Genomic DNA, 56882 nt, shown 5'->3' on the forward strand with positions numbered 1-56882 from the left:
ATACTGCAATCGGGTTTTGAGAAAACCCTATAAACTTGGCTCAGCAATCGTTGGTTAAACCATGATTTCTCGTGGAGTAACTTGCGTTGCTGATAATCAGTTGACTCTCAGCCTGACACCGCAAGCACCCACACGAATTGCTTGATTCAATTGTTAAAGAGCGGTTGGTTGAGTCTTTCGTCTCAACCGAGGCGCGCATTCTACAGCGCCTCAGTAACTTGTCAAGTGATTATTTTCAGAAGTTTTCAGAGTTTCTCTTTCAACTTCAACCACTTGCGCTTCAGATCTCTCGTCAGCGGGAGGCGAATAATACAGGATTAAAAACCTCCGTCAACCACCTTTATCAATTTTCTTTCCGGACCGTGCAACGACCTTATATAGCCCTGCCGGGCTCACACAGACGCAGTAGCCGCCTGGCCTTTTCGTAGGACGTTTCTGAATTTCCCCAACAGGCACTGCCCTGACTTGAAGGGCACCGAGAGCGTGGCTAACGTCACCTCGGTTGCTCACGCGCCATTCCGTATCAATAAGAAGGACACTTCATGACCGTGCTTACATCGAACGCGCCCCGCATGACCAACCTCCTGATCCCGAGCCAGATCATGATCAGTCCTGGCATGAACCTGAATGCAGCGTTGATGGCTGCATTCAGGTGTCTCAACCGGGCTGCCGTCAATGCCTATAAAGTTGCCAACCCTTATTCAACGACAGGGCACAGGCCCTCACCCCGGTTTGTGGCGCATCAACTGGATGCGGCTCAAGCGTTGATAGACGCCGCGATCAACAAGCTCGCACAACTCAAGACATCGGCAAACGACACCAGCATCGCGGATGTTCCAGACTAGACCCGATACGAATCCGCATGCACCAGTTTCCTGGCCTTGCGCCAATAAGAGCGCATCCCTTTTGCAAGACCTGGCGACAGGTTGAACAGCACAATGGCCGCCAGAGAAACCCACCAGGCAGGCCTGAAACAGCACAGCAGGTATTTGTTCAGCACGATATAAGCCATCCTCAACCGGTACATTCCTGAGTTCAGGCCATGGCATTGCTCGATGTCGACCGCCTTGTACAGCGTCGTCAACACAAAAGCATTGCTCAGAAAGCGCTCTGGAAAACTCACCCCGGCTTCAGCATGGTCCAGCACCCTGAAGTTGCGCCTTAATACACCGTCCCAAAGCTTTAGATATTCCAGGCTCACCTGAGACGGGTTGGCGAGTCGTATATCGATACCTTGCTTGCGAAGCGCTCCCAGCATGATCGATTGCTCGGGCAGCATCCGGACAGATGAGTATCCCGTGAAATTACCGAACGGATTGCGAAAGGGTCTGCCATTCAACAGGTCTTGCTGCTCGATCAATGGCTGCTGCCAGAGCGCGAGCATGGCATCGCGCGTGCCGAACTGAACCAGGTCCGATAGATGAAACAACATCGGCACCCGTTTCGGGTTGCGTATATAGAGTGTGGTGACCGTGATCGGCGTTTCGAACAACCGAGGTCCTGGCGCATCGCATGCCTGCGGCCTGCCGATCACCGCAAGCGCAGCACTGGTCAGGTTGTGATCCGAGCGCAGCTTCATGACGTAAGGTCTGGTCGCCGCCTTGACCCCTTCCGAGGTCGAATGCAGCATGCGATTGGTATTGATCTGATTACCCGAGCAATCGAAAAAGCCGCCCGGATCCTCCAGTAGAAGAATACGGTCGACATCGATGCCTGAGATATCCTCATGCCGCCACGTCGAGACAATGATCTCGGCATGGGGAAGGTATTTTCTGATCGAGGCGATGCAGGTAAAGACAGTCCGCGCAGGATCCGAGTGCCGGTTCAACGGTCCTTGAATCACGACGCTTATGTGCCTGGAGTCAACAGTATCAAGAGGCCGCATGCCTTTACTTCTCGGAGAGTCGGTTAACATCGTCACTCAATAAGCGCCGATAAATGCGCCGCAAAATTGTATGGCAACGGTGCAGTAACCCCCTGGGCAGCGGCAGGCTGATCAGTACTCTCTTTATATGAGTAACGATGAACAACCTTCTGAGCTGGCCCACCTGATTCACCCCAGCATTGCCAACCGGCAGATTATTGAATGACTCATTAAGCGTACGCGCCAAAATCCCCAGAGAAATCGCGGATGCTGAAAACACCAGATTGCAATGGCGCAATCGGTCGCTCAGGTAGTTATAGCGGGACAGCTTCACAATAAAGTCGATACACGCAGACTGGTCATGCTGGCCAAACTCGATCAGAACCCAATCGGTGACCACCGCGTCCATGTGCAGGGCAATGCTTTCGCACGCTATCTGATCGCCGCTCCCGAAGTGCCCCAGACTGAATGAGGTGTAATCAACAGGTGCAGAACTGACCGGCAACGCCTCAAGGGTATGAGGCTCATCCACGATAATGACAGGCACGGTTTTTCTGGGTTCGATCCCAATACGCGATAGCTGGCTGATCAGCAACTGCCCCGAAAAAGCCGAGGTTGAATGGCAAACAATGAAGATATTCATTTCACCCTTCGATTGCATGACCTGAACGGCGTCGAGTTATAGATAGCCTTCAAGGCCCCGGCAAAGCTCTCGAAGTAGAAGATCTTGTGTTTGCCCCAATACAAGCGAATGGCAGAAATCAGAATCCCCGGTAGTGATAGCCGATCCTGATGGAAGTAATCCTCGGGAACGTCGCAGAACCAGGTCTGCGAGGCACGCTGGCACAGCATGTTTTGAATTTCACTGCTGCGTGTGATCAAGGTCTGTTTGGTTAGCACAGGGTCGATGAAAAAACGTCGAGCCAGAAAAGCCTTGCGGCTATCGGCCAGTTGATCAAACAGCACCAGCCTCTCAAAGTCGCCAATAAACTCCCTGACGGCGTCGAGATCGTTGCGGAAGGTGGCGCGCTGGACAACGGTGTTTATCAAGGTGATCCATGCCTGAGAACTGATTGCCTCAAGGCCCGTGGGCGTAATAAGTGCTGCAGGGTCGACGGCATACTTGATCTCGAACTGACGAAGCCTGGCCAGCGCAGCCTCAGGGGAGAATCTGATCAAGGGCTTCTTTTGCAGAAGCGACAGAAGAAAGGGGCCTGTTCGGGTAGTGCCCCCACCGACGGCCTCTACCAACCCTCCGGCTCCCAATAGCGCACGGGAAGTAATCGACTGGGTAATACCGAACGGATTTATCCGATTTGGAATGCCTGCTCTGGAGGTCCGGACACCATGCTCGATGTCCTCATATTCTGACCAGTACAGGGCCTCATCCAGAGGCCAGGCATTCCACACCTCCTTGCGGCAGATATAAAGGCTACCCGTTGGATAGCTGGCGTCCTTGTTGTAGCGCATGGGATTGGCAAAACAGAACCCGCTGCCTTCAACCTCAGCAAAGATAGCCGGAGCGATCGTAACCGGCTTGCCGGTTGATCGATGCAGTCCTTGTAATCCCTGGGCGATTTCACCCATGGCCATGCCGTAATCGGAATAACGCCGTGGATGCATGCTCAGCCGATTATCAAAAAACAGACTTTGCAACGTCATCAATGGATAGCGCGGACCGAAGCGGCGGACCATCTCGCCAAAGTGCCTGGGTAAAAACACCCGGTCGTGCAGAATCACCAGGTTGCTGTACCTGGCTTCTTGAGCCAGCCGGTTCTTCTTCTTGCAGATTTGTACCGGCGGCGCAGGAATGTCTTCGCCAACGATGCGCACTTCGTTGAAGTAAGCAAAATTACTCCCCGGCGTTCCGCACAGCAGGATCTCTTTGTGCGGAAGATCGATCTCCAGAATTCGCTGCACAATGGCATTGAGGATGGTGGCATCTTCAGGGCCGACCGGGATGCCAAAGGTCCAGCCATCCAGATCATCATCGACCTCAGCCAGTAGCGTCGCCACTTTCTGATAAGTGACTGAAAGCGCCGATCGCGCGATGACTTGCAGCGCACTGGCGAAGTACTCACGGTCCAGATAACTCTCGACCGGCGAGTCTTCAATCAGCGTGATCTTTTCGCCGACGTTCAAAAAGTGAGCCGCGTCCCATAACAACAGAGGCGCCAGCGGCGAATCGTTCTGCACGCCATAAAAACAATAGGAGCCACCACCCAACATGCTCAACGGCCGTTGCGCGGCATGCAGCTTCTTGATGGTCACATCAGGCGCGAGTGAAGGATGTTTGCGAAACGACACCAGGCTTTCGCACTCATGCGCCAATGACAGTTCAGCCGGAAGTGCACGCAGGTGATTGCAAGCGACGTAGCCAAGCCGGGGATGATGTTGCAGCAGGGTGGTTTTCATCCGTCAGATAACGTACTTGTCGTCAAGCACGCCGGGCACTTTCACCACCACGGTGACGGCATCGGTCAGTGCCTTGAAAGCCGTGATGTCGCCGGGCTCCAGGACGATGATGTCGCCGGTATTCCAGACCTGTCCGCACATGCTCACGCTGCCCGAGAGCAGCATCGTCACTTCGGTCGCGACCTTGTGGTAATGCGCCGCTTCTGTATCGCCGGCCTTGTAGTGTTTGACACCCACTTCACAGGACGGCGTATTGAAGGCCGCAGGTTCGAAGCCGCCCACAAACCAGCCTTTGACCATGTCCTTGAGCTGTGCTTTTTTCATCGCATGTTCCCTGTTTCAAATGCCTGAAGCTGGCTCTGGTTTTTCAACGGGTGATACCGCGATGGATCAATGCGATAAACGCCGATCTTGCTGTGGCGCAAGACCAGCTCGTTGAGGCTGGGAGAGATAAAGAAGTGGTTATTGACCCGGGCATCCTTGCGGATCATGTCCTTGACGGCCGATACGAACATTGAGCCGGATTTGAACCAGTACAGGCCGGCCACGGCGTTCGGGCTGATCGGATTCTTTTCGGCGGCCTCGATCACATGCTCATCGTTGTCCAGGCGCACGAACGAATAACGCGGGTGCAGCGAGTTGAAGATCACCACACCGGCGTCCTCGCCCGCCTCGCGAAAAGTACCCACGACGTCTGTCAGGGGAATATCGAGCAAGTCACTGGTACTGAGGATCAGCAGTTCGTCATCGTTATCGATCTGCTCGCTCGCCAGCAACGCGGTGCAGGCGGCGCCTTGGGTCACGCCATGAATGGGCAAGGCGCTGGCCGCAGGATGCATGTGCTGCACCATATTGCGCAGATGAAACCTGGACACATCCGTGGCCGAGAACGTGCAGATGATCCGGCGGGGATCCAGCGTTGCGCAGTTGTCGATCAGGCAATGGATCAAGGGTTTGCCATCGCACTCGGACAAGTATTCCGGGTATTGGCCTTCTTCCAGCGGCGTCTCGCCCAACTTTCCGGACAGCAGAACAATATTCAACGCGCTCACAGGACACCCGCCTTGCCAGCGCCGAGATTGATCCTTTCGATCCTGCCGAGAATATTGCAGAGGTTGACGTCAGCCGTTTCCGAGACCACCAGCACATGCGCACCGGAAGCCCGGGCGGCCTTGATGCCGTTCTCGTTGTCCTCGACGATCAGGCACTCCTCAGGTTTCAAGGCCAGTGCATTAATAGCCTTGAGGTAGATATCCGGGGCGGGCTTGGCCTTTTCCACATCTTCGTTGGACAGTTGCACATCGAGGTATTGATCGAGGCGCGCCCTGTCCATCATCACCTGCACGGTGTTACGGATGGAGTTGGATGCCACGGCCAGTTGGTAGCCCATCTTTTTCAGCGACGACAATGCGTACTGATGAACAAAGGTCGGCTTGCACTGCGCATACACGATTTCCATGGTGTAGAGCTGCTTCATCTCATTGATGAAGGTGTGCAAGGCCGCCGGCAGATCGCGTTCGACAGTCAGCATGTCGAGTTTGCGCGAGGTAGGCAGGCCATCGTAATGGGTCAGATGCTCATGACGGCTGATGGTATAGCCGAACAGGTCGAGCGCCTTGTTGAGTGCATCGTAGTGCCATTCCTTGGCCTCGATGAGTACACCGTCCATGTCGAAAATAACTGCCTTGATCATGATTGCCCTACTTGAAGAATTGAGCGGCGGCTTCGGGAATGTCGGTGCACAACATCAGGCCGTTGCGAGCTCGAAGCTCGAACAGCTGTTGCCACAACGCGCGGTGATCACGTCCGTGAAGTTCGGCAGAGACCACGCAGACCTGCTTGCCCCTGGACAAAAGGTCGGTGATCAATTCATTGGAAAACCATAAGCCCTCGAAGGCATCCAGCCAGACACCCGCCGCCTGGTCGATCCAGGCCGGCAGTGGTTCTACCTCACTCAGCCGGCTGTAAGCGTTCATGCCGGCCTGCAAGTAATTGCGCATATCGGGAAGGGCCATATCGAAAGCAAACCAGTTGTCATGGCCATGTTTTTCGAATGTGCTCTTGAGTACCTGGGCTAGGCCATCGGCCTTGATATTGATCGCCAGGGGCAAGTTGCGACCGGCCATGATTTCAAGCAGGCCGTCGAGGGTCAGCTCCCACCCGCGCGGCATGTCGTGGCAAATCACCAGTTGGCCGGCTACATCACGCACATCGGTCTCGGTACCAAAACCAAGATCGAACGAGCGGTGAAACGCCTCAGGCAGGTTGCGCTCCGCGGCGGTGCGCCAATAACCACGATGGCTGATGATCTGCATGTCAGGAGCCTGCGCCCGAGGTGGCATGCCGGCTGATCGGCAATGACAGGAACCGTTGCAGGTCGGCTGGAATACCCAGGCCGTACATGCCCTGACCTTCGGCGCCAATGCTGTAATGAATGACCCTGGCGCCCTGCCCGATCATCTCGTTATAGGCCGGGGCAATATAAAACTCGTTATTGACGCGCAGGTTCTTCGCCACCATCGACTCAATGGCGGCGAGCAGCTGGCCGCCGCTGCGGAAGTTGTAGATGCCCACGGTGGCTTCATCGGAAATCACTTCCTTTTCAACCACCCGATTGATCAGACCGGCCGAATCAAAACCCACGTACGACCATTTCGGATCACAGGCCTTCATGGTCATGATCAAGCCACCGACATCGGCAGGGTTCATTGCCTGCAAATACGCATTGATGTCGATGTCCACATACTGATCGCTGTTGGCGATCATCACCGGGTGAGTGACATCGATCACCGCCCTGGCGGCATACACCGTACAGGCGGCGCCCTCGGTCAGGCCGTCGATCTCGACGATCTCGCAACCCGGCGCCCAACCCTGGAGTTTGTCTTCAAGACCATAAGCCGCTACATGCCGGGCCTGGCAAATGAAGATGAATTTGTGCGCGCAGGCCGGCGTCAGGTTGTCGATGACCACCTTGATCATCGGCACCCCGAACAACGGGATAAGCGGCTTGGGATCTTCATAGCCTGCGACCGCAAAACGACTGCCGGCCCCCGCCATCGGAACAACGATTTGCAACATGTCAGAACACCTCAAAAACAGCCTTGATCGATTACCTGGCCCTGGTCGAGGGTCAGATAGCGCTGGCAAAAATGCCGCCCTTCTTCTCGGGAGTGCGTCACCAGAATCAGCGCCATGCCTTCGTCCTGCATGTCGCGGATGCGTTGGCGGCATTTGTGCTTGAACGCCTCATCGCCCACCGCAAGGACTTCGTCGGCCAGCAGGATTTGCGGCTCTACGTGAACCGCGACAGAGAACCCAAGGCGCATGTACATGCCCGACGAGTAATGTTTTACCGGCTGGTCGATAAAGTGCCCCAGCCCGGAAAAGTCGACGATGTCATTGAAGCGAGCACGTGTTTGCCGATTGCTCAGGCCGAACAGGCTGGCATTGAGGTAGATGTTTTCTGCGCCGGTCAATTCGGGGTGAAAGCCCACACCCAACTCGATCAGTGGCGCCACGCGACCATGGGTTACAAGCGTTCCGCTGCTGGGCACCAGAATGCCGGACAACAACTGCAACAAGGTGCTCTTGCCAGAACCGTTATGCCCGATCAGGGCCAGCGACTCGCCCTTGCTCAAGGTCAGCGACACTTCGTTCAGCGCCGTAAACCTCTCGAGTTGCTCACGATGCCGAGCCTGAAAAAGCCCCAGAAACCGCTGCTTCAAGCCGCCCCGGTTATGCCGCAGGGTGAAGTGCTTGGTGAGGTTATGCGCCTCGATGACCACCTGGCTCATAGGTATTCGACCCGGCGATCAACGCCTCGAAAGACCAGCAGCCCGGCCATCATGGACAGCGCGCCCAGCACCACGCACAGCAGCAGATCGGTGGTTGGCGGAATAACGCCTTCGTGAAGAATCGCCTTGAAACTGTTGAAGTAAGGCGCCACCGGATTGAAGGCGACGACCCTGGCGATATCGCTGGGCAATGACGAGGTGACCCAGATGATTGGCGTCATCCAGAACATCAGCGGCACTAACACATCGACCAGGTGCTTGATGTCGCGCACGGTGATTTGAATGACACTGATCACCAGCCCCACGCCCATCAGCAAGGCCATGAACGACAGCAGCACCAGCGGGTAAAACAGCATGGCCCGGCTGAACACGCCGCCGAGCAGGGGAAACAGCGCCATGTAGACCACCATGACGCCACCCCAGAACACGACAATCGTCAACGCGCCCGAGAGCGGCAGCAATAAGCGCGGGAAACGCAACTTTCGAATCAGGTTGCTGTTATGGGTCAGCCACTCGCCACTTTGTGAAAGTACCTGTGCCAGTAACATCCAGTGCACCAGGCCCGTCACCAGGTGCAGGGCGAAACGGTCCTGGCTGCTGGGCAGGATATAGGTGAACACCATGTAATACGTGAGCGTCACCGCCAGTGGATTACCCAGGGACCAGATAAAACCCAGGGTCGCGCCCATGTAACGGACCTTGATGTCCTTGGCGACAAGATTGAAGAGCAGGTCACGCCATCCGGCGATTCCAGGGGTGTGCGATAAAGACATGATGATGCCCGGCCATTGGGAGAGACAGACGCGCGAAAGGTCCGATGTTCATGACCTCGACCCACGCGGAGCGCGTCACAAGGTGGTTCCAATAAGAACATCCTCGTGGCAACCACATGACCGCAGTGACGGTAATGAGCGGCGCGTATAATCGGCATTTCATGTAGGGGCTTGCTATCAGACCTTTCCTTATCATTTGTAGGAAAAAGCCACAGCGTCCCTTTAGCGCCGATCCAGCACCTTCTCGAAATCCGCATCACCCGCCTTGAGCAGTCCGGCCTGAACCAGTAATGGCGTCAGCGCAGCATCGGGTAATACCTGCCCGCTCAACTGCATACGCCGCCTGTCGAACCGCGCCTGAATCCGGTGCTCACCCGCACGCTGCACATCGGCCAGCCCTTGCAGCCCCTGTTGGCAGTCCACGCTCAGGCGAGCCTCGCCCAGGCTCAGGCTCCAGGGCGCCAGCAGAGCAATATCGCGCCCCTGCAACTCGCCACTGCTGCCGACACAACGGCCGCCCTGCCCGACAATCTGCAACCGGCCTTGCCAGTGCCCGTCGATCAGGTAACGGCTGTCGACGCCGGCTGCGGCCACGCCGGGTGCCAGTTGTGCCTGCCAGCGCCACGGCCAGCCGCTGGCGGTCAGGGTCCAGTTCTGCTGGGCAAAACCTGTGTCTACTTGCGCACGCCACGGCCGCAGTTGCCAGGACAGCGGCCCCAACGCGCCGGCGCGTTGCACGCGGCCGTTCCACAGCGAGCCGCTGACCTGTTCGGGCTGCCAGCCAGCCGGCCAGTCGATCAAGCGCAAGGCCCAGGCCGCCGGCAGGTTGAGCAACAGGGTTACCGCAAAGACCAGCGAGCCGGCCAGCCACAGGCGCCGATTCAAGGCTGGCCTCCGGCGCGGCTGACATCCAGGTTGAACACCAGCCCTGCGCCGCTGCGCTCCAGGCTCCAGCGCAGCGGCCGCGCGCCCTGTTCCTGAATCGTGCGCATCAGTTGCACCAGGCTGTCGGCCTGTGCCACTTCACCGCGCAATTGCCAGACATCACCGCGAGGCTCGATAGCGGTCAGGGTCACGCCACGGGCGCCGGCCAAGGCTTGCCAGCGCTCGCTGTCGAATTCACTGACCGTCTTGATCGCCTGGGCTTGTGCGGCCAATGCCTGCCATTGGCGCAGGCTTTTGCCATAGTCGATCAACGGCCGGCCGATCAGCACCAGAATCAGGGTCAGCACCACCACCCAGCCGCCCAGCAGAAGATAGCGGCGCGAGGCCGGCAGGTTCACGTAAGCCTGGGAAAAACGCAGCATCAGGGCATTCATGGCTGGGCTCCAAGGTCGAATCGCACGGTCAGTTGCGCACCGTTCTCGCTCGGCTCGGCGCTGGCGGTGGCGCCTGCGGCGTGTGCAAGACCTTGCCAGTGCGTGTCGGGCGGCGCAGTGACCGGGCTGCCCGGAGGCCCGCCCAAAACCAGCCGCCAGGTACGCCCGTCGAAATGGCTGCCGGCCACGCCCCAGTCCTGCTGCGCCGCCAGCCAGCGGTCCATGCCCTGCTCCAGCACCACCAGTTGTTCCTGACGCACCCGCCAGTCGGCCTGCTCGCCCTGCACCTGCGCCAGGCGCCGGGTTGCCTGTTGCACCGTCGACACCGGGCCGGTCAGGGCCTGGACCTGCGCCTTCCACACCGGCACCTGACTGACGAACTGCACCAGCGCAATCGCCGCCCAGCACAGGCCCAACAGTGCGGCAGCCGCTGCCAGCCGGCGTTGCAAGGGCGTGAACAAGCCATTCGGCCGAACCCGTTTACGGCGTGTTTCAAGCAGGCTGGGCAAGCGCTCCAACGCCGCCCAGCGTTCAGGCCAGGGACTGTCGCAAACGTCAGCGGATGCCTGCCAATCCTCAGGCAACTCACCCAGCGCCTTCGGCCACACCAGCCACTGCTGCCGGCCCTCGGCATCGCCGCGCACCCGCCGATATTCGTCAGTGTCGTCCCAGCCCAATACCTCACCCGCCCCGGCCTGCGGTATCAGTTGCAGTTGTGCCCACAGCGCATCGGGCAGCACACCCAACGCCTGCGCATCGGCCAGCCAGCCCTTGACCCTGGCGCGCTCGACCACCAGCAGTTGCAGGTGCCCGGCCTTTTGCGACAGGGCAAACACCTGCACCTGCTCTAGCGGTTGCTGCAATTGATCTTCCAGCACCAAGGGCCATTCATGGCGCTTGAGGCCCGGCGGCGCGGCCACCAGAAAGTGACTGCACAGCAACGCCGGCATCACCAGCGCCAGCCGATCGCTTTGCACAACGCCGGAGGGCGGCGGCCAGTCACCCTGCGCCTCGCCTGGCAAACGCCGCCATGTCCAGGGCTGATCGGGCTCAACGCTCGGCAGCACCAGCAGCCAGTGACGGGTATCACGCTTGCGCAGCGACCAGCGCTCAGACATCAAAGCCCCCACGCTCATGGCCGGGTATCGGGCAGGTTGAAAGTGCACACATAAGGGGCTCCGTGGTACATGAACTCCAGCCGCACCCCAAGGGTCGGCAGGCTGGCGACAGTGGAGGGAAACGCCAGCCAGCGATTGCCCTGATAGAAACTGAACTGCACCTGGCTTACCTCATCCAGTTGCTCGCGGTGCCGCCAGTGCGGCACGCCGGCTGCGTACACATCGGCCGAGGTGAGCAGGCTCAAGCGCCGCTCGCGGGCTTCGAACAGCAAACGCTGACGCTCCTGGCGCGATGTGCCGGGCGCCTGCAAACCGGCCTCGGGCCAGGCGCTCAATGCCACCCAGTCCAGCTGGCTGGCCGAGGGTTGCCAGTCCAGCCAGCGCGGCGATAACGGCAAGCGCTGCTCATACACCTGGCGCAGCACCAGGCTGTCGAAACGCCGCTCCAGCGCAAGGCAGAACTCCAGCACAGGCGGCTCGCTGCCCTGCTCGTCGAGCCGTTCACGCACATTGACCCAGCCATTGACCAACGCCGCCAGCAGCACGCCGAGCACGGCGGTCAGGGCCAGCGCCACCAACAACTCGATCAGGGTCAGGCCACCTTGGCGGGCGTTCATTGCGGGCGCACCAGAAACACGGTGAAGTGCCCCAACGGCTCACGCTCGTCACGCGCGGCAAACAACGCCAACTCACCACGCCGCAGGTTTTTCACGCCACGGGTCATCGCCAGATCCAGCCGCCAATGGCAGGTGTTGTGGCCCTGACGCAACTCGCCACGCGCCTGTTTGCCCGGCGGCCAGTAGTGCTCGACCGCAAACCGCGCCTCCAGCTCACGGGCGCACAGGCTGCCAAGCCGATGCTGCTGCACCGCCTGCTGCACGGCGATGCGCTGGCGCAGCAACTGGCTGACCATCACCGTCATCATCGCGGCGATGCCCAGCGCCACCATGACCTCCAGCAGAGTGAAACCGCGCTGCCGGTTCATAGCGGCTCCCTGCTGGCGTCTTGCGCTGCCCTGCAGGCGTGAGCGTAGCGCTCGCGAATGCTGACTATCAGCCACCGGACAGGGTGAAAGTGTCGGCCCCTTCGCGAGCTGGCGCTCACGCCTGCGGATCCTGTTCGGGCCTTGATTGCCTGGCATTGCCTCACTGGACATCGGTCCGCATCAAGCGGTTATCGCTCAACCACTGCCAGCGCTGGTGCCCTTCGGCCCACTGCCATTCCAGGTTCACCGCGTTCGCCACGCCGCTGGGGGTAAAGATCACCTGCGGCGTGCGCGAAGCCTGCCAGTTGGCCGTCACCTGCGCAGGCCACGGTTCGGCGCGCCAGGGCTCGGCCACCCATTGCTGTTTCTCGAAGCGCACGAACTCCGGCTGTTTGCCGGTCCAGCGCAGCCCCCGCAGTTGCCCGCTGTGCCGGGCCAGCGCCGCGTGCTGTTGCGCGCGTGCGGCCAGTTGCTCCAGCGCTTGCAGTGCAGGCGTTTGCCCGCCATTCAGCCAGGCCACGCTCAGGCCGCTGAACAGCCCGATGATGAGCATCACCACCAGCAATTCGAGCAGCGAAAAGCCCCGCGCGCGCTTCACCCTCACAAGCTCCAGTTACCAATGTCGCTGTCGGTGCCCTCGCCGCCATCGACGCCATCGGCGCCCAGCGAATAGATATCGATGCGCCCGTGTTCACCCGGCGCCCGGTAGCGGTACGCATTGCCCCACGGATCGTCCGGCAGCCGGCGAATATAGCCATCGGCGCGCCAGGCGCGGGCCAGCGGCTCGGCGCTCGGTGCCTTGACCAGCGCGCCCAGTCCTTGCTCGGATGTCGGGTAACGCAGGTTGTCGAGGCGGTACATGTCCAGCGCCTGCTCCAGCGTCGACAGGTCGGCCAGCACCTTCTGGCGCATGGCCTTGTCCTGGTTGCCGAGCACGCTGGGCGCGACCACGGCGATCAACAGGCCGATGATGAAAATCACCACCATGATTTCCATCAGGGTGAAACCGCGCTGGTTGCGCAAACGAGGCATAGATCGCTTCTCCATATCAGAAAGACAGACCCTGGTTGAGCTGCATGATCGGCAGCAACACCGCGAGCACGATGAACAACACCACCGCGCCCATCACCAGAATCATCAGGGGTTCGAACAAGGCCATCAGCGTGTCCACCTGACGGGTGAAACCGCGCTCCTGGTTGTCGGCGACCCGCTCGAGCATGTCGGGCAAGGTGCCGCTGGCCTCGCCGCTGGCCACCATGTTGAGCAGCAGCGGCGGAAAATGCCCGGCGCCGCTCAAGGCGCGGTGCAGGCTGACGCCGCCCTCGACCTGTTCGCGCACGGTTTGCAGGGCGCTATGCACTTCGCGGTTGCCGACCGTGGCGGTGGCAACGTGCAAGGCCTCGAGCAACGGCACGCCGCTGCCGGCCAGAATCGCCAGGCTGCGCGCCAGGCGGGCGCTTTCGAGCACGCTCAGCAGTGCGCCGACTTTCGGCCAGCGCAGCAGCGCCCGGTCACGCCGCAACCGCCAATGCGCCTTGCGCAGCAGGGCGCCGGCGCCCAGACCGCCCAGCACCAGCAGGCCCAACAGCCAGGGCCCGACCAGCAATAATCCGTCACTGAGGCCAATCAGCACCCGCGTCACCAGCGGCAAGGTCTGCCCGCTGTGGCTGAACTGCTCGGTGAGTTTGGGCACCACAAAGGTCATCAAGCCGATGACCACCGCCAGCGACACCAGCATCAGCACCGCCGGGTAAATCATTGCGGTGCGCGCCTTGTGGCGCTGGCGCTGTACTTGCTCAAGGTGGTCGGCCAGGCGCTCCAGCACCGGCGCCAGCTTGCCGGAACGCTCGCCGGCCTCGACCAGCGCGCAATACAAATCATCGAACAGCCCGCCCTGACGGCGCAGGCTCTGCGCCAGGCTATGGCCTTCGCCCAGCGCGCCGCGCACCGCCACCAAAAGAGTGCGAATCGCCGGCTGCGCCAGTTGCCGTTCCAGCGTCGCCAAAGCATCGACCAGCGCAATTCCGGCGCTGGACAGCGTTGCCAGTTGCCGGGTCAGCTCGCACAACTGGCCATGGTTCAGGCGCTGGCTGCGCGGCAGGCGCGTGGCGCTGTTTTGCACCTGCAAGTGGCGGGCGAACAGCCCTTGCTCGCGCAGCAGTTGCCGCGCATGCCGTTCGTTCTCTGCTTGCAGGCTGGCCTTGCGGGTGCGGCCGGCCTGATCCAGGGCCTGATAAATGTAAGTCGGCATCGATCAGCCCCGCACCGCGCGCAGCACTTCGGCCAGGCTCGTTTCGCCACGGCGCAGGCACTCGCAGGCCATGTCGGCCAGGCTCTGGCGCTTGTCCTTGAGGTAGTCGTGCATCGCCACTTCGCTGGCGCCGTCGTACAGCAGGCGGATCAGCCCGTCGTCCAGCTCGATGAATTCATACAGGCCGATGCGCCCGTCGTAGCCGCTGCCCTGGCAACGCTCGCAGCCCTGCGCGTGAAAGCTTTCATGCAGCTCACCCAGCTCGGGCCACAGCGCGCGCTCGGCGGCTTGCAACGGTTGCGGTGTGGCGCACGAACACAATTTGCGTACCAGCCGCTGGGCCAGCACGCCTTTGAGGCTGGAGGCGATCAGAAACGGCTCGACGCCCATGTCGCGCAGGCGCGTGACCGCACCGACGGCGCTGTTGGTGTGCAGGGTCGAGAGCACCAGGTGTCCGGTCAGGCTGGCCTGCACGGCAATCTGCGCGGTCTCGCGGTCGCGGATTTCGCCGAGCATGATCACGTCCGGGTCCTGACGCAGAATCGCCCGCAGGCCGCTGGCAAAGGTCAGCCCGGCCTTGGGATTGATCGCGGTCTGGCCGATGCCGGTGATCGCGTACTCCACCGGGTCTTCGACGGTCAGAATGTTGCACGAACCATCGTTAAGGCTGTTGAGGCTGGCGTACAGCGTGGTGGTCTTGCCGGAGCCGGTCGGCCCGGTGCTGAGCACGATGCCGTTGGGTCGCGCCAGGCAGGCACGCAAACCGCGCTGCACCGCTTCGGGCATGCCGAGGTTGGCCAGGTTCAGCAGGCTGGCCTGCTTGTCGAGCACGCGCATCACCACCCGCTCGCCATGAATGCCGGGCAGCGTCGACACGCGAATGTCCACTTCACGACCCGCCGCACGCAGGGTAATGCGGCCGTCCTGCGGCTGGCGTTTTTCGGCGATGTCGAGGCGCGCCATGACTTTGATCCGCGACACCAGCATCGCCGACAGCGGACGCGGCGGGCGCAGCACTTCGCGCAGATGACCGTCGACGCGCAGGCGGATCACCAGGCTGGCCTCGAAGGTTTCGACATGAATGTCCGAGGCCTGCAAGCGCAGCGCCTCACCGAACAGGCCGTTGATCAGGCGGATCACCGGCGCGTCGTTGTCGTTTTCCAGCAGGTCTTCAATCTTGGGCAGCTCGCTCATCAGGCTGTCGAGGTCGACCCGATCGCCGATGCCTTCGATCAGCGCGGCGGTGGCTGACTCGCCGGCCTGATACAGCAGGCCCAGGCGGCTGTCGTAATCGGCAGCACTCAAGTGCTCGACCGTCAGCGGCCGGCCATGCACGCGCAGCACTTCCTGCACGATGTCAGTGTCGGCACCGACGCGCAGCCACAACTGCCAGCCCTGCTCGGCCGGCACCCGCGCCACGCCGGCCTGACGCGCCAGGCGATAGGGCAACAAGGCACTCATCAGGCCGCTCACCAGACCGCCGACCCCAACCGCTCGCGGCTGGAGGGGAACAGTTGCAGCAAAGTCTCGCCGGCGTTTTGCTCCGGCAATGCCAGATTGGTGCTGGTCTTGAGATTGCGGTATTTCTCGCTGCTCAACTGCGCCAGCGTCTGGTCGTCACGCACGATGCGCGGGCGGATGAACACCATCAGGTTCTGCTTGACCCGCTGCGTAGCGTTGGAGCGAAACAGCCGGCCGAGGCCTGGAATATCACCCAGCAACGGCACGCGCTGGTCGCTGTCGGTGCTTTCGTCGCCGATCAGGCCGCCGAGGACTACCAGGCCGTTGTCGGCGACCATGACCTTGGTCTTGATCTCGCGCTTGTTGGTGATCACGTCACTGGCCGAGGCGCTGTCGGCAATCGACGAAACTTCCTGGACGATGTCCATGCGCACGGTGTTGTCGATATTGATCTGCGGCTTGATGCGCAGCTTCACCCCGACTTCCTTGCGCTCGATGGTCTGGTACGGGTTGGCGTTGTTCTGGGTCACGGAGCCGGTCACGAACGGCACTTCCTGGCCGACCAGAATCGACGCTTCGGCGTTGTCCAGAGTCAGCAGGGTCGGGGTCGAGAGCAGGTTGAAGCCGCTCTGGCCCTTGAGCGCATTGATCAGCGCCAGAAAATTCAGGCCGCCGCCGCTGAGGTTGCCGATGCCGGCGGTGGCGCCCTGCACGCCTGAGAGCAATTCTGCCAGCGCGCCGCTGTCGCCACTTTGCGCCAGCGCACCGACCGCGGCGACGCTGGGCGCATTGCTGCCGGGAAAGTTGAAGGCCCCGCCGCCGAGGCTGTCGTGCTGAAACAGCCACTGCACGCCGAGCTCTTGCACGCGGGTGTCGGAGACTTCGGCAATGATCGCCTCGACCACCACCTGGGCGCGGCGAATGTCCAGTTGCTCGACGATGCTGCGGTACGCCGCCAGTTCGCTGTCCGGGCCGACCATCACCACCGCGTTGGTGCCCTCTTCATACTCCATGCGCACGCCGCTGGTGCTGACCATTACCGGCTTCTCGCCCTCGGCGGCGGTGCCCGGTGGCGTGGCCGCCTGTTCCTGGCCCAGGCCGCGCAACACCTTGACCACCTCGGCGGCGTTGGCATGGCGCAGGTAAATCACCACCGTGTTGCTGCTGTGCAGCGCATCGCGCGGCTTGTCCAATTGACTGAGCAAGGCGCGCACACGCTGGCGGCTGTCGGTGCTGCCGCGCACCAGCAAGGCGTTGCTGCGCGGGTCGGCGACCACCTGCGCACTGTCGGCGCCCTGTTCGCGGGCCAGCAGGCGGGTCATCAACAGCGCGGTGTCGTTGGCGCTGGCGTTCTTCAGCGGCATGACTTCCAGCGGTTCCTGGCTGACCTGATCGAGCTGCCCGAGCAATTTGTCGATGCGGTCGAGGTTGCTGCGCCAGTCGGTGATCACCAGCAGGTTGGCCGACGGATACGGTGTGATCACACCCACGCGCGGGTCGATCAGCGGCTTGAGGATATTGAGCATTTGCTCGCTGGCGGCATTGCGCACGTTGAACACGCGGGTGGCCATGCCGTCGTTGGTCTGCCCGGCTTTTGATTGCGTAATGCTGCGGCCTGATTCCACCGGCACCGGCTCCAGCCGCGCTGCTTCATCGGGGACGATCTTCACGCTGCCATTGGGCAGGTCTACAGCGGCAAAGCCCTGGGCACGCAACTGCGACAAGAAGATTGCGTAGATCTCGTCGCTGCCGAGCATCTCGATGCTGCGCACCGTGACCTTGCCCTTGACCCGAGGATCAATGATGAAGGTGGTGTTGGTGATGCGCGACACGCTGTCGATGAATTCCGACAGTTCGGTGTCGACGAAATTGACCTCGTACACCGGGTCTTCTTCGGCGTACACGCCGCCCAGGTTCATGGCACACAGCACCAGTGCGAGACGCAATGCTTGCTTGCAACGATTATTGATCATGCTTATCCCTGTTGCCGGATGCCGAAAGGTGGACGTTGTGCCGGCCACGGCAAGCGCTCGCGCTGGCCGTGGTTGTCGAAGATCAGGCCGCGCTCGTCGATGTCCTGCAACACGATGCCGGGCGCCAGGCGCTGGCCGCGGCTCAAGGTGCGCTGGCGCTGTTCGTAACGCAGCACCACCACCGTGGCGGCCAGGTCGCGGGCCTTGAGGCTGCCGATGTATTCGATCGGCAGGCGGGTCAGCGGCAGCTCGCCGGTATTCACCGCTTCGCGCTGCCAGTGCGCGCCGAGCAATTGCGGCAGCGGCGCCAATGCAGCCGGCGCCACGGCGGCAGGTGTACGGCCATGCCAGAGCTGCACCACGCATTGCGCTGCCAGCCAGCCGCACAGGGCGACCAGCAGCAGATGACTCAACCCGGTCAGCCGGCTCAACTGGCCAGCTCACGCGGATGCCAGCCAGGATGACCCTGCACATAGCGCATCTGTGGCAACGCCAGGTTCGCCAGTTGCCAGCCCTCGGGCTGCTCGCGCAGCCATTGTTCCAGGTGCTGCCACAGCGGCTGGCCGGCCTGCGCGTCGAAACCCAGGCCGAAGGTGCGGCATTGCCCGGCCGTTTCGCCGACGCCGCTGATGCGCTTGCCGCTGGCGCTGTAAGTCACCTGCCAGGTGTGGCCGAACCAGCGCGGCAAATCCTGGCTGTTGTCCAGCAGCAACGGCTCGCCGAACAACTGCTCGGCGGCGTTTTCCAGCACGTTCGGGACTTGTCTGGCCGCGACATCGACCACCGGCGCCGGGTAGCTGCCGGTCAGGCTGAGCAAGTGTTCGCGGGTAATCGTCTGCCCGCGCTCCAGCGGAAAGTCATAACGCAGGCCCGGCAACAGCACCGCGCTGTCGGGTTGTGCGGCCAGCGCCTGATGCAACAGGCGGTCCCAACTGGCCCCGCGCACATCCCGGCGCCAGAGGTTTTCCGGCGCCCGCGCCAGCGGCTGATCGAGCCAGCCGGCATGGGCTGCACGTTGTTGCTGGGCAAGCTGGCGAATGCGCTGTGCTTCGGCCTGATCATCAGCGCCCAGCGCACTGGCCAGTGCCGGTTGGAATTGCGCGGCGAACTGCCAGTTGCCCGCTACCTGCTGGCAACGAATCCGAAAGGCGCCGCTGGCCCGCACACCGCCGAGTACCACCGGCACCCGTTTACCCGAGGCCTGCAAGGCTTCGATCGGTTGCGGCCAGAAGTCCTGGCCACGGGCGCTGAGGACGATGTCGATCTGGCTGACCCGTTCGGCCAGCCAAAGGCTTGGGCCGGTGCCGACATCGGCCAGGGCGATCACCAGATCAGCCTCGCTACGCGCCTGTTCGAAGGCCGGTTGCAGGCTGTCGAGCCATTGCTTGAGCGAGGCTTTCTGATCGCGGGCATAGGGGTCGGTAACGCCGACCACCGCGATGCGCACGCCGCCGCGTTTGAAGAAGGTCACGGCCTGAGTGCCCAGCCGCTGCGCGAGTTCGCTGCCAAGCCCGGCGCACAGCACCGGGTGCTGAAACTGGCGATAAAGGCCGGCGCAGGCCTGTGGCCACAGCAGGCGTTCGTCGCTGCTGACGCGCACTTCGGTGCCCAGCAACGCACTGCCCTGCACGCCCGACAACCCCTGGCTCAGATACGCCAGACCGCTGCCGTTCCAGCACTGGCCGTTCTCCAGGGTCAGGCTGTTGCCTTCACCGGCCTCCAGGCGCATGCGCCGCAGCAAAGCGCCCAGCACCGGGTAGCCGCCGGTCTGCAAGGGGCCGGTCAGGCTGGCGTCGAGAAACGTGTCGAGGGTGCGATTGCCGGGATTGGCAGCGCGGGCATCCGCACCGCTGATCCAGGGTGCCTGGCCGATGCGCGTGGCCGGTCCCAGGCGGGTGGCCGGCACCACAGGTTTGCCCGGCTGGCGGGCATCGAGGGTGTCGGCGACATACAACAGGTCGACTCGGGCATCGCTGCCTGAGAGAGCCTTGCCGCCCGAAGGTCCGGCCAACGTCGAGCAGGCCGACAGCCACGGCGCCATCGCGCCGACCGTCATCCACCCCAATACATCGCGTCGCACCATCGAAACCATTGTTTACGCACCCAGGACTGTGATCAGTACAGGGGCGGCATATTGGCGATGGCAAATGACAGTTTGATGGCAGTTTTGCAACCCAACTTACATGACGAAGCGGCATGCCGAAGCTGCATGCCGGTTAAATGCGTAAAGACGTATCACCACCGAAACACTTTGAAACAAACACCGTTCGTCTGATGACACAACTTAACCAAACTGCCAAGAAACCATCACACTTGGCTCTTAGAGTTCGCGGCTCCTTATCCATTCCTGCTTTCATAAAAAGGACCTGATGAATGAGCCGTGACACCGGTGACAACCTGAACCGCAACCTGAGCGTCAACGAACCGATGGAGTCGATCATCGACACCTTCCTGAGCCGTCGCAGTGTGGTACGCGGTGGCCTGGGCGCTGCGATCGCGCTGATTGCCGGTACCGGCCTGACCGGCTGCTTCGACAGCGGCGGTGGCTCCGATGACGATGATGTTGCCGAACCGGTAACGCCGACCCCTGAAGTGCCGAAACTCAAACTGGGTTTCAACTCGATTCCAGGTTCACGTACCGACGCCTGCGTCGTGGCGGCCGGTTATGTCGCCCATGTGCTGGCCCCGTGGGGCACGCCGTTCAACACCAACGCCAGCGCCTGGAAAAGCGACGGCACCAACACCTCCAAAGACCAGGCCAACGCGGCCGGCATGCACCACGACGGCATTCATTACTTCCCTATCAATGGCAGCTCGACCGAAGGCATCATCGCCATCAACTATGAGTACATCGATGCCAAGGCCCTGCATCCCAACGGCCCGACCACCGTCAGTGGCAAGCGCCCGGTCGAGGAAGTGCGCAAGGAAATCAACGCTCACGGCGCTGGCGTGTTCCGTGTACGCAAGGTCGGCAGCCGCTGGCAGATCGTCGACAACGACCCGCTCAACCGCCGCCTGACCACCGACTCGGTGATGAACATCGCAGGTCCCCTCAAGGGCACCGACCACGTCAAGACCAAGTTCTCGCCGGACGGCACCCGCACTCGCGGCACCAACAACAACTGCGGCAACGGCTACACGCCATGGGGCACTTACCTGACCTGTGAAGAAAACTGGCCTGGCATCTTCGTCAACAAGGGCACCGTACCGGCCGACCAGAAACGCATCGGCGTGGCCACCGGCAGCACCAACTACAGCTGGGAAACTGCCGCCGGCGACAGCAGCGAAGTCAACGACGAGTTCGGCCGTTTCAACATCACCCCGCGCGGCGCCACCGCCACCGACGACTACCGCAACGAAGCCAGCACCTATGGCTATATCGTCGAGATCGACCCGTACAGCGCCACGACCACCGCGACCAAGCGCACAGCGCTGGGCCGTTTCCGCCACGAAGGTTGCTGGCCGGGCCTGCTGACCGAAGGCAAGCCGGTGGTGTTCTACATGGGCGACGACTCGCAGAACGAATACCTCTACAAGTTCGTTTCCACCGCCTTGTGGACCGCCGCCGACGCCAACCCGAGCGATCGCCTGGCCACCGGCGCCAAATACATGGACAGCGGCAAACTGTACGTTGCCCGCTTCAATGCCGACGGCACCGGCACCTGGCTGCTGCTTGAGGCCGCCACCGCGACCACCGACGGCAGCACTCTGGGCGCCAAGTTCACCGATCTGCCGGGCATCATCCTCAACACCCGTGGCGCGGCCGATGCCGTCGGCGCAACACCGATGGACCGCCCGGAATGGACGGCGGTCAACCCGGTCAATGGCGACGTGTACCTGACCCTGACCAACAACACCAGCCGCACCGTGGCCAACGCGGCCAACCCGCGCGTCAACAACAAGCACGGTCATGTGATCCGCTGGCATGACGCCGACAACCAGACCTCGTTCACCTGGGACATCTTCGTCTTCGGCGCCAACGCCGCCGGCACCGCCGACCTCAACCGCTCCGGCCTGACCGAGCTGAACCAGTTCGCCAGCCCTGACGGCATGACCTTCGACAGCCGCGGCATCCTGTGGATCCAGACCGACAACGGCGAATCGACAATCACCAGCTACACCAACGACCAGATGCTGGCCGTGATCCCGAGCAACATGGTCGACGCTGCCGGCAAGCAGATTCCGGTCAACGCCAGCAACCAGGCCGACCTGCGCCGCTTCTTCGTCGGCCCCAACGACTGTGAAGTGACCGGTGTGACCTTTACCCCGGACAACAAGAGCATGTTCATCAACATCCAGCACCCGGGTAACTGGCCGTCGACCGATGTCGCCACCGATGTCACCGTCGGCACCGTGCGCCCACGCGCATCCACCGTGGTGATTCAACGGGCTGATGGAGGGGATCTGGGGGTTTAAAACCTCGCGTAGCGTTACGCGATTGCCTGTAGAACCGGCTTGAAGCCGGTTCTACAGGTGACTGCCGATCAGTCAGGCTACTGCGCAGCCTGAGCGCGTTTTAACGCATCCAAGGCGGAATCGGCTCTTCATTGCTCGGTTCTGCCGTCGTTTCAGCCGCCACGCGGGCCGCCTGCCGGCGGGCCTCGTCGCGCTGGGCGGCTTCGATTTCACGCATCACACCAAACACATCGGCGCTGTGATCATCGTCTGCGAACACACCGGTCAGCTCTGTGGCCGGCGTTAACGTGGCGGCCTCATAGTGCGCCCACATCTCTCTGGCATACCGCGTTTGCAGCAGCTCCGGCGCAAAGCGACCGAAGTAGCTGGCCATGTTGCCAACGTCACGCTCCAGCATGCTGAATGCATGGTTGTTGCCTGCCGCATCCACGGCCTGTGGCAGGTCGATGATCACCGGCCCATCAGGCGCCAGCAACACATTGAACTCCGACAGGTCACCGTGCACCAGGCCTGCGCAGAGCATCAGCACGATCTGCCTGATCAGGAAGGCATGGTATTCGCGCGCCTGCTCGGGTGTCAGCTCGACATCGTTGAGGCGCGGCGCGGCATCGCCATAACCGTCGGTGATCATCTCCATCAACAGCACGCCGTCGAGGAAGTCATACGGCGTCGGCACCCGCACACCGGCGCTGGCCAGTTTGAACAGCGCCGCCACTTCGGCGTTCTGCCAGGCCTCTTCGGCCTCTTTGCGACCGTACTTGGTGCCCTTGGCCATGGCGCGTGCCTGTCGGCTGTTACGCACCTTGCGTCCTTCCTGATACTCCGCCGCCTGACGGAAACTTCGTTTATTGGCCTCCTTGTAGACCTTGGCACAGCGCAGTTCCTTGCCGCAGCGCACCACATATACAGCTGCCTCTTTACCGCTCATCAGCGGACGCAGCACCTCGTCGACCAGACCGTCTTCGATCAGGGGTTCAATGCGTTTTGGAGTTTTCATCGGCTTTCAGTGTGGGTCCTTTGCCTGATACGCGGTACCGCCGTTATACGGCAATCTTCTGCACGCGAGTAGAGGGAGCATGGCGTGGTTTGACGCCCGGTGAACCTCAAGGCGTGCAGCAGGCCTTGGAGTAGCAGCTTTCACGCCAGTTTCATCCCTGGCGAAACAACTCGCCGGGCGTAAACCCGAACAGGCTCTTGAAGGCGGCAATAAACGCCGATGTCGAGTCGTAGCCGCTTTGCAGCGCAGCCTGGGTGACGCTGGCGCCGCTGTGCAACGCCCCCAGCGAAGCCAGCAGGCGGGCGCGCTGGCGCCAGCCGCGAAAGCTCAGACCGGTTTCACGCTGAAACAAACGCATCAGGGTTTTTTCCGATGTGCCCAGCCGCGCGGCCCATTCCTGCAGGCTGACATTCAGGCTCGGCTCGGCAATCAACTCGTTGCACAGCCCCAATAACCGCGCATGACGCGGCAACGGCAGGCTGAAGCCGACCTCGGGCAGGGTCGCCAACTGGTCGAGCAGCACCTGTACCAGCCGTGCCTCGCTGCTCTCGTGCTCGGGGTAGGCCGCCGGCAACTGACAGAAACGCTTGATCAATTCGCGCGCCAGTGGCGTCACTTCCAGCACCCGGCAACGCCCCGGCGCCCACTCACAATCGCGACTGCGCACATACAGGCTGCGCATCTCGGCCTGCATCGAGGTCAGCACCTGGTGTTCGAGCCCCGCCGGAATCCACACGCCCCACTGCGGCGGTGCAAAGAAACTGCCCTCGCTGGTGTGCACGCCCAGCACGCCGCTGATGGCATACGAAAACTGCACCCAGTCATGCCGGTGCGGCGCGGTCCATGAGCCGGCGCCCAGGCTTTCGACCCGCGCATACAACGGGCGCGGCAAATCCCTAAGCTCAGGAATGCTGCGCTGCCCACGGGGCGAGTGCTCGGCAAGTTGTCCGTTACTCGGCATCTAATGGCCTTATGTCGCAAGACGGCAGAAGTGCATCAGAGTAGCCTGCCGACATTCCCTTTTACAAAGACTCAGGCAATGCAAGCACTCAAACACCTCAAGCGCGTCGTCACCGACTGGTTCCTGTGCGGCATGGTCCTGATGACCGTTCTGGCGTATTTCTTCCCGCACTTCGGCGGCAAGGGCGGCACCCTGCACGCCGAATACCTGATCAATGCCGGCGTGTTCATCGTGTTCTTCCTGCACGGCATCCACCTGTCCAGCGAACAGATCACCAAGGGCCTGAAGAACTGGCGTCTGCACGTGATGATCCAGGCCTTCACCTTCCTGGTCTTCCCGCTGATCTGGCTGGCCTGCGACCGGCTGCTGGGCACGCACATCCCGGCCATGCTGATGCTCGGCTTCCTGTACCTGTGCGCCCTGCCATCGACCATTTCGTCCTCGGTGGCCCTGACCGGCAGCGCGGGCGGCAACGTACCGGCGGCGATTCTCAATGCCAGCCTGTCCAGCGTCCTGGGGATTTTCATCACGCCATGGCTGATGAGCCTGGAAATGGGTTCGGGGTCCGGCGGCATCGATCTGGGCGATACCCTGCTGGAGCTGTGCACCATCCTGTTGCTGCCACTGATCCTTGGCCAGTTGCTGCGCCCGGTATTGGGCAAATTCTTCGCCCGCTACAAGAAATTCACCAACGTCATCGACAAGCTGGTGATCCTGTTGCTGGTCTATGCAGCGTTCTGCAATTCGATGCTCTCGGGGCTGTGGCAAGACCAGGGCAACGGCGTGATTGTCGCGGCCATTATCGGCAGCGCGATTCTGCTGGCGGTGATCCTGCTGCTCACCACCTCGACGGCGCGTGCCTTGAAGCTCGACCATGCCGACAAAGTCGCAGCGGTGTTTTGCGCGACCAAGAAATCGTTGGCCGCCGGTGCGCCCATGGCGGCGATCATCTTCAACGGCCATCCGGCGATGGGCCTGATCCTGCTGCCGATCATGATCTACCACCCGCTGCAATTGATCGTCTGCTCGGTGATCGCCGAAAACTACGCCAGCCAGCACAAGCGCACGCTGTCGGCAGCCGCCCGCGAAGAAGCCCGCGCCGCCTGAGTGCGCGCCTACATCAGGCCTTCGTCATCGAGCATGACCCGTGCATAGAAGACGATGGCGACCGTGGGTATCAACGCCGAATACCCCGGTCGCAACGCACTGCCCAGGCGGGTCACCAGGTGCTGCACCGGGACATTGCGCACTGCGCCCAGCCAGCCCTTGAGCGAGCCGCCCGTACCGCTGACCACCAGCGCCTTGTCCGTCGGCACAGGCTTTAACGACGCCGCCACGGTCAGGCGTTCGGCCAGGGCGTCGACATGGCCGGCGTACACCGTCCACGGCATGGCCCGCACATTGGCTCGGGGCGCCTGAATCAGGGCCTGGACCAGCGGGTGATCGTCGACAAAGGCGTGGCGAAAGAAGCTGCGCAGCAGCAAGGCTTCGACCTCGACCACCGTGGCGCACTGATGCAATGCCTCGTCCAGACCGTACTGGCGGGCCAGCATGTGCAAGACGCGGGTATAGGAAACGCCATGCCGGCGCGCCGCATTGACCAGAAAATGACCGCCCACCAACTGGAATTCGCGCACGAAGGCATAGGTTTTATTGGCTTGCGGATCCTTAAGGCGTGTCCAGCGGCTGCGGCTCAGATGCTTGATGGCCTCGTCCAGCAGATAATCCGGCGAACGCTCCAGCACCGTGTGCAGGTAAGCGTCCTGCAACACCGGGTCAAGATCGACCTCGCGCAGCAGCTCATCCTCCGCCGTCGGCTCGCGAAAGCCGCTGAACTCGCAGGCCACCAGCACCTCACGCAGGCGCTTCCAGTAATGGTTGTGACCAAAGCCCTGCATGCGCACGTTATCGAAATGCTCGACCGCCATGCGTCCCAGACTGCGCTCGCCCAAGTTGAGCAGCAGAATCTGATCGTCACGTGAATACGCATTGATCAACCGCCCGCGAATCCTTGCCCGCAAGCGCGCCGCCTCATCGGCCTCCATGCGCACCGCCGCGCCCATCAACAGCACATCGCCGACGCTCAGGCCGCCGTCAGCCGGCGTGCCCAGTTGCCGGAGCGCGCTGATCAACAGCCGCCCGCCCAGCGAATGGCCGATCAGATTGATCCGGGTGATTGCAGGATGATGCTCAGCCAGGTACTGCGCCAGTTGGCTCAGCAAGACCTTGCCCATCGCCTCGGCGCGGGCACGAATGCGTGCAAAGTGCAGCGCCCGGTCGCCGGCCAGCGCAGCCGCGGCCGCCAGCGGGTGAACACGAGCGGCCGCCATCAATAGCCCGCGCGAGCGGTTGTCCAGTTGCGCGAAATGGCTCGACGGCCAGAAGGCCAGCACATTGACGCTCTGGCGCAGTTCACCGGGAATGCTGTTGGCCAGCAGGCGCCGGTCATCCAGATCGTGACCGGCCGAATAGCCATGAATGAAGATATTGGCAACATCGCCCGTGGCCTTGGGCAGGGTCAGAAACTTGAAGTGATTATCCACAGTGGTGTGCCAGCGCCCTTTCAGTCTCTGAGCGTTTAATTTCTGAAGATGAAGCGCTTGGCGATGCGCTTGATCAGGCGCAGGCACAGCATCACGCCGGCCAGCGCTATCACCGCCTTGGCCACGAGCATGAACCAGCCTTCGATTTCAGTGGACAGCAGGCCCATCAGCCAGCCCATGCCGGCAATCAACAGGCCGATCAGCAGCAGGCCGATGTGCGGTTGCAGCCAGCGGGTTCTGGCGCCTTTGTCGAACAGATAAAGCGCGATGCCCACCAGGGTGAGAAAAACCAGTACCGCGATGATGAGTCCCATGTTTTACCTGTTGAGCGAGCCAATCGGTGCGCGCCATGTCGCCGCAGCGCCTCGATTATGCCCAGCGCCCCCACCGATTGCTATCGGGGCGATCGGGCGCTCAGTGTTCCAGAATCGCCGTCACGCCCTGCCCGCCCGCTGCGCAGATCGAGATCAGCCCGCGTCCCTGGCCTGCCACGTCCAGCAACTTGGCCAGGTTGGCGACGATTCGCCCGCCGGTGGCGGCAAATGGATGCCCGGCCGCCAGCGAGCTGCCTTTGACGTTCAGCTTGCTCAGGTCGATGCTGCCCAGCGGCGCGTCCAGGCCCAAGCGAGTGCGGCAGTATTCGGGGTCTTGCCAGGCTTTGAGGGTGCACAGCACTTGCGCGGCAAAGGCTTCGTGAATCTCGTAGTAGTCAAAGTCCTGCAGGCTCAGGCCATTGCGCGCCAGCAGGCGCGGCACCGCGTACACCGGCGCCATCAACAAGCCTTCTTCGCCGCGCACGAAATCCACCGCCGCCGCTTCACCGTCGCGCCAGTACGCCAGAATCGGCAAGCCACGCGCCTTGGCCCACTCTTCACTGGCCAGCAGCACCAACGAGGCGCCATCGGTCAGCGGCGTGGAGTTGCCGGCCGTCAGCGTGCCCTTGGCGCTGCGCTCGAACGCCGGTTTCAGGCTCGACAGCTTGTCCAGCGTCAGGTCGCTGCGCAGGTTGTTGTCGCGGGTCAGGCCGCGAAACGGCGTAAGCAGGTCGTCGTGCCAGCCTTCGGCGTAGGCGGCGGCCATCTTTATATGACTCTCCAGCGCCAGGCGGTCCTGCGCCTCGCGCTCGATGCCCCAGGTCTGCGCCATCAGCTCGCAATGCTGGCCCATCGACAGACGGGTGCGCGGCTCGCCATTGCGCGGCAACTCGGGTTTGAGGTGATGCGGACGCACCTGAAGCAGTGCCTTGAGCTTGTCGCCGGTGGATTTACTGCGATTAACTTGTAGCAGGATATTGCGCAGGCCTTCATTGACCCCGATCGGCGCATCGGAGGTGGTGTCCACGCCGCCCGCAATACCGCATTCGATCTGTCCCAGTGCAATCTTGTTGGCCACCAGCAATGCCGCTTCAAGCCCGGTACCGCAGGCCTGTTGCAGGTCATAAGCCGGGGTTTGCGCCGACAGCCGCGAGCCCAGCACGCACTCGCGGGTCAGGTTGAAATCGCGCGAATGCTTGAGCACCGCACCGGCCACTACCTCGCCCAGGCGCTGGCCGTGCAGGTTGTAGCGCTCGATCAGCCCTTCCAGCGCGGCGGTGAGCATGTCCTGATTACTGGCCGTCGCATACGCGCCATTGGAACGGGCGAACGGGATGCGATTGCCGCCGATAATGGCGACACGACGTGGCTGGTTCATGGAAAAACTCCCTTTTTTCAAGGATCGCGCAAGCGCTTGGAGGAGGCTGTGGATAAGTCGTGCTGTGGATGAACAGTACAGCCCAGACACGAACAAATGCCGCACCCCTGTGGTCCACTGCTTTGAACCCCGACTCAAGGAGAGTGTTCCATGTCGTCCGACCGTTATATCAATTTCGCCAATTCCGACATGGGCCGTCGGCTGGTGAAAGCCGTGGGCCTGCCGACCCCGACGCGTCTGGAACGCTGGCAGGCAGGACGCCTGCGCCCCATCGAAGGTGCCCTGCTGATCAGCGCCGGTCCGCTGGCCGATCAGGTTCGACTGTTTGCCGCGCGGCTGACCGATGCGCACTACACGCTCGGCAGCGATGTGCCCGGTGTCAGCCCGTGGGTTGCCGAGCAAAGCCCGCGCCTCAAGGCGGTGGTGTTCGACGCCAGCCAGTTGCAGCGCAACGAACACCTGGTGCAGTTGCGCGACTTCTTCAAGCCGCTGCTGCGCAGCCTGGAACGCAGTGCGCGCATCGTCATTCTGGGCCTGGCCCCGGACACGCTCGACGACCCGCTGGCCGCCAGTACCCAGCAGGCTCTCGAAGGTTTCAGCCGCTCGCTGGCCAAAGAGGTACGCGACGGCGCCACCGTGCAATTGCTGCGCGTCGATAGCGATGCCACCGATCAGCTTGAAGGCGCGCTGCGCTTTTTCCTGTCGCCCAAGAGTGCGTTCATTTCTGGTCAGGTGCTGCACCTCAGCGCCTCCAGCGGTCAGGTTCAGGACTGGAGCCGGCCCTTGAGCGGGCGCCGGGCGCTAGTGACCGGCAGCGCCCGAGGCATCGGTGCGGCCATCGCTGAAACCCTGGCCCGCGACGGCGCCAAGGTCATTCTGCTGGACGTGCCGCAGGCCCGCGCCGACCTCGAAGCACTCGCCTCACGGCTGGGCGGCCAGGCGCTGGCGCTGGACATCACCGCCGACGATGCCGCCGCCCAGTTGCAGGAGCACCTGCCCGACGGCCTCGACATTCTGGTGCACAACGCCGGCATCACCCGCGACAAGACCCTGGCCAACATGACCCCGGACTTGTGGGATGCGGTGCTGAACATCAACCTCGATGCGCCGCAAAAGCTCACCCAGGCGCTGCTCGACAGCGGCGCCCTGCACGAGAACAGCCGCATTGTGCTGATGGCCTCGATCAGCGGCCTGGCCGGTAATCGCGGGCAAACCAACTACACCACCAGCAAGGCCGGACTGATCGGCTATGCACGGGCGATGGCGCCGGCCTTGAAGGCGCGCGGTATCAGCATCAATGCGGTGGCGCCAGGCTTTATCGAAACGCGCATGACCGAGCACATGCCCTTTGCCCTGCGCGAAGCCGGGCGGCGCATGAGTTCGCTGGGCCAGGGCGGCTTGCCGCAGGACGTCGCGGAAGCGGTGGCCTGGCTCAGCCAGCCTGGCAGTGGTGCCGTCAGCGGCCAGGTGCTGCGCGTCTGCGGCCAAAGCGTCATCGGGGCCTGAAGCCCCCAACCCGCACAAGGAGGATCTGCAAGATGACTGCTCACTGGCGATACCTGGAAAGCCTGCAACCGTTGCCCAACCTGTTTATCCAGGCCGCACTGCGGCGCAAGGTCAGCGGCACGCAACTGCCGGACCTGGGCCTGCGCAGCTGGCTGGACGTAGACGCCGGCAAACTCGCCGCCTACCGCGAGGTGTGTGGTTTTGCCGAGAGCAGTCTGCTGCCGCCGACCTACCCGCACGTACTGGCCTTCCCGCTGCAGATGCAACTGATGACCTCGGCGGACTTTCCGTTTCCGCTGCTGGGTCTGGTGCATCTGGCTAACCGCATCAGCCTGCATCGCCCGCTCGGCGGCGTCACCAAGGTCTATGTCAGCGTGCAGGCCACCGACCTGCAAGCGCACGCCAAGGGCGCGACCTTCAGCCTGGTCACCCAGGTCGACGATGGCGTGGGCCTGTTGTGGGAAGAACACAGCACATTCTTGTGCAAGAACGTCAAAATCGAAGGCCCGCTGGGCGGCGACTTCGAACCCTCGCCGCTGCCACTGAACGAAGTCACGCGCTGGGAAACGCCCGCCGCCATTGGCCGGCAGTACGCCAAAGTGTCCGGCGATTACAACCCGATCCACCTCAGTGCGGCGAGCGCCAGACTGTTCGGCTTCCCGACCGCCATCGCCCATGGCATGTGGCTCAAGGCCCGAGCGCTGGCGGCGCTGATCGATCACCTGCCCGCCTCGAATGTCGAGATTGCCGTGCAGTTTCACAAGCCGGTGCGCTTGCCCGGCAGCGTGACGCTGTCGGCCAGCGCGCCCGGGTCGCATGGCCAGTTCAGGGTCGACGGCCACGAAGCAGGCATCGAGCACATGACCGGGGAATGGAAGCCGATCGAGGGATAACCGCGCGGCGCAGGCAAATATGCCTGCGCCACTTGCCTGTGTCGTCTTTCAGCCTGAAGCTATGCGGCCTCAGGAGACCATTGATGAACCTCGAAGAACTCACCGCCCGCCTGCACCGTATCCGCGATAACAACGACTGGAAGCCATTTCACAGCCCGAAAAACCTGGCCATGGCCGCCAGTGTGGAAATGTCCGAGCTGGTGGAAATATTCCAGTGGCTGAGCGAAGACCAGTCGCGTCAGCTGCCGCCTGAAAAACTGGCGCATGCCGGGCAAGAAGTCGGCGATATCGTCCTCTACCTGCTGTTGCTGTGCAGCGAGCTGGGCCTGGACATGAACGAGGTGGTGCGCAGCAAGCTGGCCGACAGCGAGCGGAGGTTTGCCAAGTGACGGATCAGGAAGTGACTGGCCTGGAAGTGACTGGCAGCGACCGGCATTTCGACCAGCTTGCCACCCGCTTTGCCGAAAAGATCTATGGCGGGGCCAAAGGCGCGATCCGTCTGGCCGTGTTGCAGGCCGACCTCAGCGAAGCACTGCCCGAACGCCCGCTGCGCGTGCTGGATATCGGCGCAGGCCTGGGCCACATGTCGCTGTGGCTGGCCAGCCTGGGTCATCAAGTGACGCTGGCCGAACCCGCCGCGCCGATGCTTGAAGGCGCCCGTCAACGCTTTGCCGAAGCCGGGCAGTCGGCGACCTTTATTCAGGCGCCCTGGCAAGAATTACCCGACTTGCTGCACGAGCCCTTTGATCTGGTGCTGTGCCATGCGGTGCTGGAATGGCTGGCCGAGCCGTACACCATCCTGCCGGTGCTGCATCAATTGACTCGCCCTGAAGGCTGGTTGTCGCTGGCGTTTTACAACCGCGATGCGCTGGTGTATCGCAATCTGCTCAAGGGTCACTTTCGCAAACTGCGCGGCGACAGCCTGGCCGGCGAGAAACAGAGCCTCACGCCGCAAGAACCTCTGGACCCACGGGAGATGGCCACGCAACTCGGCGCGCAATGGCGGGTCGAAACTCAAAGCGGCGTGAGAGTGTTCCACGACTACATGCCGATCGATTTCCAGAAGCGCGCCGAACTCGAGCAACTGCTGGAAATGGAACTGAGCCATCGCCGGCACCCGGCCTTCGCAGGCCTGGGTCGTTATCTGCACTGGATCTGCCGCCCCGTGTAACCCACACCGGAGACCGCGCATGAACATGAAGGTCAACTCTCGACTCGCTGTGCTGGCCATCGCGCTGGCGATCAGCGCCTGTCAGAGCGAAAATCCTTATCAAGCGGTCTCCAACCCTTTGCCACCGGCCCCGCCGCAGGCCGCGCAGGCCATCGACCTGAGCGCCTACCCGGCAGCGCCGCGCGACTATGCGCAGTACCGCAGCTGGCGCTGGCTGGATAACCGGCCGCCCACCGGTTCCGCCTGGGTGGATCCTGCACAGATCAGCGAGGCGGTCAGCAACGGCCTGGACCAACGCGGCCTGCGACCGTCGCGCAGCGCCGGTGCCGACCTTTACGTGCAAGCAGGCAGCCGGCTCGAAACCCGCCTGCGCCAGGTGCGCGAAGACTATAACGACCCGTATTACGCAGGCGGCATGGGCTATGGCGGCTATCGGCACGGCTATGGCGGCTACGCCACGGTGCCAGTGACACGCACTTATCAAGAGCAGGTCCTGGTGGTCAACATTCAACTGTTCGATGCGCGCACCGGCCAGCCGGTCTGGAGCGCCAGCGCCGAAGCGCCCAGCGGTAACGATCAGGCCGCCCGCAGCCAGGCATTGCGTCAGGCTGTGCAACAGGCCCTGACGGCGTATCCTCCGTCCTAATCTCTGGAGAAACTGCCATGTATCTTCGTCTTGCCGTGTTGTCTTTCACCGTGCTGCTCGGCGCTTGCCAGAGCAGTAACGTCAACCGCGATTTCGATGCCCGTCGTGACTTTGGCGGTTACCGCAACTGGAGCTGGCAAGAACCCGGCGTGCAGTACCAGCCGGCCGATCCGCGACTCAAAAGCGACCTGACCGAACAGCGCATTCGTGACTCGATCAACCAGCAGCTCGAACAGCGTGGTCTGCGCCAGGCGGCCAGAGGTGCGCCGGTCGATCTCAAGGTTCAGGCCTGGCTGATTGTCGAAAACCGCCAGCAACTGGTCAGCACCAACTACGGCAGCAGTTGGGGTCCGTGGGGCGGTTATGGCTATTGGGGCGGGCCGATGGCCAGTGAAACCCGCAGCGTCGACTATAAAGTCACCACCCTGCAGATCGACCTGTTCGACGGCAAGGACGGCAAGCTGGTGTGGCGCGGCAGCACCGAGCGGATCCTCGACCAGAATCAGGCCAACCCGGTAGAACGCGAAACCGCTGTGCGCAATACCGTGGCGAAGATTCTGGAGCAGTACCCGCCACGCTAACGACGGTGGCCTCCAGCCTCCGGCAGCGCTACGCACTGCAATCGCCGGCAGAGCCGCCTCCCACAAATTACGCGTGGATCGCTAATCGCATTCGTAGGAGCGAGCGCCAGCTCGCGAATGCTGACGATCAGTCACCGAACAGGTTGAACGTGCCGGTCTCTTCGCGAGCTGGCGCTCGCTCCTACGGGGCCTGGGTGTGTTGCGCAATAGCGCGGCGCCGTGGTGGCGGGTGATTTGCAGGCGATGAGGCCAGCACGTTTCTTTTGGATGACGGGCGCTTTCAACCCGTCGATAGCATCTGGTTGCGTCCATTCACCCTAGGTAGCCAGCCAGACCCGCACCTTGTGCTGCGCGCCCTCGCTCATTTCCAGCGTCTGAACCTGGCCAGCCTCACACAGATCCTCCTGTGCTTGCCTCAGCCATTCCAGCATCGTGAGTTGGTCAATCACCTCGACCCGCTCAACCTGCGCCTTCATCGACAATTTCGCATCGGACTTGGCCTTGCGAATCGCCGCCAGCACCGCGCTCACGCCGTCCAGCATCTGCTCGACAAAATCGTCGGCGGCCTGCCCGTGCGGCCAGTCGGCGCGGTGCACCGATTGCGGCTGCCAGCAGCGCCAGACTTCTTCGCAGACAAAGGGCATGAACGGCGCAAACAACCGTTGCAGGACACTCAGCGCCCGCGCCAGCGCATTGCGAGCCGAGTCACCTACGGGCCGATAGGCGCGGCGCTTGACCAGTTCGACGTAGTCATCGCAGAACCACCAGAAAAACCCTTCGACACGGGTCAATGCGCTGCTGTAGTCATAGCCCTCCAGCGCCGTGGTCGCCTCCAGCGTCACGGCGCCCAGGCGTTGCAGCATGGCCAGGTCCAGCGGCTGGTCGACACGCCCGTCAGCATCGCCCGGCAAGCCCAGTACGAACTTCGACAGGTTGACCAGCTTGAGCGCCAGGCGCCGGCCGATCTTCATCTGCTGCTCTTCGAACGCGGTGTCGCTGCCCGGCCGGCCGAGGGCTGCCCAATAGCGCACACCGTCGCTGCCGTACTGGTCCAGCAAGGCTTGCGGGGTGACCACGTTGCCCCTGGACTTGGACATCTTCTTGCGGTCCGGATCGAGGATCCAGCCCGACAACGCCACATGCCGCCACGGCGTGCGGGCGTGTTCGAAGTGGCTGCGCACCAGGGTCGAAAACAGCCAGGTGCGAATGATGTCGTGCCCTTGCGGGCGCAGGTCCATGGGCCAGACCTGCGCAAAAAGGCTGTCGGCCTCTTCCCAGCCGGCGGCGATCTGCGGAGTCAGCGAGCTGGTGGCCCAAGTGTCCATGATGTCGCGCTCACCGATAAATCCCAGTGCCTGCCCGCGCTGTTCGGGGCGATAGCCGGGCGGTGTATCCAGGGTCGGGTCGATCGGCAGGTCAGCTTCATCCGGCAAAATCGGCGCGTCGTAATCCGCCTCGCCCTGTGCGTCCAGGCGATACCACAGCGGCAGCGGCACGCCGAAGATTCGCTGGCGGCTGATCAGCCAGTCGCCATTCAGGCCGCCGACCCAGTGCTCATAGCGGCTGCGCATGAACGGCGGGTGCCAGTCCAGCGCCTGGCCACGTTCAAGCAGTTGCTCGCGCAACTCGGCACTGCGCCCACCGTTGCGCAAATACCACTGGCGGGTGGCAACGATTTCCAGCGGTTGATCGCCCTTCTCGAAGAACTTCACCGCATGGCGCATGGGCCGTGGCTCACCGCTCATCCCGCCACAGGCCTGCAACAGCGGCAGCAAGCGCTTGCGCGCCTGATGCAGCGACATACCGGCCAGCGTCGCCCAGGCCTCACGGCTGGCGGGCGTGTTCAGCCAGTCCGGCGTTTCGCCGAGCAAGCGGCCGTCGCGGCCAATGATCGAGCGCGTCGGCAATTGCAGCTCGCGCCACCACAGCACATCGTTCAAATCGCCAAAGGTGCAGACCATCACCAGCCCGGTGCCCTTGTCCGGGTCGGCCAGGGCATGCGCCAGCAGCGGCACGTCGACCTCGAACAGCGGCGAGCGCAGCCGCTGGCCGAAACGTGCCTGATAACGCGCGTCGTCCGGGTGTGCCACCAGCGCCACGCAGGCCGCCAGCAGCTCGGGCCGGGTGGTGGCGATGCTCAGTGGCGTGCCATCGACGGCCGTAAAGCGCAGGTCATGCCAGGCGCCGGCGACCTCACGGTCTTCCAGCTCCGCCTGGGCCACCGCCGTCTGGTAAGTGACATCCCACAGACAAGGCGCCTGCTGGCTGTACAACTCGCCGCGCTGGTAATTGCGCAGCAAGGCGCGCTGGCTGACACGCTGCGAACGCTCATCGATGGTCGCGTAGGTCAGGCTCCAGTCAACCGAAAGCCCCAACTGCACGAACAAGGCCCGGAAAGCCTGCTCGTCGATGGAGGTCAGCCGGTGGCACAGCTCGATAAAGTTGCGCCGGCTGATCGGGACAAAATCCCCACGACGGGCCGCAACGGTCTGCGGCGGCTGAAAGTCCGCTTGCCAGGCAGCATCGGGGTCGCAGCGCACGCCGTAGTAATTCTCGACCCGGCGTTCGGTAGGCAGGCCGTTATCGTCCCAGCCCATGGGATAGAACACAGCCTTGCCGCGCATGCGTTGAAAGCGCGCCATGATATCGGTGTGGGTGTAACTGAACACGTGCCCGACATGCAGAGCGCCGGAGGCAGTGGGCGGCGGTGTGTCGATGGAGTAGACAGCTTCACGCGGCGCGCAGCGATCAAAGGCGTAAGTGCCTTCTTCGAGCCAGCGGCGGGACCAGCGATGTTCGAGGGTGTCGAGCGAGGGTGTGGCGGCAGGGTCTATCGGCAGGGTTATACGTTTAACGGTGACATGGCATCCTCCTGGGGATCACCTGATGGCACAACCACATGTTGCGCCTGAGCGTCTTTTATAGCGGTTGCGGCCCGATTGGTAAACCCATGACCACCCATCCAATTGAATGGCCCGTGGCCAGCGAGTGCCTGGCGCCTTTACTACACTCCACGACATACAGGTGAGTGAGCCAAAGGAGTGCCGGATGTCTCCCCTGAATCGTGCAGTTGCGTCACCCGCCAGGCAGCGGGGCGCAATCGGTTTGATGGCAGCCTTGACCCTGGGCCTGGCCATGCTGTTCATGGTCACGGTGATCGACAGCGGGCGGCTGTACCTGGAAAAGCGTTCGTTGCAACGTGTGGCCGACATGTCGGCGCTGGAGGCCGCCACCCTCAAGGGCAACTGCTCGACCGGCAACACAGCGGCTCAGTTTGCCAGTCGAAGCGCGACCCGCAACGGTTTTACCCCTGACACCGACGGGCGCGTCATCACCACCTCGTGCGGCACCCTGAGCGTGAATGCCGCCGATAACCGACGCACCTTCATCAGTAACTCGACCAGCACCCAGGCCGTTCAGGTCGTGGTTTCGCACCCTGTGCAGCGCAGCATCGCCGCAGGTATCGCGTCACTGTTCAGCGGTAGCTCGCCGTCGGCCACGATCACCTTGAGTGCTACGGCGGTGGCGGCAGCGGCCCCGCCACTGGCGCAATTGAGCATCCGTAGCGTTGCGGCAGATATCACCAGCGCCCAGTCGCCGCTGCTGAACCTGATCTTCAGCAACCTGCTCGGCGGCAGTCTCAACCTGAGCGCGGCCAGTTGGGACGGCTTGATCAACACCAATCTGAACCTGCTCAATTATCTGGACCGGCTCAAGCTCGACCTCAACCTGACAGCGGTGGATTACAACCAGTTGCTGTCTTCCAACGTCACGGTCAACCAGTTGATCCAGAGCACCATTAATCTGCTGCAAACCAACAGCACCGTAAACACCGCCGCCACTGTGCTGGGCCTGCAAGCGCTGCAAGCCTCGATCGGCAGCGCCACCGTCACTCTGGGCGACCTGATCAAGGTCCAGAGCGGCACCGACATTGCCGGGCTGACCACCAATCTGCGCTTGGTCGATTTGCTGCAAACCCTGGCTCAGGTGGCGAACAAGAAGAACGGCATCGCCACGTCCGCGCAGATCAACCTGGCCCCGCTGGCGGTGATCACCACCCGGATTCAGGTGATCGAACCACCACAGTTATCGGCCATCGGTGACCCGAGCAAGATCAACCCGAGCGTTCCGGTGCTCAATGACCCGAACCGCATTTATGTGCGCACCGCGCAAACCCGGGCGCTGGTCTCGATCAACCTGCCGATTCTGGATACGCTGCTGAACGGGCCGCCGGTTTCGGCGGTGACCCAACTGCTTGGCAACCTGACACCCGTTCTCAACAGCGCCCTGAACCTGAACCTTGCCAATCTGGTCGGCGGTTTGACCTGCTTGCTGGCCGCCCCATGCACGGTAACCGATCCAAGGTTCCTGACCTCGGGCAGCTCCGGACCTCGTATAGACCTGAGCCTGTCACTGGCTGCTGCCGAGAGCTACGTGACCGGTTATACCTGCACCAGTAACACCAACAAATCCCTGAGCGTACGCACCACCGCCACGCTGCTCAGTGCTCGACTGGGAATGATCGACAGCGCGGCAGCCTTTCCGGCCAGCACCGATCCGGCGGCAGTCGTCGCCCTGCCACTGCCGATCGTCGATATTGGTACCAAAAAGTGCAGCATCCTGCTGGGCTTGCTGGGCACCTGCTTACCAGGACGCACGCCCTACGTCGGCGGTGGCCTGGGGCTCAGTTTCGGCACGCTGAACAATGCCATTGTCGGCACGGCCGCCAGCACCAACAGCACCTTCACCTCACCCAACCTTCCGGAAATCGGCCTGCCGCCCTATTACCTCACCAATGTAGCGTCGGTGCTGCCCAGCACCGTGCTCGACGGCGTCGTTTCCGGGGTCCAGGTGCAAGTCTATAAGCCCATCGTCAATAACGTATTGGGCAACCTGATCAGCGCTACCGGCAGCTTGTTCAATCAGGTGCTCGCACTGGTCAACACGGAGATCATCGGCAAAGTCGTCAGGCCGTTACTGACCTCACTGGTCGACCCGCTGCTGAATAGCCTGGGCCTGACCCTCAACCCCGCCGATGTCGGCGCCAACCTCAGTTGCAATATTGGCCAGGCCACGCTGGTGATCTAGCCAGGCTGCGCATCCTTGAACACCGGCAAGGTGATTTTGAACTGGGCGCCCTCGCCCACGTTGCTGACGCTCAGCTTGCCGTTCATTTGCTCGATGATCCCGTAGCTCACCGACAGCCCCAGCCCGGTGCCGACGCCGACCGGCTTGGTGGTGAAGAACGGCTCGAAGATGCGCTCCATCAGCCGTGGATCAATCCCGCCGCCATTGTCCTGCACGGTGATCGACACCGTGTCTTGCTCCTGGTGCACCTGCACGCTGATGCAGGGCTGAAGTTCGGTATGGGTTTCCTTGCGCGAGAGCATCGCGTCGCGGGCGTTGACCATCAGGTTGATCAGTACCTGCTCCAGTTGATCGCCATGCCCGCGCACCTGCACCGGCGCGCCGCGTTCGCTGACGTCCACCTGCACGCCCTTGCCTTTCATGCCCTCGTTGAGCATGGCCAGGGTGCCCTCGATGGCGTCGTTAAGGTCGAACACCTGCTCCTGGATTTCCGAGCGCCGGCCAAACACACGCATATGGTCGACCACGCGCGCAGCGCGCTGTACCTGGCCGTCGATGCGGTTGAGCTTTTCGGTGATGTATTCAACATCGACATTGCCGCGCTCCAGACGCTTGAGCACGTTGATCACTGCCATGCGCATCACGTTCAGTGGCTGGTTGATCTCATGCGCCAGGCCGGTGGCCATTTCGCCCAGCGTGGCCATTTTCGCGCTTTGATTGAGCTGCATGCGCGAGCGGCGCACATCGGTGTTGTCGCGCCCCACGGCCTGGACTTCGACCAGCGTGCCGTCCGCGTCGAACACGCCGCGGTCGGCCCACACCCACCAGGCATGCTCGCGGCCCGGCAGTTCCAGGCACACTTCGGCGGTGCTCATCGGCGATTCGGGCGTCAGCTGGGCAATACGGCGAACAAAGTCGGCGCGTTGCTCGGCGCTGAACCAGTCGCCCAGATTGATGCCGGGCAGTTGTTGCGGGTCGCACTCAAGATAAGTGGCCAGCGGGCGGTTACCGAATATCAGTGCCAGGTCCGGGGTATAGCGGCAGATCATCGCCGGCGAGTCCTCGACCAGAATCCGGTAGCGCTCCTCGCTTTCACGCACCCGCTCGGCCGCCAGGGTCGCATCGGTGACATCCAGCCACAGGCCGACCGCCTCGACCGGCATGCCCAGGTCATCGCGCAGCAGCCGCGCTTCGTCCAGCAACCAGTGATAACGGCCGTCCTTGTCGCGCAACCGGTAACGCCGGCTGACCAGGCCTTCGCGCAGCAACTGGCGATTACGCTCGAACCAGATGTCGTGGTCCTCGGGGTGAATATAGTCGGCCAGCTTGCCGTCGACGCAGTCAGCCAGGGTCCAGCCCAGCAACGGGGTCAGGCTGTCACTGAAAAACGTCGGCTCCAGGTTGCCCTGATCGTAGCGCTGCACATAGATCACCGCCGGTGAGCTGGCGATCAGGTTGCCCAGCCGGGCGTGCGCTGCAGCAGCCTCGGTTTCCTGGTTCTTGATATCGCTGACATCAAGCATAAAACCCAACACCCGCTGGACCTGACCGCTGATCAGCGCCTGGCCCTGGATACGCAGCCAGACGGTTTCCTGCGCGGCATCGATCTGCGCCAGGCGCACGCACAGCAGCATCGGCGTGCCCTTGTCGCGCAGTTGCACCAGGCGACTGGACAGCTCCTGGCGGTCGGCGGGGTGAATGAGTGCCAGCCAGTCCTGGCGCGACAAACGCTCGACGCGGTCGCTCAGGCGCAGGCTGCGCGCCAGTTGCGGCGCCATGAGAATCTCGTCGCTGGCCGGCAACAACTCCCACCAGCCGGTGCCCAGCAGATCCTGCAACACCGCCAGGCGCTCGACATGATGACGGTTATGCTGCTCGGACAAACGAAACAGCACCGGCCCCGCCAGCGCCGAGCACAGGTTCAGCCATTCGCGCTCGCCCAGGTCCGGCGCTTGCTGCTGTGCATCGTAGAAGCCGAACATCAGCCAGGCGCGGGCCACACTGTCGCGGCTGTGCGCCAGCAGAAAACCATCGGCGTTGCCAAACATGCCCTGCAAGGGCGACAACTCGCTTTGCCCGGCAAAGTGCAATGCGTGCGCCGCATTGACATCCAGCCGGTCGAACTCGGTACCCAGCCGCTGGCCGACCTGCCACAGCTCCGGCGCGGTGTGCGCGCTGTACTGGCTATAGACCCGCCAGCCAACGCCACTGGCTTCGGGCAAGGCCAGCGCCACACACGGAATGCGCCACATTTGCGCCAGTTCCTGAAGCTGCTCGGTGACCACCGCAGCCAGCCGCTCGACACTGCACACGCGGATCTTCTCGGCCATGGTCCCGGCAAAGCGCAGGCACTGCTGGCGGGTGCGGGCGGCACTGGCCTCCTCCATCAGGTCGCTGATGTCGAGCAACTGCAGCAGCCAGCCCTTGCCGTGATGCTGCACCCAGCCCCGGGCGTGCAGGGTATGGCCGTCGCTGCTGCGAAAGTCGAGGTCGAGCATGTGCCCGATCCAATCGTGCGGCACACCTTCGATCACCAGCGCGCTGTTGGGTAATAACAGGCTCATCAGGCGCTGATTGGCCACGCTGCCGCTGCTCAGACCCAGGCGGCTGAGCAGCAGCGCACTAAGGCTTTGCAGGCGTCCCTCCTCGTCGAGCAGCAGGTACAGGTCGGCGCCGATCGCTTCCGGCTCCGTGCTCAAGGGGGCGGACGGCGCGCTGGCGGGCGCCTCGGAGCGCCCCAGCCAACGGCTCAAACGACTTTTTTCAAGGGACAAGTTGAAGACTCGCTTGGGCAGACAGGTTGTTGGGCAGGTTCGGCACTTCGCCGATGAACGGCAGGGTCAGCACTGGCAGCACTTGGGTCAGCCTGGACTTGGGGTAGGTGATGGTGACTGTCAGCAGACCGCTGACGAGGGTCACTTTGATGTCACTGGCGGTAAAATTCAGCGACGGCGGCATCCAGTTCAACTGGTCCAGCACCGTGGTTTTGGCCTGGGTGACAACCTGGGTGGCGTAAGTGGCTGAGCCGATACTTGGGCTCAACGCCACGCTGCGACGCACCGCCTCGCTGGCGGCGGCATTGAACGACTGCATCATCAACAGCGGCAGGCTGTAGCTGACCAGCGCATAGAAAACGCCAAAAAAGATCACGAACACCGCTGCGAATTCGATGGCAGCGGCGCCTTTCTGGCGGCGTGATCCCGATAACTGGTTGCCCCGCATGTCGACGTCTACCCTGACAATGCTCCTGCATTGAGCATAGGTTCTTTCAGAAAAACAGGATGTTTTTTACTCAATGAAATTACTTTTCCTACTCGTATGGTTCGCCGTCTGCGCCGAACAGGATGCCCGTTATAAACAGATCTCCAATACGCTGACCCTCGGTGCCTTTGTCGCGGCATTAGTGTGGTTGTTGTACAGCGGCCAGACCTGGCTGGGCGCCCCCGCCGCCGAGGGCGGATGGGCACTGCTGCTGGCCCTGGCCATGACCCTGCCAGGTTATGCGATGGGCCGCCTGGGCGCCGGCGACGTCAAATTGCTGGCTGCACTGGCGCTGGCCAGCAACAGCCTGTACCTGCTCGGCACCTTTATTGGTGCCGGGATTGCCAGCGTGATCTGGCTGGTCATCAGGCGCCCGCTGTTTCGTCATGCAGGCCAACGCCTTACCCGGCGCTATGCAGCCATGAACCCCGACATGACAGAAAAATTTCCCTTCTCGCCGCTGTTGTTCACAGGGCTGCTATTGGTAGCGGTTTGCATCCACTAGTCAGAATCGCATGGCAATCCTATGTACATAGTCAGGAAGTGCGTCTAGGTTTATTGCATACCCCGCCGGGCTTGCAGGGCCGGCAGGGATCAGGGACAAGTCGCCAGGGAGTTGCGCGTGATCAAGTATTCGGCAGTAAAGGTTCTGGTAGTCGACGATCAACCGCTGATCGTTGAAGAACTCAGTGAGTTTCTTGAGAACAGTGGCTATATCTGCGTGCAATGCACCAATAGCCGCGAGGCTATCGAGCAATTTCGTGACGACACCGACATTGGCCTGGTGCTCTGTGACCTGGACATGCCGGGCATGAACGGTATCGAGCTGGTCGAGGCCATGAAGCTGATCGGCGGCAAGCAGCACCTGTTCGAAGCCATCATGCTGACCGGGCGTGCCGACAAGAAGGACGTGATCCGCGCACTGCGTGCCGGCATCTCCGACTACTACCAGAAGCCGGTCGACCTTGAAGAGCTGCTCGAAGGCATTCAGCGCCAGGAAATCGCCCTGCAGGAACGCCAGCGCAGCATGCAACAACTGGGCGTGCTCAACGAAAAGCTGCAATACCTGGCAGCTTCCATCGACGATCTGTATCAGGACCTCGACAAGGCCCGCACGCGCACCGTACAGGCGCCGGTCAAAGAGCTGGAACAGGACGACGGCGACGAAGAGGTACCTGCTCTGTTCGCCGACCTGTCGCCCCGGCAAATGGACGTCGCCCGCCTGGTCGGCAAGGGCCAGACCAATTATCAGATCGCCTGCGAACTGGGCATCACTGAAAACACCGTCAAACTCTACGTCTCGCAAGTCCTGCGCCAGACCCACATGCACAACCGAACGCAACTGGCATTGGCACTGGGGAGCGGCGCGGTACGCCGGCAGACGACGGCGCATTGAGGGGGGTATGAATCAGACACCGTTTAACTGAATGAGCAAGGACAGCAGGCCCACGGCGTACATAAGCATCACGGCCACCACACACACTGCATTGGCCCAGGTAACGCGACGGTTGCTCATACCCTGAGGATCGTCGCAAAGGCAGTTGATCACCCGCTGCACCCGCAGCATCAGGGCAATTTGCATAATCAGTACCAGGCATGAGGTGATCAAGGCATCGTGCAGTGTCATGTCATACGAAATGACCCACGATCCAATGATTACTACGATCAGCGAGACGGCCAGTAACCTGGGGCGCCACTCATACACTTTGCCTGACTGCAACAGACTGTCGTTGATCTTCAAAAATAACGAATAGATAAAAAAGACCGCGAACAGTGCGCGCAACCAGGCAATGACCGGCACACCGGACACTTGGCGCCAGCCCTTCCATTGTCGGTAGTACCAATACACCCAATAAAGTCCCCCTAGAAATATAGACAGCACGACAAACTTTGTAGTGGAGACGACGTAATAAGAACTCTTGTTCGCAGGCGTCTTGGAAAGTGAAGGCAACGGGGATGCATAGGGGTCATCTGACATGTTCATACCTTGAAGGAACAGAGGAGATCGGCAAGGCGCGCAGCCTGCCTGTGGCGGCACCATAGGCGTCCGCTCTCAGTCCGTCATCCCGTCAAGGCCTGAATATGAGGGTTGCGGTTATTTACAGAAATGTCCTTCAAGCACCAGTAAAAAAACCTACATGCAAGTGCGGCCCTATTACCAGAATGACAACTAACCTCAAGAACACCACCGATCGTTACTTACTCGACCCCATCTTTCCGCCCGCCTCCTGCTCATAAAACTCGGGAATCGGATGTTTATAACTCTCCAGCCAGCGTTGCAGGCTCTGTTCGCGTTCGCTCGGGGTCAACGTCTGCACCACCTTGCTCGCCGCGTCGCCGCGCACTTGTAGCTGCAACCAGGCTTCGGTCTGCGCCTGGGTGGGCGACGAAGGGCCGGGTTCGATAGCCCGCACTGCGCCGCAAAAGCCGAGCACCAGGAGCCCGGCAAACATTACAGGTTTCATGGTATGGCTCCTTTGTTGGCGATACTGACCCTGGCGGGGGGCGGTATGTCGAACATACCGCTCACGGGCGCCGGAGCCTTATTTTGCCTGCCCAGTTGCTCGGCACGTTGTTGCGCCTCGCTGACCTGACGCGGCGTCAGGCCGGTCCGGGAAGTCAGTTCGGCCGCACGCTGCCAGTTGTTTTCATAAATCATCAGGGTGACCAGATTCTGCGCCGGCAAGGTGTCACCGGGCTTGAGTTCAAGCGCGGTCAGGAACTGAAAGCGCGCCTCATCAACTTTCATCTGGTTCAGGTAGGCAATGCCCAGATCGTTGCGGATTTTCTCGTCGGTGGGTGCCAGCTTCGAGGCGCGCAGCAAGTACTGCTGGGCCTTGGCGTAGTCACCACGGGACGCCGCCAGTTGCCCAAGACCGTGTTCGCCCTCGGCCGCGCGACAAGTGCCGAGCAGGCTGCTGTACAAAGGCTCGGCTTCGCTGCTGCCGAGCAGGCGCCAGATCCGCGCCTTGCGCAGGCGCACCTCGCCCAGGTCCGGCGGCAAGCTTTCCAGGTTAGCCAGGCTTGCGTGCAAGCGGCCTTCGTCGGCCATGTTCTGCGCCATGTTCAGGGTGAATTCCTGATCGGAGGTCAGCTTGGGGCAGTCGCCCTGGCTGGACTGACCCTGCAACCAGGTGCTCTGGCCGCCCGTGGCACACCCGCCCAGCATCAACAGCGCACAGGCTGCGATCACGGCTTTCATTGATTTGTCTTTCCTTGTAAAAGTGCAGCCATCACTTACTTCCCAGCGCATGGCCTATGGCAGTGAAACCAGGCCCTGCCAGAACAATCAGCAGCGCCGGGAACAAAAAGATCATCATCACCACCGACATTTTCGCCGACAGCTTGGAGATGTACTCCTGCAGCCGGGTCAGGCGCCGGTCGTCGATCAGTTGCTTGAGCGACAACAGGGAGCGCAGGGCTCCGCCGCCCTGATGAATCAACTGGTTGAGGATCACGCACGTATCGCTGAATTCATCCACCGCCAGCAGGTGGGAGGTTTTGCGTAGCTCTTCACCCAACTCCAGTCCGGAATCGACCCGTACCAGAATCAGGCGAATTTCCTCGGACAATACCGGCAGCAGGTCGCGACCTTCATTGCTCAGCACACGCAGCGCCTGTTCTACAGCCATGCCTGACTCAAACAAAATTCGCAGTAGCGGAATAAAGGTCGAGATTTCAGTCACTACTTGCTTCTGCCGACGCTGTGCTACGGCCGCCAGGATGCGCTTGGGTAAAAGATAGCCAATCCCCAGAGCAAAAAAAGGCGCGATCAATACATTCTCGACCTGCTTATAAAACAGGACCTGGATCAGCAGGGTCACGCCCAGCAAGCCAATGGGCATTCCCACTTGGCAAGCAGCAAACAGGGACCGTTTGCTGGCACGCCGCCAACCGATACGGTTGAGCAGTACTTGTGTCTCACTGTCCATGCTGATCGCTCGCCGTCCCAGACGAGTATCTCCCAGCAAGCGCAGCAAGCTACCGATCCGGCTCTCATGGATGGATTGCCCTTGTAGACGCATAGCCACCTGCCGCTGATGACGGCGCTGACGAGCCAGATTTGAGAGCACCAATAGCCCTGCCATCACAAACATCAGAACGCTCATCAGCACTAATGCAATGCTCATATCAGATACTCCGCAGCATGCGCCACAAGGCCAGGCAACCTGCAGCCTGCAACCCGAACGCAATCAGCAGCATTCGCTGCCCCGAAGCGTCGTTCCACATGTGCATCAGGTATTCAGGGTTGGTGAACATGAAATATCCCACCAAAGAAATGGGTAATAGCCCCAATACAACTGCCGTCAAGCGCGTTTCCCCCGTCATCGCCCGCAATTGGCGGGACATCTGATCGCGCTCGCGAATCAGATTGATCAGGCTTTCCATCAGCTCGCTGGCATTGCCGCCATAGCGATGGTTGACCCGCAGCCCCAAAGCAAACATATGAAACTCGTCGCGCTCATAAAGCTCGGCGAAGTCTTGCGCGGCATCCGGCAGGCTCACCCCCAGTTGCACGTTGCGCTCGATACGCCCCATGCCGTCACGCAGCGGTTGATCAGCCGCTTCGATGCCGTGCAGCACAGCATCAGCCAGGGTTCGACCGGACTTGAGACTGCGCACACAGTGATCGAGCATTTGCGGTAACTGCTCCACCATACGTCGCACACGCTTGCGATAGCGCCACGAGACATACAGACGCAGCAGCATGGGCACACCCAATAACCCGACAATCAGTCCGAAGCCACCGGCCAGTAAATAGCCGATCAGCATCGCCAGCCCCCATACCGTCAGCGCAAGTCCCAGCCGGTCGGTGGGTCGGCCCAACCCGGCTCGTAGAAACGCCCGCTCCAGGTGTTGCAAGACAGGTTTATCGACGCTCGTCGCCACCTGGCCGTGGTTCAGACGCTGCATGATCCGTTCACTGGCCCCACGATTGAGGCTCAGGTAAAACAAGTAGCAGGAGGCCCCCAGCAGCACAATAAAGACCAGAGCCAGCCCCAACACTATGTTCATGCCAGCCTCTCCGTGTACCGCTCAATACATTGCCCGCAGCTTGTCGCCCGCCGCATGCATGGCTTCGCGCTGAAAACCGAAGCCGGTGCGCCGGTCCAGGCGGAACAAGGTGTTGGTCACATAGATGTCGTCGCGCATGCCGACCACCTCCACCACTTCGCTGACGCAACGGCGGCCATCGGGCAGCCGGGTCAGCTGGATGATCACGTCCAGCGCCGCGCAGATCATCTGCCGCAGGGTCTTTTCGGCGATCTGCCGGCCGGTCAGGCCGACCAGGGTTTCCAGGCGCAGCAAGGCGTCCTGGGCATTGTTGGCGTGCACGGTGCTCATCGAACCGTCGTGGCCGGTGTTCATCGCGGTCAGTACGTCGAGCACTTCGACGCCACGGATCTCGCCAAGGATGATGCGGTCCGGGCGCATCCGCAGGGCGTTGCGGATCAGGTCGCTGGAACGTACCTCGCCATGGCCTTCGGCATTGGGCGGGCGGGTTTCCAGGCGCACCACGTGCGGATGGCTCAGTTGCAGTTCGGCGACGTCTTCGATGGTCACCAGCCGCTGATGGCTGTCGATCAACTGGCTGAGCACGTTGAGCATGGTGGTCTTGCCGGTGCCGGTACCGCCGCTGATCAATACGTTGCAGCGCTTGCCCACCGCCTCCTGGAAGAACTCGAAGATCGACTGATCGATGGTCTGGATCGCCACCAGGTCGGTGCTTTTGAGCATGTCCTTGCGAAACTTGCGAATCGACAGGCACGGCCCGTCCAGCGCAATCGGCGGGATGATCGCGTTGACCCGGCTGCCGTCGGGCAGGCGCGCATCGACCATCGGCGAAGACTCGTCGAGGCGCCGGCCCATCGGCGCCAGAATCCGTTGCATGACCCGCTCGACGTGGTGCGAGTCGATGAAGCGCAGGTCAGTGTGGTGCAGCACGCCGTCACGTTCGACAAAGACCTTGCTGGGCCCGTTGACCAGAATCTCGGTGACGCTGGCATCGCGCAGCAGCACTTCCAGCGGGCCGAAGCCGGTCAGCTCATCGACCAGCTCTTCGGCCAGGCGCTCCATCTCATAGCGCGAGATCGCCAGGCGCAGGCGGGCGACATATTCGGCCACCTTGTCGATGACGAACTGGGACAGCGCCGGGCGCGAGCCTTCGAGCAGGTTGCGGCCGGTTTCTTCAATGCCGTCGATGATGTAGCGATGCAGCACCAGTTTGAGGCCTTGTGCATCGTCGGCGGCGTGCTGGGCGCGCGAAGAGGCGCCAAAGGGTCTGTCGGGCATCAGCGATTTCTCCGCAGCCGGCTGAACCAGCTTTCAGTGGTTTTTTGCGCCGTGCCGCTGTGGCGCAACAGGTGCTCGCCCAACTGTCGCAACCCCACCGACAGCGCCTCGCGCGGCGCCAGCTCGAATAACGTAACGCCCTGATTCTTGGCATTCAGGCGCAGCTCGGGGCTGAGCGGCAAGACCGAGACCACCGGCAGAGCAAAGGTCTTGCCCACGGTGTCGGAGTTGGGCGCCACCGCGCGCAAGTAACGGTCGACCAGCAAGACCGCGTGCCCCAGCTTCATGCCCTTGTCGCGCCACAGGTTGAGAATCGCCAGGTTGCGCCGGCACTCCAGCACGCTCTGGTCGGTGTACCACACCAGTTGGTCGCAGTGGCTGACCAGCGTCCGCAACGCCTCGCTGTCCGGCTGGCCGACCAGGTTGATGATCACGTGTTCGAAGTGCTGGCGCAGCGCACTGAGCAGCATGTACAGCTCGGCAGCGCTGGAATGCTCCAGATCATCGTCGGCGTCGGTGTAGGCCAGAATCCGCAGCCCGCTGGGCGCAACGGTAAATGCGCTGTCGATCAGGGTTGCATCGAGCCTGCGCAGGTGGCGCAAGGCATCGCCGAAGCTGAAGGTCGACTCCAGGCCCAACAGGGCCAGGCTGTCGCCGCGCGGCAGGCCCAGGTCCAGCAGCAAGGTGCGCGGCAGGGTCTTCTGCACCACCAGCGCCAGGTGGCTGGAAATCAGCGCACCGTCGCCATCGCACTGCACGCCATACAGCACTGACAGGCCGCTCATGTTGAGGTTGGGCGTGACCGCCGGCAGACGCTTGCTCAAGCGCCGCACCAGACCTGCCACTTCACTGGAGCGCGAACCGTAGGCGACAAAGTCACGGGCGCCGGCGCGCATGGCATTGAGCACCAACTGGTTATCCATGCCGTCGCCCAGGGCAACGATCGCCAGCATCGGCTTGGCTTCAAGCGCGCCCTCGATCAGCGCGCTCTGGGTCATCAGATGCTCACGGTCCAGACCGACGAACACCACGCTGGCGAAGGTCACATCGACCAGCGCCAGCAGGTCGTCAAGGCTGCCGGTGCCGGCGCTGACCACCTGGCCCAGCGAACCCAATGCACCTTGCAGCCACTCCAGATCGGCCGCGTTGCGGGTAATCGCCAGAAAGGTCTGACTCAGGCTCTGGCTCATTGGGATAACCCGCTGCGCCGATCGAAGTCGCCTTTTTCCAGAAAGTACATGCGCAAGAAGCTCGGGTCATAGTTGCGCAGCCCCTCGCCCGGCAGCGACGGCAGTTGCGCATCGCGGGCCAGTGGCTGGACCAGATGCGGGGTGACCACCATCAACAGCTCGCGCTCTTCACGGTTGATCTGTGAGTTGCGAAAGAACGCGCCAAGAATCGGGATATCACCCAGGCCGGGGAATTTGCCGACCTGCGAGCTGTTTCTGGAGCTGATCAGGCCACTGACCACAAAACTTTCGCCATCGGCCAGGGCAATGCTGGTGTCAGTACGCCGTACGTTAAGGGCCGGCACCGTGGTGCCCGCAATCGTAATACCGGCGGTGAAATCCAGCTCGCTGACTTCCGGAGCGACCTTGAGCAGAATACGGTTGGGGCCGACCACTGTAGGCGTCAGGGTCAGGCGCACGCCGTACTCCTTGTACTCGATGGAAATGCCGCTGCCTTCGGCATTGGGCACCGGCACCGGAAACTCGCCACCGGCCAGAAAGCTTGCACTCTGGCCACTCAAGGCCACCAGGCTGGGGCGCGCCAGGGTATAGGCAAAGCCGCTGTTCTCCATGGCATTGATCATGCCCAGCACCTTGCTGCTGCCACCGCCCCAGACGATATTGAACATGTCGTTGTTGAGCGGCGTGTACGAAGCACCCGGCAGGATAGGCACGACGCCACCGGAGGCTTCACCCAGTACAGCGGGAACCAGCCCAGGCGTAACGCCTATGCCCGATACGGTGCCTGGTGAGCCAAACAGCGAGTTATTCGAGCCCTTGCCGAAGATTGAGGTACTGGCTTCCTTGAGTTTGGTGCGGCTGACTTCGACAAAACGGATATCGGTTTGTACCTGGCTAGGTAACGAATCGGCGCCCACCGGCAGGCGCGACGCCTCGGTCATCGCGGCGGTGGCTTTGCCTCGTACAAACACCATGCTCTGTTGCGGCACCTGCGAGCAGCCGGTCCAGACCATCAGGCTGGTTGCACCGTGCGCCACGCCGGTAAGCACCACGCCCTGATTGCCGGTGACCTGTACATCGGCAATCCGCGGGTCGCCCACCGCCACACGGGTGATGGCCACGCCTGGGCGCAGATCGCGCTGCGAGCCCTGATCCACCTCCAGCACCGCGGGCATAACCGCTTGCGCCGAACACCCTGCCGGGGCCGCAGCAGCGAACGGCCCCCATGCGGCTGTCAACGCCACGGTGATAGAAAGGAAACGAACATTCATCGACTGCATCCTTAGCTTTAATCAGGGAGTCTGTTGCCCGGCCTGGCTGCCACGAATCACCTCGACCGGCCTGGGCGCGGCAGGTACGGCAACTTTGCTGGCGGGGCTGGCCAAGGTCAGTTGGGTAAAACGCACCAAACTGCGTCCGGTTGTATCCAGGCGCAGTGCGACATCGCGGCGACCGGCATCGGCGACCCAATAATCCTGCAGGTGTTTTTCTTCGGCGCTGCGAACCGCCAGGCGCAGCACGCCACTTTGGGTGGCCAGCATCAGACGAGCAAGCAACGGTTCCGGCACTGCCAGAACCATGGTGCGGGCGGTAGCGCGGGCTTGTTCCTGCTTGAGCCGTTCGTCGCTGCTGAGTGTCCGAGCCGGGCTGCCATCCAGGGTAGGACCGAGCAGCTCGCCAATGCTCAAGACCCGCAAGGCAGGCACAACCACTTGAGAGGAGCGCAGAGGGTTATCCGCGTCCTGAGGCAGATAGAGCATCACATCCACGTAGTCGCCTGGACTAAGGTGCCCGGAGGCAATGGCGACCTCGTCCACAAGGACGGCCATGGCACGCTCATCGGGGTGAATCATGCGCGCCAGGCTGCCGCCGACGCCGAAGCTGTCGGCACTTAGCCAGGTGCCTGCGCTGAGGGTCCGCCAACTGCTGCGGCCCAGCACCTCATCAATGGAGCTGAAGCTACCTGGCGGCGCAACCTTGAGCCGCTCGACAGTCACGTCTTCCGCTTTGATCGCGGTATAAGCAGGTAAATCACGTGCCAGTACCACGACATTCTGACGCAGGGCATCTTCCACCGGCGCTGGAGGCTGCTCGACCACAGGAGTCGCTATCGGGGCAATCGGCGCAGGTACTTCAGGCTGCGGGTGGCTTAAGGTCAAGCCCAGGTACGCGGCCAAAACCGCCCCGATCAGAAACAACACTGCCAGAATCAGGGTAACGCGACTGCTCATGGCGACTCTTCCTTTACCTTCCGACTCACTCGATGCAACGAGTCAACGTTGCAATAGAGTCACTGCTTCATGCTCCATTTTGTTATAGGAATGTAGATCACAGATTCGAAAAAGCCATTATCAAAACTAAACAGAAGCGTTCCTTTCATGTACGCCCCTGCAAATACAGGGACTTTCGTAAGGCGTCGCTGAGGTATCACTTTCGAATTAATGCTTTATTACGATTGTTAACCACGACATTGAAGACAATGCTATCCACACAGAGAGGATTTCTGTACGCACTCAGCGCGCAGCTTCTGGAAACCAGGCAAGGAGAATGATGATGTTCCTGACCCAATTTTATGCAAAAGCCTATGCGCTTATTATTTCGCTCATCAGGAATAAAGAAGCGGCCTCAGGCATTGAATATGCGATTGTGGCAGCCATGGTGGCAGTCATACTCGTGGGCTTCATGACCCCTATCAGCACAGAGATCAGCAAAATCTTCACCACCATCCAGACCAAGCTGACAACACCCTGAGGATGACAGGATGGCCGTTGAATGCCATCCTTCCAGTCATTAGCCACCACCTCAGGAAGTATCCATGGCAGTCCAGCCCACCCGCCAACAACTGCTGCTGGTTGATGACGAAGAGGACGCCAATGAAGAGCTGGCAGAACTGCTCGAAGGCGAGGGTTTCTGCTGCTTCACGGCGTCCTCGGTCAAGCAGGCCTTGCAGGTGTTGACCCGCCATCCCGACATTGCGCTGGTCATTACCGATTTGCGCATGCCCGAAGAAAGCGGCATCCAGCTGATCAAGCGCTTGCGTGAACACACCTCACGCCAGCACTTGCCGGTGATCGTCACCTCAGGCCACGCCGACATGGACGATGTCAGCGACCTGCTGCGCCTGCAGGTGCTCGACCTGTTTCGCAAGCCGATCTATCACGTACGGTTGCTGGAAACCCTCAATAACCTGTTCCCGGAACCGAAGATCTTCCAGGTCGGGCACTGAGTTGATAAACCCACTTTAATCACTGACATTGAACTGCACTTGCGCGGTTTGTCCGCTCTCATCAAGTACGCTCAACTGATAGTGCCCAATACGGTTCAAGTTGGTATTAAAGTGTTCCTGATTATCGGTATCGGCGGCCGGTACCCCATCAATAAACCACCAGCGTCTGCCACTGCCACCCAATGCCGATAACTTGAGGTTCAAGGCCTGGCGACTGCCGGCCGGCAAGCGCAGGTTATCGCCCTCGCGCACGCCGACAATGCTCAATGGCGTGGCCAGGCTCAGGTTCTGCGGTGGGCATGCAGGGTCGATGGCGGGCAGCCGCGCATCGCGGCGCTCGGCGCGGGCCAGCCAGGGCTCCAGCGGTGCCGGCCATAAGGCGACATCACGCGACACCGCGCCGGGGCAGCCGGCATCGACGCGCAGACCTGCTTCATTGACCCAGATCTTTTCCAGCAAGCCCAGACCCAACGGCTGATCGCCAGCCTGCAAGGTCGGCGGCGTGGTGCCGTCCAGGGTCCAGGCAAAGCGCTGGCGGCGGCAATTGGGATCGTGCTTGTTCAGCGGCTGGCCCAGCGGCCAGCAGATCGCCGCCACGCCAACGTTCATGGGCACCGGCGCCACAGGGCTGGCGATGCCGCGCTGGCTGTCGCGGTTGGCCAGCACATCGTGCACCTGCAGCATCAGCGGCGCTGCCGAGGCCAGGCCGAACTGGCCCGGCACCGGCGTGCCGTCCGGCCGCCCGATCCACACGCCGACCAGAAAGCGCGGGCCGACGCCGATTGCCCATGCATCGCGAAAGCCATAACTGGTGCCGGTCTTCCAGGCCAGTTGCGGGCGCTGCACCAGTTCGGCGTGCGGGTCGAGATCCGGTCGCGACTGGCCGCTGAGGATCCGCCGAATGATCCACGCAGCCCCCGGCGACAGCATGCGCCGCTCACGCAGCGCATCTTGCGGTTGCAGGCGTACATCGGCGCTCACGCCGCCCCGCGCCAGCGCGCTGTAGCCGGTCACCAGGTCCTGCAAGCGCGCACCGGCACCGCCCAGAATCAACGCCAGGTTCGGCTCGGCCAGTGGCGGCAGGATCAACGGCAGGCCACCATTGCGCAGTTCGGCGGCAAAGCGCTTGGGTCCGTAGACCTCCAGCAGTTGCACGGCCGGCAGGTTGAGCGACATCGACAGCGCAGAGCTTGCCGCGATCGCGCCGCCAAAGCCTGCGGAAAAGTTGCCGGGGCGATAGTCGCCATAACGGCGCGGTACGTCCTGCAACAGCGACTCGGAATGAATCAATCCGGCGTCCATCGCCATGCCGTACAGGAACGGCTTGAGCGTCGAGCCCGGCGAGCGCACGGCGCTGATCATATCGACGTGGCCAAAGCGCTTGGTGTCGTTGATATCCACCGAGCCCACATAGGCGCGCACCGCCATGGTTTCGGCTTCGACGATCAGGATCGCTGCCGAGGTGCGCTCCGGCAGCCGCGCGCGCCAGCCCAGCAGCAGGTCTTCCATACGCCGTTGCAGGCTGGCGTCCAGCGTGGTGCGAATCAGCGGCGGACTGCCCGGCCGGTTCAGGCGCCGAGCGAGTAATGGCGCCAGGGTCGGCTCCTGGCGCGGCGCCAGCAGCAAGGGCTCTTGCAGGGCCTCATCGACGCTGCCTTGTGGCCACACGCCAAACTCGGCCATGCGCCGCAGCACCTTGTCGCGAGCCAGTTGCGCACGCTCCGGGTGACGATCCGGGCGCAGCCGGCTGGGCGCCTGGGGCAACACGGCGAGCAACGCGGCTTCGGAGCGGGTCATCTGCGACGGCGATTTGCCCAGGTATGCCCAACTGGCCGCCGCCACGCCCTGCAACGTACCGCCAAATGGCGCGCGGTTGAGGTACAGCTCCAGAATCTGGTCCTTCGACAGGTGCCATTCCAGTTGCAGGGTGCGCCACAACTGCCGCAACTTGCCCGGCAGCGTGCGCGAATGCGGGTCGAGCAGGCGCGCCACCTGCATCGACAGCGTGCTGCCGCCCGACACCACGCGCGCGCCGTTGAGGTTCTGCCAGGTGGCCCGCGCCAATGCCAGCGGATTAACCCCCGGATGGCTGTAGAACCAGCGGTCTTCGTAGGTCAGCAGCGCTTGCAGGTAATACGGCGACACCTGCTCGCGGCTCACCGGATAGCGCCATACGCCGTCGCTATCGGCAAAGCGCCACAAGGGCGTACCATCCTCGGCCAGCACCACACGGGCCAGATCGTCCGCCGGCAGCGGCAGCGGCCACAGGCGGTCGGCCAGCCACAGCAAGAGCGGCGGCACGATGATGATCAGCAGCGCCACGCGCAGCCATTTGCGTGTACGCAGGCTCATGACAAATACGCTTCCCGGCACAGGGAACCGCAGCGACTGGCCGATGGCCAAAGCCAACAGACATCTCTTTCAGGCAGGATGATTACATGCAAGTAGAAGGCTTCTTTGAGTGGCTGGGCCAGGCGATCGGGTCGGTGATCCGCTTTGTGGTCGACGGGCTGTCGTGGTTGTTCAATCTGTTGGCTCATGCCGGTGGCAACTTCGTCGATGGTTTGTCCCGTGCGCTGGGCATGGACACTTCACTGGTCAGCATCCTGGCCCTGATCGTCGGCCTGATGCTGCTGTTCGCCGCGATTCGCGCCTTCATGCGCGCCTCTATCGTGCTGGGCATCATCTGGCTGGCGCTGGGGTTATGGTTGCTGAGCTGGATTATCAGCTAAAACACAGACCTGTAGGAGCGCGCTCTGCCGGAATGCCGGACCACCGCGACCGGCTGCGTTAGCCGTCGTAAATTTGTGGCGTTTCATCAATTTTGCGAGCGCTACGCACTCGGTCGCGGGCAAGCGCGCTCCTACGGGGGTGTAAGACGGCGCGGTGTCCGGGACACCGCGCCGTTTTCGTTTATTTACCCCTCACCACCATCTGCGCAGGCGTTTCACCCAGTGCCTGCCAGTTCGGACGGTACATCGACTCGACCTGCGGTGGCGGTACGCGGTACACGCCTGGCGTCACCGCGCGGGCCAGGTACAGCAGGTGCGTCGCGCGGGTGCTGCCGCTGATGTCCAGGGCCGCGACATAACGGTCGCCACGGTATTCCTGGTGCTTGATACCGGCGCTTTCCATCGACTCGCGGAAGCTTTTCACCGACTCGCTGGCGTCTTCCAGGCTGGCAGCACTTTGTGCCAGGTTCTGGTTTTCCAGTTCCAGGCCCGCTGGCAGCAGGTCGACCACCAGCGCATCCGGCACCCGCTGACGCGCAGACACTTCAAGGTGGACCAATACCAGTTGCCCGGTTTTCAGTGCTTCGACGTTGAGCGGCTGGCCGTTGAGGCTCAGGTACTCGCGACGAATGCTCAGGTTCTCGCCACCGGCCACCGGGGCCTGGGTCGGGTAACCGGACAGGGTCAGTTGCTGGTACAGCGTTTCGCCACTCTGGTTATTCAACGACAGGGGCGAGGCCAGCAGCGTGCCATCGAGTTTCAGGCCCGGCTGACGGTTGCTGATATCGCGGCTTTGCCCACCGGCTGACAGCAGTGCGGTCCAGTCCTTCTCCGGCTTGCCGAGCAAGTGGCGGCCGGCCAGGAACAGCGAGTTGCTCTCCTGGGTCGACAGGTAGCGGCTGGCCGCCAGTTGATCGGCCAGGTCGAACAGACGCTGGTTACGCGCTTCGCCGCCCAGGTTGTTTTCTTCCAGCAAAGCCAGGATCAGCGCCTGATCGCGCAGCGGGCTGCCGTAGTCGGCCAGCCACTCGTTACCTTTGCGGCCAATGGCCAGACCAGCCTGCAAGGCTTGTTCGGCACGTGGCTTGTCGCCCATCTTTTCCAGCGCGATGGCCAGTTGCACCAGCGGCAGACCTGAACGGGCATCGCTGCGGCGTTCGAACAGCGTACGCAGTGCGCCCAGCGGCGCCTGTTGGCTGCGCGCCAGCACTAGGCCTGCGTAAGCCTGCACGGCAAAGCGGGTGTGCTCGGCGTTCTGGCTGTAGCTGACCTCGATCTGGCCACGCTCCTGCAAGTAACGCATCAGGCGCTCGTTGGCCTTTTTCAAGGCATCGGCCGGCACCGCAAAGCCCTGATCGCGTGCGCGCAGCAGGAAGTCGGTGACGTACGCGGTCAGCCAGTATTCTTCATCGCCATCGGCGCCCCACAGGCCAAAGCTGCCGTTGTAGCGCTGCATGCCCAGCAAGCGTTCGATACCGATTTCCACCTTGCGCTTGCGCTCCGCATCCGGCTCGCCGGTCAGGCCCAGACGCTTGAGGGTCGCGGCATCGGCGTACAGCGAGGGGTACAGGCCGCTGGCGGTCTGTTCCAGGCAACCATACGGATAGGCTTTAAGGGCACGAATCTGCTCGCCAAGGTTCAGCGGCGGACGGCTCGACAGCGACAGCATGGCTTCACGACCTGCGGGTTCGAAAGCTTGCAGCGCGCCTTCCGGCAGGCTCCAGTCCTGCCC

The 56882-nt window shown here is 62.1% G+C and carries 56 protein-coding genes (1 of these 56 running past the window's edge); 15 read left to right on the forward strand and 41 right to left on the reverse strand.

What is annotated here, in order from left to right:
• Positions 1–542 precede the first annotated feature (542 nt).
• Positions 543–845, forward strand: a complete 303-nt coding sequence (locus tag ACYAS9_RS16990; protein WP_463569437.1) for a hypothetical protein — start codon at positions 543–545, stop codon at positions 843–845.
• Here the strand turns inward: ACYAS9_RS16990 and ACYAS9_RS16995 are convergent.
• The 22 genes from ACYAS9_RS16995 to ACYAS9_RS17100 form a co-directional block, all read right to left on the reverse strand.
• Complete coding sequence (locus tag ACYAS9_RS16995) at positions 842–1885, reverse strand: WavE lipopolysaccharide synthesis family protein (RefSeq protein ID WP_463569438.1); 1044 nt, start codon at positions 1883–1885, stop codon at positions 842–844. The genes ACYAS9_RS16990 and ACYAS9_RS16995 overlap by 4 nt on opposite strands.
• Before the next feature lie 4 nt (positions 1886–1889).
• Entirely contained in the window at positions 1890–2507 is a 618-nt protein-coding gene (locus ACYAS9_RS17000; protein WP_463569439.1) for a hypothetical protein, read from the reverse strand.
• Positions 2504–4279 carry a hypothetical protein gene (locus ACYAS9_RS17005; RefSeq protein WP_463569440.1) on the reverse strand — a complete coding sequence of 592 codons (1776 nt, stop codon included), beginning with the start codon at positions 4277–4279 and terminating at the stop codon, positions 2504–2506. Before ACYAS9_RS17005 ends, ACYAS9_RS17000 begins: the two co-directional genes overlap by 4 nt.
• A 3-nt stretch (positions 4280–4282) precedes the next feature.
• On the reverse strand, positions 4283–4603 hold the full coding sequence (locus ACYAS9_RS17010; protein WP_463569441.1) for a hypothetical protein: 321 nt from the start codon (positions 4601–4603) through the stop codon (positions 4283–4285).
• The gene (locus ACYAS9_RS17015; RefSeq protein ID WP_463569442.1) at positions 4600–5331 is read right to left on the reverse strand and encodes a glycosyltransferase family 2 protein; all 732 of its coding nucleotides are present in this window, start codon (positions 5329–5331) and stop codon (positions 4600–4602) included. Before ACYAS9_RS17015 ends, ACYAS9_RS17010 begins: the two co-directional genes overlap by 4 nt.
• On the reverse strand, positions 5328–5972 hold the full coding sequence (locus ACYAS9_RS17020) for an HAD family hydrolase (protein ID WP_463569443.1): 645 nt from the start codon (positions 5970–5972) through the stop codon (positions 5328–5330). The genes ACYAS9_RS17015 and ACYAS9_RS17020 overlap by 4 nt, the downstream gene beginning before the upstream one ends.
• A gap of 7 nt (positions 5973–5979) precedes the next feature.
• Positions 5980–6594, reverse strand: coding sequence for a PI-PLC domain-containing protein (locus ACYAS9_RS17025; protein WP_463569444.1), 615 nt, complete (start codon positions 6592–6594; stop codon positions 5980–5982).
• Between the two features lies 1 nt (position 6595).
• Positions 6596–7357 (reverse strand): glycosyltransferase family 2 protein, encoded by a 762-nt coding sequence (locus ACYAS9_RS17030; RefSeq protein WP_463569445.1) that lies wholly within the window; start codon positions 7355–7357, stop codon positions 6596–6598.
• Between the two features lie 11 nt (positions 7358–7368).
• Positions 7369–8073 (reverse strand): ABC transporter ATP-binding protein, encoded by a 705-nt coding sequence (locus tag ACYAS9_RS17035; RefSeq protein ID WP_463569446.1) that lies wholly within the window; start codon positions 8071–8073, stop codon positions 7369–7371.
• Complete coding sequence (locus tag ACYAS9_RS17040; protein ID WP_463569447.1) at positions 8070–8846, reverse strand: ABC transporter permease; 777 nt, start codon at positions 8844–8846, stop codon at positions 8070–8072. The genes ACYAS9_RS17035 and ACYAS9_RS17040 overlap by 4 nt, the downstream gene beginning before the upstream one ends.
• 222 nt (positions 8847–9068) lie before the next feature.
• Complete coding sequence (locus tag ACYAS9_RS17045; protein WP_463569448.1) at positions 9069–9731, reverse strand: hypothetical protein; 663 nt, start codon at positions 9729–9731, stop codon at positions 9069–9071.
• Entirely contained in the window at positions 9728–10165 is a 438-nt protein-coding gene (gene gspM, locus ACYAS9_RS17050; RefSeq protein WP_463569449.1) for a type II secretion system protein GspM, read from the reverse strand. Before gspM ends, ACYAS9_RS17045 begins: the two co-directional genes overlap by 4 nt.
• Positions 10162–11283 (reverse strand): hypothetical protein, encoded by a 1122-nt coding sequence (locus tag ACYAS9_RS17055; protein WP_463569450.1) that lies wholly within the window; start codon positions 11281–11283, stop codon positions 10162–10164. The genes gspM and ACYAS9_RS17055 overlap by 4 nt, the downstream gene beginning before the upstream one ends.
• 14 nt (positions 11284–11297) lie before the next feature.
• A complete protein-coding gene (locus ACYAS9_RS17060) occupies positions 11298–11900 on the reverse strand; it encodes a PulJ/GspJ family protein (protein WP_463569451.1) in 603 nt (200 codons plus the stop codon).
• On the reverse strand, positions 11897–12268 hold the full coding sequence (locus ACYAS9_RS17065) for a type II secretion system protein (protein ID WP_463569452.1): 372 nt from the start codon (positions 12266–12268) through the stop codon (positions 11897–11899). Before ACYAS9_RS17065 ends, ACYAS9_RS17060 begins: the two co-directional genes overlap by 4 nt.
• A gap of 160 nt (positions 12269–12428) precedes the next feature.
• Positions 12429–12866 (reverse strand): type II secretion system minor pseudopilin GspH, encoded by a 438-nt coding sequence (gspH, locus tag ACYAS9_RS17070; RefSeq protein WP_463569453.1) that lies wholly within the window; start codon positions 12864–12866, stop codon positions 12429–12431.
• 2 nt (positions 12867–12868) lie between these two features.
• Positions 12869–13300 carry a type II secretion system major pseudopilin GspG gene (gene gspG / locus ACYAS9_RS17075; RefSeq protein ID WP_459743335.1) on the reverse strand — a complete coding sequence of 144 codons (432 nt, stop codon included), beginning with the start codon at positions 13298–13300 and terminating at the stop codon, positions 12869–12871.
• A gap of 16 nt (positions 13301–13316) precedes the next feature.
• The gene (gene gspF / locus ACYAS9_RS17080; RefSeq protein ID WP_463569454.1) at positions 13317–14519 is read right to left on the reverse strand and encodes a type II secretion system inner membrane protein GspF; all 1203 of its coding nucleotides are present in this window, start codon (positions 14517–14519) and stop codon (positions 13317–13319) included.
• A 3-nt stretch (positions 14520–14522) separates the two neighbouring features.
• On the reverse strand, positions 14523–15971 hold the full coding sequence (locus ACYAS9_RS17085) for a GspE/PulE family protein (protein ID WP_463569522.1): 1449 nt from the start codon (positions 15969–15971) through the stop codon (positions 14523–14525).
• Between the two features lie 17 nt (positions 15972–15988).
• Entirely contained in the window at positions 15989–17899 is a 1911-nt protein-coding gene (gene gspD, locus ACYAS9_RS17090; RefSeq protein ID WP_463569523.1) for a type II secretion system secretin GspD, read from the reverse strand.
• A gap of 56 nt (positions 17900–17955) precedes the next feature.
• Entirely contained in the window at positions 17956–18375 is a 420-nt protein-coding gene (locus ACYAS9_RS17095) for a pilus assembly protein PilZ (RefSeq protein ID WP_463569524.1), read from the reverse strand.
• Between the two features lie 5 nt (positions 18376–18380).
• Positions 18381–20045, reverse strand: a complete 1665-nt coding sequence (locus ACYAS9_RS17100) for a bifunctional UDP-sugar hydrolase/5'-nucleotidase (RefSeq protein ID WP_463569455.1) — start codon at positions 20043–20045, stop codon at positions 18381–18383.
• A 281-nt stretch (positions 20046–20326) separates the two neighbouring features.
• Here ACYAS9_RS17100 and ACYAS9_RS17105 point away from each other — a divergent pair, with 281 nt between their 5' ends.
• The gene (locus tag ACYAS9_RS17105; RefSeq protein WP_463569456.1) at positions 20327–22369 is read left to right on the forward strand and encodes a PhoX family protein; all 2043 of its coding nucleotides are present in this window, start codon (positions 20327–20329) and stop codon (positions 22367–22369) included.
• 100 nt (positions 22370–22469) lie between these two features.
• Here ACYAS9_RS17105 and ACYAS9_RS17110 read toward each other — a convergent pair whose 3' ends face one another.
• Positions 22470–23366, reverse strand: a complete 897-nt coding sequence (locus ACYAS9_RS17110; protein ID WP_463569457.1) for a PA4780 family RIO1-like protein kinase — start codon at positions 23364–23366, stop codon at positions 22470–22472.
• A gap of 151 nt (positions 23367–23517) precedes the next feature.
• Positions 23518–24327 (reverse strand): AraC family transcriptional regulator, encoded by an 810-nt coding sequence (locus ACYAS9_RS17115; RefSeq protein WP_463569458.1) that lies wholly within the window; start codon positions 24325–24327, stop codon positions 23518–23520.
• A gap of 78 nt (positions 24328–24405) precedes the next feature.
• Here ACYAS9_RS17115 and ACYAS9_RS17120 point away from each other — a divergent pair, with 78 nt between their 5' ends.
• Complete coding sequence (locus ACYAS9_RS17120; RefSeq protein WP_463569459.1) at positions 24406–25434, forward strand: bile acid:sodium symporter family protein; 1029 nt, start codon at positions 24406–24408, stop codon at positions 25432–25434.
• Between the two features lie 8 nt (positions 25435–25442).
• On the opposite strand, the gene ACYAS9_RS17125 is transcribed toward ACYAS9_RS17120, so the two are convergent.
• The 3 genes from ACYAS9_RS17125 to ACYAS9_RS17135 all read right to left on the reverse strand — a co-directional run bounded on the left by ACYAS9_RS17125 (position 25443) and on the right by ACYAS9_RS17135 (position 28562).
• The gene (locus ACYAS9_RS17125; RefSeq protein WP_463569460.1) at positions 25443–26870 is read right to left on the reverse strand and encodes a DUF726 domain-containing protein; all 1428 of its coding nucleotides are present in this window, start codon (positions 26868–26870) and stop codon (positions 25443–25445) included.
• Positions 26871–26905: 35 nt separating this feature from the next.
• Entirely contained in the window at positions 26906–27184 is a 279-nt protein-coding gene (locus tag ACYAS9_RS17130) for a hypothetical protein (protein WP_463569461.1), read from the reverse strand.
• Positions 27185–27284: 100 nt separating this feature from the next.
• On the reverse strand, positions 27285–28562 hold the full coding sequence (locus ACYAS9_RS17135) for an acetyl-CoA C-acetyltransferase (RefSeq protein WP_463569462.1): 1278 nt from the start codon (positions 28560–28562) through the stop codon (positions 27285–27287).
• A 150-nt stretch (positions 28563–28712) separates the two neighbouring features.
• Here ACYAS9_RS17135 and ACYAS9_RS17140 point away from each other — a divergent pair, with 150 nt between their 5' ends.
• The 6 genes from ACYAS9_RS17140 (at position 28713) to ACYAS9_RS17165 (ending at position 33359) form a co-directional block, all read left to right on the forward strand.
• Complete coding sequence (locus ACYAS9_RS17140) at positions 28713–30068, forward strand: 3-oxoacyl-ACP reductase (protein WP_463569463.1); 1356 nt, start codon at positions 28713–28715, stop codon at positions 30066–30068.
• 32 nt (positions 30069–30100) lie between these two features.
• Positions 30101–30961: a MaoC family dehydratase gene (locus ACYAS9_RS17145; RefSeq protein ID WP_463569464.1), complete on the forward strand. Its 861-nt coding sequence runs from the start codon at positions 30101–30103 to the stop codon at positions 30959–30961.
• 83 nt (positions 30962–31044) lie between these two features.
• Positions 31045–31350 carry a MazG-like family protein gene (locus ACYAS9_RS17150; protein ID WP_463569465.1) on the forward strand — a complete coding sequence of 102 codons (306 nt, stop codon included), beginning with the start codon at positions 31045–31047 and terminating at the stop codon, positions 31348–31350.
• A 26-nt stretch (positions 31351–31376) separates the two neighbouring features.
• Positions 31377–32132 (forward strand): methyltransferase domain-containing protein, encoded by a 756-nt coding sequence (locus tag ACYAS9_RS17155; protein WP_463569525.1) that lies wholly within the window; start codon positions 31377–31379, stop codon positions 32130–32132.
• Between the two features lie 19 nt (positions 32133–32151).
• A complete protein-coding gene (locus tag ACYAS9_RS17160) occupies positions 32152–32778 on the forward strand; it encodes a DUF4136 domain-containing protein (protein ID WP_463569466.1) in 627 nt (208 codons plus the stop codon).
• Between the two features lie 17 nt (positions 32779–32795).
• Positions 32796–33359, forward strand: a complete 564-nt coding sequence (locus tag ACYAS9_RS17165; RefSeq protein ID WP_463569467.1) for a DUF4136 domain-containing protein — start codon at positions 32796–32798, stop codon at positions 33357–33359.
• A gap of 317 nt (positions 33360–33676) precedes the next feature.
• Here ACYAS9_RS17165 and valS read toward each other — a convergent pair whose 3' ends face one another.
• Positions 33677–36205: a valine--tRNA ligase gene (valS, locus tag ACYAS9_RS17170; protein WP_463569526.1), complete on the reverse strand. Its 2529-nt coding sequence runs from the start codon at positions 36203–36205 to the stop codon at positions 33677–33679.
• A 202-nt stretch (positions 36206–36407) separates the two neighbouring features.
• Between valS and ACYAS9_RS17175 the strand changes: the two genes are divergently transcribed.
• Positions 36408–38447: a TadG family pilus assembly protein gene (locus tag ACYAS9_RS17175; protein ID WP_463569468.1), complete on the forward strand. Its 2040-nt coding sequence runs from the start codon at positions 36408–36410 to the stop codon at positions 38445–38447.
• Here ACYAS9_RS17175 and ACYAS9_RS17180 read toward each other — a convergent pair.
• Both ACYAS9_RS17180 and ACYAS9_RS17185 read right to left on the reverse strand, forming a co-directional pair.
• Positions 38444–41221, reverse strand: coding sequence for a PAS domain-containing sensor histidine kinase (locus tag ACYAS9_RS17180; protein ID WP_463569469.1), 2778 nt, complete (start codon positions 41219–41221; stop codon positions 38444–38446). The genes ACYAS9_RS17175 and ACYAS9_RS17180 overlap by 4 nt on opposite strands.
• On the reverse strand, positions 41211–41669 hold the full coding sequence (locus ACYAS9_RS17185) for a TadE/TadG family type IV pilus assembly protein (protein ID WP_463569470.1): 459 nt from the start codon (positions 41667–41669) through the stop codon (positions 41211–41213). Before ACYAS9_RS17185 ends, ACYAS9_RS17180 begins: the two co-directional genes overlap by 11 nt.
• A 73-nt stretch (positions 41670–41742) precedes the next feature.
• Between ACYAS9_RS17185 and ACYAS9_RS17190 the strand changes: the two genes are divergently transcribed.
• Positions 41743–42213 carry a prepilin peptidase gene (locus ACYAS9_RS17190; protein WP_463569471.1) on the forward strand — a complete coding sequence of 157 codons (471 nt, stop codon included), beginning with the start codon at positions 41743–41745 and terminating at the stop codon, positions 42211–42213.
• 117 nt (positions 42214–42330) lie between these two features.
• Positions 42331–43104 carry a response regulator gene (locus ACYAS9_RS17195; protein ID WP_463569472.1) on the forward strand — a complete coding sequence of 258 codons (774 nt, stop codon included), beginning with the start codon at positions 42331–42333 and terminating at the stop codon, positions 43102–43104.
• A gap of 12 nt (positions 43105–43116) precedes the next feature.
• Here the strand turns inward: ACYAS9_RS17195 and ACYAS9_RS17200 are convergent, their stop codons facing one another.
• The 9 genes from ACYAS9_RS17200 to cpaB all read right to left on the reverse strand — a co-directional run bounded on the left by ACYAS9_RS17200 (position 43117) and on the right by cpaB (position 51423).
• Positions 43117–43686, reverse strand: a complete 570-nt coding sequence (locus tag ACYAS9_RS17200) for a hypothetical protein (protein WP_463569473.1) — start codon at positions 43684–43686, stop codon at positions 43117–43119.
• A gap of 217 nt (positions 43687–43903) precedes the next feature.
• Entirely contained in the window at positions 43904–44173 is a 270-nt protein-coding gene (locus ACYAS9_RS17205; protein WP_463569474.1) for a DUF3613 domain-containing protein, read from the reverse strand.
• On the reverse strand, positions 44170–44910 hold the full coding sequence (locus ACYAS9_RS17210) for a tetratricopeptide repeat protein (RefSeq protein WP_463569475.1): 741 nt from the start codon (positions 44908–44910) through the stop codon (positions 44170–44172). Before ACYAS9_RS17210 ends, ACYAS9_RS17205 begins: the two co-directional genes overlap by 4 nt.
• Positions 44911–44941: 31 nt before the next feature.
• Entirely contained in the window at positions 44942–45838 is an 897-nt protein-coding gene (locus ACYAS9_RS17215) for a type II secretion system F family protein (RefSeq protein ID WP_463569476.1), read from the reverse strand.
• Between the two features lies 1 nt (position 45839).
• On the reverse strand, positions 45840–46724 hold the full coding sequence (locus ACYAS9_RS17220) for a type II secretion system F family protein (protein WP_463569477.1): 885 nt from the start codon (positions 46722–46724) through the stop codon (positions 45840–45842).
• 21 nt (positions 46725–46745) lie between these two features.
• Complete coding sequence (locus tag ACYAS9_RS17225) at positions 46746–48002, reverse strand: CpaF family protein (protein WP_463569478.1); 1257 nt, start codon at positions 48000–48002, stop codon at positions 46746–46748.
• Complete coding sequence (locus tag ACYAS9_RS17230) at positions 48002–49192, reverse strand: pilus assembly protein (RefSeq protein WP_463569479.1); 1191 nt, start codon at positions 49190–49192, stop codon at positions 48002–48004. The genes ACYAS9_RS17225 and ACYAS9_RS17230 overlap by 1 nt, the downstream gene beginning before the upstream one ends.
• A complete protein-coding gene (locus tag ACYAS9_RS17235) occupies positions 49189–50463 on the reverse strand; it encodes a type II and III secretion system protein family protein (RefSeq protein ID WP_463569480.1) in 1275 nt (424 codons plus the stop codon). Before ACYAS9_RS17235 ends, ACYAS9_RS17230 begins: the two co-directional genes overlap by 4 nt.
• A gap of 21 nt (positions 50464–50484) precedes the next feature.
• On the reverse strand, positions 50485–51423 hold the full coding sequence (gene cpaB / locus ACYAS9_RS17240) for a Flp pilus assembly protein CpaB (protein WP_463569481.1): 939 nt from the start codon (positions 51421–51423) through the stop codon (positions 50485–50487).
• Between the two features lie 322 nt (positions 51424–51745).
• Between cpaB and ACYAS9_RS17245 the strand changes: the two genes are divergently transcribed.
• Together ACYAS9_RS17245 and ACYAS9_RS17250 are read left to right on the forward strand one after the other, a co-directional pair.
• Complete coding sequence (locus ACYAS9_RS17245; protein ID WP_463569482.1) at positions 51746–51943, forward strand: Flp family type IVb pilin; 198 nt, start codon at positions 51746–51748, stop codon at positions 51941–51943.
• A gap of 64 nt (positions 51944–52007) precedes the next feature.
• Complete coding sequence (locus ACYAS9_RS17250) at positions 52008–52418, forward strand: response regulator (RefSeq protein WP_463569483.1); 411 nt, start codon at positions 52008–52010, stop codon at positions 52416–52418.
• A gap of 15 nt (positions 52419–52433) precedes the next feature.
• Here ACYAS9_RS17250 and pbpC read toward each other — a convergent pair whose 3' ends face one another.
• The gene (gene pbpC, locus ACYAS9_RS17255; protein ID WP_463569484.1) at positions 52434–54770 is read right to left on the reverse strand and encodes a peptidoglycan glycosyltransferase PbpC; all 2337 of its coding nucleotides are present in this window, start codon (positions 54768–54770) and stop codon (positions 52434–52436) included.
• Positions 54771–54856: 86 nt separating this feature from the next.
• Between pbpC and ACYAS9_RS17260 the strand changes: the two genes are divergently transcribed.
• Positions 54857–55150: a hypothetical protein gene (locus ACYAS9_RS17260; protein WP_463569485.1), complete on the forward strand. Its 294-nt coding sequence runs from the start codon at positions 54857–54859 to the stop codon at positions 55148–55150.
• A gap of 181 nt (positions 55151–55331) precedes the next feature.
• Here the strand turns inward: ACYAS9_RS17260 and ACYAS9_RS17265 are convergent, their stop codons facing one another.
• Positions 55332–56882, reverse strand: partial view of an alpha-2-macroglobulin family protein gene (locus ACYAS9_RS17265; protein ID WP_463569486.1) — the 3' end only. Its footprint extends 3417 nt past the window's final position; the window shows 1551 of its 4968 coding nt (coding positions 3418–4968); its start codon lies beyond the right edge, outside the window — the gene reads right to left on this strand; it ends in the stop codon at positions 55332–55334.

It is taken from the genome of Pseudomonas sp. HP_08 (assembly GCF_055284095.1).

Coding starts and splice junctions, on each gene's coding strand:
- ACYAS9_RS16990 (WP_463569437.1), top strand. CDS start 543: ATGACCGTGCTTACATCGAACGCGCCCCGCATGACCAACCTCCTGATC.
- ACYAS9_RS16995 (WP_463569438.1), bottom strand. CDS start 1,885: ATGCGGCCTCTTGATACTGTTGACTCCAGGCACATAAGCGTCGTGATT.
- ACYAS9_RS17000 (WP_463569439.1), bottom strand. CDS start 2,507: ATGAATATCTTCATTGTTTGCCATTCAACCTCGGCTTTTTCGGGGCAG.
- ACYAS9_RS17005 (WP_463569440.1), bottom strand. CDS start 4,279: ATGAAAACCACCCTGCTGCAACATCATCCCCGGCTTGGCTACGTCGCT.
- ACYAS9_RS17010 (WP_463569441.1), bottom strand. CDS start 4,603: ATGAAAAAAGCACAGCTCAAGGACATGGTCAAAGGCTGGTTTGTGGGC.
- ACYAS9_RS17020 (WP_463569443.1), bottom strand. CDS start 5,972: ATGATCAAGGCAGTTATTTTCGACATGGACGGTGTACTCATCGAGGCC.
- ACYAS9_RS17025 (WP_463569444.1), bottom strand. CDS start 6,594: ATGCAGATCATCAGCCATCGTGGTTATTGGCGCACCGCCGCGGAGCGC.
- ACYAS9_RS17030 (WP_463569445.1), bottom strand. CDS start 7,357: ATGTTGCAAATCGTTGTTCCGATGGCGGGGGCCGGCAGTCGTTTTGCG.
- ACYAS9_RS17035 (WP_463569446.1), bottom strand. CDS start 8,073: ATGAGCCAGGTGGTCATCGAGGCGCATAACCTCACCAAGCACTTCACC.
- ACYAS9_RS17040 (WP_463569447.1), bottom strand. CDS start 8,846: ATGTCTTTATCGCACACCCCTGGAATCGCCGGATGGCGTGACCTGCTC.
- gspM (WP_463569449.1), bottom strand. CDS start 10,165: ATGAATGCCCTGATGCTGCGTTTTTCCCAGGCTTACGTGAACCTGCCG.
- ACYAS9_RS17055 (WP_463569450.1), bottom strand. CDS start 11,283: ATGTCTGAGCGCTGGTCGCTGCGCAAGCGTGATACCCGTCACTGGCTG.
- ACYAS9_RS17060 (WP_463569451.1), bottom strand. CDS start 11,900: ATGAACGCCCGCCAAGGTGGCCTGACCCTGATCGAGTTGTTGGTGGCG.
- ACYAS9_RS17065 (WP_463569452.1), bottom strand. CDS start 12,268: ATGAACCGGCAGCGCGGTTTCACTCTGCTGGAGGTCATGGTGGCGCTG.
- gspG (WP_459743335.1), bottom strand. CDS start 13,300: ATGCCTCGTTTGCGCAACCAGCGCGGTTTCACCCTGATGGAAATCATG.
- gspF (WP_463569454.1), bottom strand. CDS start 14,519: ATGCCGACTTACATTTATCAGGCCCTGGATCAGGCCGGCCGCACCCGC.
- gspD (WP_463569523.1), bottom strand. CDS start 17,899: ATGAACCTGGGCGGCGTGTACGCCGAAGAAGACCCGGTGTACGAGGTC.
- ACYAS9_RS17100 (WP_463569455.1), bottom strand. CDS start 20,045: ATGGTTTCGATGGTGCGACGCGATGTATTGGGGTGGATGACGGTCGGC.
- ACYAS9_RS17105 (WP_463569456.1), top strand. CDS start 20,327: ATGAGCCGTGACACCGGTGACAACCTGAACCGCAACCTGAGCGTCAAC.
- ACYAS9_RS17110 (WP_463569457.1), bottom strand. CDS start 23,366: ATGAAAACTCCAAAACGCATTGAACCCCTGATCGAAGACGGTCTGGTC.
- ACYAS9_RS17115 (WP_463569458.1), bottom strand. CDS start 24,327: ATGCCGAGTAACGGACAACTTGCCGAGCACTCGCCCCGTGGGCAGCGC.
- ACYAS9_RS17120 (WP_463569459.1), top strand. CDS start 24,406: ATGCAAGCACTCAAACACCTCAAGCGCGTCGTCACCGACTGGTTCCTG.
- ACYAS9_RS17130 (WP_463569461.1), bottom strand. CDS start 27,184: ATGGGACTCATCATCGCGGTACTGGTTTTTCTCACCCTGGTGGGCATC.
- ACYAS9_RS17135 (WP_463569462.1), bottom strand. CDS start 28,562: ATGAACCAGCCACGTCGTGTCGCCATTATCGGCGGCAATCGCATCCCG.
- ACYAS9_RS17140 (WP_463569463.1), top strand. CDS start 28,713: ATGTCGTCCGACCGTTATATCAATTTCGCCAATTCCGACATGGGCCGT.
- ACYAS9_RS17145 (WP_463569464.1), top strand. CDS start 30,101: ATGACTGCTCACTGGCGATACCTGGAAAGCCTGCAACCGTTGCCCAAC.
- ACYAS9_RS17150 (WP_463569465.1), top strand. CDS start 31,045: ATGAACCTCGAAGAACTCACCGCCCGCCTGCACCGTATCCGCGATAAC.
- ACYAS9_RS17160 (WP_463569466.1), top strand. CDS start 32,152: ATGAACATGAAGGTCAACTCTCGACTCGCTGTGCTGGCCATCGCGCTG.
- ACYAS9_RS17165 (WP_463569467.1), top strand. CDS start 32,796: ATGTATCTTCGTCTTGCCGTGTTGTCTTTCACCGTGCTGCTCGGCGCT.
- ACYAS9_RS17175 (WP_463569468.1), top strand. CDS start 36,408: ATGTCTCCCCTGAATCGTGCAGTTGCGTCACCCGCCAGGCAGCGGGGC.
- ACYAS9_RS17185 (WP_463569470.1), bottom strand. CDS start 41,669: ATGCGGGGCAACCAGTTATCGGGATCACGCCGCCAGAAAGGCGCCGCT.
- ACYAS9_RS17190 (WP_463569471.1), top strand. CDS start 41,743: ATGAAATTACTTTTCCTACTCGTATGGTTCGCCGTCTGCGCCGAACAG.
- ACYAS9_RS17200 (WP_463569473.1), bottom strand. CDS start 43,686: ATGTCAGATGACCCCTATGCATCCCCGTTGCCTTCACTTTCCAAGACG.
- ACYAS9_RS17205 (WP_463569474.1), bottom strand. CDS start 44,173: ATGAAACCTGTAATGTTTGCCGGGCTCCTGGTGCTCGGCTTTTGCGGC.
- ACYAS9_RS17210 (WP_463569475.1), bottom strand. CDS start 44,910: ATGAAAGCCGTGATCGCAGCCTGTGCGCTGTTGATGCTGGGCGGGTGT.
- ACYAS9_RS17215 (WP_463569476.1), bottom strand. CDS start 45,838: ATGAGCATTGCATTAGTGCTGATGAGCGTTCTGATGTTTGTGATGGCA.
- ACYAS9_RS17220 (WP_463569477.1), bottom strand. CDS start 46,724: ATGAACATAGTGTTGGGGCTGGCTCTGGTCTTTATTGTGCTGCTGGGG.
- ACYAS9_RS17225 (WP_463569478.1), bottom strand. CDS start 48,002: ATGCCCGACAGACCCTTTGGCGCCTCTTCGCGCGCCCAGCACGCCGCC.
- ACYAS9_RS17230 (WP_463569479.1), bottom strand. CDS start 49,192: ATGAGCCAGAGCCTGAGTCAGACCTTTCTGGCGATTACCCGCAACGCG.
- ACYAS9_RS17235 (WP_463569480.1), bottom strand. CDS start 50,463: ATGAATGTTCGTTTCCTTTCTATCACCGTGGCGTTGACAGCCGCATGG.
- cpaB (WP_463569481.1), bottom strand. CDS start 51,423: ATGAGCAGTCGCGTTACCCTGATTCTGGCAGTGTTGTTTCTGATCGGG.
- ACYAS9_RS17245 (WP_463569482.1), top strand. CDS start 51,746: ATGTTCCTGACCCAATTTTATGCAAAAGCCTATGCGCTTATTATTTCG.
- ACYAS9_RS17250 (WP_463569483.1), top strand. CDS start 52,008: ATGGCAGTCCAGCCCACCCGCCAACAACTGCTGCTGGTTGATGACGAA.
- pbpC (WP_463569484.1), bottom strand. CDS start 54,770: ATGAGCCTGCGTACACGCAAATGGCTGCGCGTGGCGCTGCTGATCATC.
- ACYAS9_RS17260 (WP_463569485.1), top strand. CDS start 54,857: ATGCAAGTAGAAGGCTTCTTTGAGTGGCTGGGCCAGGCGATCGGGTCG.